Raw genomic sequence first — 57,671 nt, 5'->3', positions numbered from 1 at the left:
ATAGCTGCTAAACCGGTCACTGTCAGGCACAGATAGCGCAGCACTCGATTCAAAGCCGGTAATGCCAGGGTTGCGGCGATAGCGGCAAGCGTTGCCGCAATCAAACTCGCGGTTGTTTCAGCGCCTGTCACGGTGAACTCATCTACGACGGCAACACCCGGCTGTAGCTTGAAATTAAACCACACCTGGCTGAGGCTTACTAACAGCAGCGCCGCACCAAAGAGCGCTACAATCACCACTGTTTTCAGCTCGGTTATTTTCCGCATGACAGTATAAATCTAACAGTCTAAGCTGCACGCAAAGTATTTGCGATGGCAACCGCTCTGAGCGGCGCAGCCGCTTTGTTTCGACACTCAGCATCTTCGCTGACAGGATCTGAATCTGCGACGAGACCGGCGCCTGCCTGCACATAGGCGGTATCCCCCTTAAGTGTCGCAGTGCGAATAGCGATCGCTAAATCAGCGTTACCCCCCAGGCCGAAATAGCCTACGACACCGCCGTAAACCCCGCGGCGCACCGGCTCGAGATCATTTATGATCCGGAGCGCCCACGGTTTTGGCGCGCCCGAGAGCGTTCCCGCAGGGAATGTTGCAACCAGTGCATCCACCGGCGAACAGTCAGCGCGCAGTTTACCCTCGACGGTTGAGGAGATGTGGGTAACATGGCTGAAACGCTCAATCTCCATAAATTCAGTCACTGCGACTGAGCCCGGCTCACACACGCGTGATAGATCGTTTCGCGACAGATCTACGAGCATGAGGTGTTCAGAACGCTCCTTCTGATCGGCGAGCAGCTCTGCTGCGAGGGCTGCATCCTCATCGGGATTCGCACCACGTGGTCTGCTGCCCGCAATCGGATGGGTGAGCACCTGCTCCCCCTGCACGGTGATAAGCGCTTCAGGGCTTGATCCAACAACTGCGAAGGGCGCGCCGGAGGCATCACTCGCGCTCAGCAAATAAAGATAAGGGCTCGGGTTCAGATGGCGTAAAACGCGGTAAACATCGAGCGGATCAGCATGGTTTTCAAGCTCAAAGCGCTGAGACAGCACCACCTGGAAGGCATCACCGTCAATTATGTGCTGTTTTGTGCGCGCAACACCCGCAAAAAACTCTTCCTGGCTTGTGCGTCGCACAGCTTCAGCAACGATTTCTTTGTCAATCACACCCACCGGGGTTGCTGCTGCCTCTCTAAGGGCTTCCTGCATGACGTCAAGACGCTGCTGCGCTAGCTGCCACTGAGATTCTGCTTCTGCCTCGCTTAAATCATTATCTGTCAGCACATTGGCGACCAGTGTAACAGTTCCCTCGCGATGGTCTATTACAGCAAGATCTGCAACAAAACCAAGGTACTGCCGCGGCACAAGCGGTTCGTCGTCAGACTGCGGTTGAATGTTTTCAAACTCGACAACACTCTCCCAGCCAAGATAGCCAACAAAGCCGCTGACCAGCGGCGGCAGCTCGGGGTGGGTTGATCCTTCCCAATGGTTATAAACCGCTGCAACAGCTGCAACCGGATCGAGATGAGACACACCACCAGGCAGCAGCCTGTTTTCATCTACCGGATTGGGAAGCGCTAGATTGGGCTCCCAGTGCGCTTTCCCCTGCCGTTCTGTGAGCACGCCGAAAGACTGCACACCGACAAAACTGTAGCGGTCAAAAATACCCTGCGCCGCTGACTCCAGCAGGAAGGTTCCTGATCGGCCGCCGGTTAGTTTGCGGTAAATGCTAACAGGGGTGTCAGCATCAGCAAACAGCTCGCGACAAACCGGGACTATTTTTTGTGTCACTCGATCCGCCGCAAAATCAGCGTAAGAAGTTGTGAGCCGCATCTTTGTCTACTCTCCCTCGGTTTCTGCGCACAAGAGCACCGGCAGGCTCCCGGTTTCAAAACAGGAGCGAGTGCCTAGGTGGCAAGCTGCGCCCAGCTGTTCAACCAGCAGCAAAAGTGTATCTCCGTCGCAGTCGTATCGAATCTCTTTAACGAACTGCTTATGACCGGAGGTGTCTCCCTTCCGCCACAGCTCGCCACGTGAACGTGACCAGTAGGTAACCCGCCCTTCGGCGAGAGTTCTGCTCAGCGCTGTTTTGTTCATCCAGGCCATCATTAGCACTTCACGAGATTCGTGATCTTGCACGATAGCTGGCACAAGGCCGTGTTCGTTAAACTGAATTTTTGCGATATCCATAAGTTAAACCCTGCTCTGTCGCACGCTGATACCGCTTTCGCGCATCGCTTCTTTTACCTCTTCGATGGTGAGGATCCCGTGGTGAAACACCGATGCAGCCAGCACCGCATCGGCACCGGCGGTGATCGCAGGGGCGAAGTCAGCAGCCCTGCCGGCACCTCCTGACGCAATTACAGGGACTGTCGAGAAGTCGGCAATCTTTTCGATGAGCTCAATATCGAACCCGGCTTTGGTGCCGTCGGCGTCCATTGAGTTCACTAATAACTCGCCAGCCCCGCGTGTGATCGCTTCTCGCGCCCAAACGAGGGCGTCCAAATCTGTCTCTTTTTTGCCACCGTGCGTGGTTACAATAAAACCTGACGGCGCACGGTCAGAACGTTTAATATCCAGGGAAAGCACAAGCACCTGATTGCCAAACCTGTCGGCTATCTCATTCAGCAGCTCCGGCCGGGCAATTGCCGCTGAATTCACACCAACTTTATCTGCTCCCACACCCAACAGACGTGCAACATCTTCAGCGCTGCGCACACCCCCGCCGACCGTGAGCGGGATAAACACACTCTCAGCGGTGCGCTGCACGATGTCATAGGTTGTCGCACGCTCATCAACCGTTGCTGTCACATCCAGAAACGTTATTTCGTCGGCGCCCGCAGCAGCGTATTTTGCGCCTAACTCAACCGGATCACCGGCATCTTTAAGATTTAGAAAATTCACACCCTTCACGACGCGGCCAGCGGCAACGTCGAGACAGGGGATCACACGAGCGGTAACTGACATTAGCTTAAATTCTTGCCGCGTGAATTGAGGTGACGATAATGGCTTTTGCCCCGAGCTCATGCAGTCTGTCCATAATTGGTGCGGTCTCATCGCTGGGCACCATGACGCGCACCGCCACCCAACCGGCGGTGGATAGCGGGGAGACTGTTGGCGCTTCCATGCCCGGGCTAATAGCGGTGGCCGCCTCCAATTTTTCAGCTTCGAGATCGTACTCCAGCATGACGTACTTGCGCGCAACAAGAACGCCCTCAAGGCGCTGCAGCAGCCGGTTGGTTGCCGAGTTATTCTGCGGCAGAGACGGCTCTGTTCCGATAAGGATCGCTGTTGATTCGAGGATTATCGGCCCGAAAATTGTAAGCCCTGCTGCGCGCAGTGTTGCGCCGGTTGAAACCACGTCGGCAACCGCATCGGCAACACCAAGCCGCACAGCAGATTCCACCGCCCCCTCAAGCTTTACAAGTTTTGCGCTGATGCCGCGCGCCGCAAGAAAATCACCGACAAGCTTTGGGTAGCTTGTTGCAACACGTTTACTTTCGAGCTGCGCGAGTTCGGTGATTTCAGTTGCCGGGGCGGCAAATCTGAAAGTTGAGTCAGCAAAGTCTAGCGACCTTATTTCTGTCGCCTCAGTGTTTGAATCAAGCAGCAGATCGCGCCCGGTGATACCAACATCAACCGCGCCAGAACCAACATAGGTGGCAATATCGCGGGGGCGCAGATAGAAAAACTCAACCCCGTTGCGCTCATCAACCGAGATTAGGGTGCGACTGTCGCGACGCCCGCGGTATCCAGCTTCAGTAAGCATTTGTGCCGCTGTCTCTGAGAGAGAGCCTTTGTTTGGAACTGCGATTCTCAGCATTTTATTCTCGGTCAAGAGTTACAGCTCCTTATATACATCGTCTAGGGTTAGGCCTTTAGCCACCATAAGCACCTGCAGGTGATACAGTAACTGACTTATTTCTTCCGCCAATTCTGCATCACTCTCATACTCAGCTGCCATCCACACTTCGGCCGCTTCTTCAACAATTTTCTTTCCAATCTGATGCACTCCGGCGTCAAGTCGCGCGACTGTGCCGCTGCCGGCCGGTCTGGTTAGAGCTTTTTCGCTCACTTCAGCAAACAGTTCTTCAAAAGTTTTCATGATCTCTCGGATTCCAGTAGCGCGTTATAAGTTGTTTAAGCGGCACACGTGTGGGCTAAAGCAGCGGCACGAAGTTCAGCAATCCGCGCGCTCGGGTCACCCTTATACACGGCGCTGCCCGCTACAAAGGTATCAGCGCCAGCTTCCGCGGCAATCCCAATGGTGTCAACGCTAATACCGCCATCAACCTGCAGCCACATGTCGATCCCGTGGCGTTTGCGCGCCTGAGCAACCTGCTTCACCTTCGGCATCATGTCAGCCATGAATTTCTGGCCGCCAAAACCCGGCTCAACAGTCATCACCAAAACCATGTCAAACTCCGGAAGCAGCTCAAGGTAGGGATCAGCGTCAGTGCCCGGCTTTAACGCAATACCGGCACGCGCTCCGATCTCACGAATACGCCGTGCTAACGCAACCGGATTGTCAGTAGCTTCGGCGTGAAAGGTGACAGAGGCAGCACCCATTTCGGCGTACCCTGGCGCCCATTTGTCAGCGTTGCTAATCATCAGGTGCATATCGAGCGGGATCGGGGAGACCGCTTGAATGCGTTCAACAACAGGCGGACCAAAGGTCAGATTTGGCACAAAGTGGTTATCCATCACATCCACGTGAACAAAATCGGCATTTGCAATGCGCTCTAGCTCGCTCTGCAGATTCACAAAATCTGCAGAAAGAATGCTCGGGTGTATCCGCTGGTGTGTGGTATCACTATTCACTCTGCCCATTTTAGTTTAGTTTCCGAGCTCCTGTTCGGTTGTGCTCTGCCGCATAATTAACGCGATAAACATTGCGTCACTGCCGTGGGCGTGCGGCCAGAGTTGCAGGGCGCGCTGCGACGCATGTTTTTCGGATCGCAGGGTCTGCAATTCTTGCAGCCCCAACTGTGCGGTCACATCAAGCGCTGCCGCTGCATCATGATTGCGTAAAAAGCGCTCAACAACTCCCTTAGTTTCTGCCAGATGCGGCGAACAGGTGACATACGCAATAACCCCGTTCGGCGCAAGGTGCGCATAAGCTTTCTCCAGCAGTTGCTCCTGCAGCTGCACAAGCTCTGGAATATCGCTCGGTTGTTTGCGCCAGCGTGCTTCGGGGCGGCGGCGCAAGGCGCCGAGACCGGAGCACGGAGCATCGAGCAGAATACGATCATATTTAGTGTCGGGCGACCCGTATGCAGTATCGCTACGACCGTCTGCGGTAACGAAGGAAACCGGCTCACTATTGTCTGCAACTGCTTCGCGCACGAGACGGCTGCGGTGCTCTGAAACCTCGTTTGCTCGCAAACTAATTTCTTTGCCAGCTGCGCGCTCGGCAACAGCCGCATTAGCTAGCACTGCGGTTTTCCCTCCGGGACCTGCGCACAGGTCGAGCCATGCTTCTTTTTCTGCAACCGGTTTTGCGCGCAATAAAGCTAGCGCGGCAAGTTGTGAGCCCTGATCTTGCACACGCGCTGTGATACCCGCCGCTGCCAGCTCGGTGAGCGCTTGAGCTGGGCTCACACCCGCTATTTCTGCGCCAAATGGGCTGACACCCGTAAAGCTGATTTTGTCTCCCAAAACAGCCTGCGCCCGCTCTATAACAGCTGTCAGTGACTGTTCTGGGCCGGGCAGAAACACTATGTTCACCCTTGGGGAGGTGTTATCAGCTGCGAGCAAGTCTGCTAATTCTTCGGCACGACCGTCAGATTTGAGCGCATCCGCCATGGCTCGCACAACCCACTGGGGGTGGGATTCTGCTACCGCCATTTTCACTGTTGCGGAGGCAAGCTCCTCTGTGACGACTGTGCGCCATTCAGCAATTGACTGCCGGCTGACTGTGCGCAACACACCGTTAACAAAACCAGTCGCTTTTTTGTTTGCGACAAGTCTTTGCAATTCAACTGTTTCATATATTGCAGCGTGAGTGGCAACACGCATTGAGAGCAACTGATGCACACCGAGTCTCAGCACTCTCAGCGTGCGCGCATCAATTTTCTCAGCTGGGCGCTTAGCAGCGTGCGCGATAATTGCGTCGTACAAGCCCTGCAGGCGCAGTGTGCCAGCAGTAAGTTCAGTAGCTAAACCAGCGTCCTGCTGATTCAGCCGCGCCGCACGAATCTTGCTCGGCAGCATTAAATTCGCGTAGGCGTCACGATCCTCCACGTCCCGCAGCACATCGTAGGCGACCAGTCTCGCTGCTGAAACCCGCTTAGCCATCGGCTGTCAGCCTCCCGCCTTTGCCCCGCAGCCAGTCTGCCGCCAACATTTTTGTTTTACCCGCCGGCTGCACTTCAAGCACCTCTAAAACACCCGCGCTCACGCCAAGGAACACTTTCTTTCCAAGCAGCGCAAACTCCCCTACGGGGGGCTCGATATCAGAGTTTTCAACCGGGGCGATACGAATAATTTTTAACGGCTGTTCGGCTGTTTGCACAAAAGCACCGGGCTCCGGCGTCACCCCCGCCCACTGCGCTAACACTTGTGCAGCAGATTTTGTGAGGTCTAAGCGCCCGTCTTCTCGCGTTAGTTTGTGTGCATAGGTCACTTCTCCGTCTTGCGGATCGCCCGCGTTGGGATTTTCTGCCAGCTGCTCCAGCGCGGCAAGCATCTCGGTCCCGCCACGCAGCGCCATCGCAGTCAGCACCTCACCAGCGCTCTCCCCTGGGGTGACGCTGTATGTGAAGCTGTGCACAACAGAGCCGGCATCAAGCTCTTCAACGAGTCTGAAGATTGTTCCGCCAATCTCGGTTTCACCGGCCATCAAAGCGCGCTGCACGGGAGCTGCCCCGCGCCATTTCGGGAGGGCAGAAAAATGCAAGTTGATCCACCCCAATCGCGGGGCTGTCAGCAGATCTGTTTTTAAGAGACCACCGTAAGCGACAACAACTCCGATGTCTGCGCCAAGCTCTGCTATTTGTTCGGTAGTGTCTGCGTCTAATCGGTTCGCTTTTATGGTTTTTAATCCTGCTTCTTGCGCAAAAGAAGCAACAGGCGAAGCCGTCAACACACGTTTGCGCCCCAAGGGCGCATCTTCACGAGTAACCACCCCGACCACTTCGTGTGCGCTCTCGGTTAGGGTTTTCAGCACCGGCACCGCAACATCTGGAGTGCCTGCAAAAACTATTTTCAGCTTCGCCATACTTCTAGCCTAATTCTTCCGGTGCCTCTGTGACAGTGCGGGTGTATGCATCGAAAACTGTCTGATCGTCCATCCGCACTCTTAACAGTTCTGGGGCGCGGGTGCGCGGTCTGGCCCGGCTTCCCTGCCGGCCAGCGGCTGCTGCAACCACCGCAGCGCGCAGTGTTCTAGCGACTTCTGCGCCGATGGCATAGCTAAACCGAACGATTGCGCGCCATGCACCATTCGACATTTTTACCGGCGGCAGCACATCGTATGCAGTAAATTCGGTAAGTTTTGCGAGCGCAGTTTCAACCTCTGTGTGAGTCCCCTCAACTGAGGCAACACGCACCGCAGGAGGAAAGCGCAAAGAGTTGCGCAGCGCCAGCTCGGAGCGCAGCCAAGCAATCAGCGTGCCTCTAAGAAAAACCTCAGTCACTCCACCGAGTTCGCGGGAGATGTAGCATATCCCATCACCGCGAGCCTTTGCAGCAGCATTCTCCCACCAGCGTAAACAGTCTTCAGAGATGCTGAGCGTCGGTATCTGCAGCATGTTTTCTGCATCCAACAACACCACAGCCGCATATCCTGCTGCAGCAACCGGTTCAGCACCAGGTGTTGCAACAACAATGGCGGGATCACCGCTCACCAGTTGCACAGGGTGGGTGCCGTCAGACAGTACGAGCGGCACACCAGGGAAGGTAACGCTCAGCTGCTCAACAGTGCGTTCACTCCCCGCTCCTCGCAGCTGGAGCTGTGTGCCACGACACTCCGTGCAGCGCCAGTGTGTGAAAGTTTCCAGACACCACAGGCAGCTGATCTCAGCGGTTAACGAAGTTTTGCTTAGGGGGCCGGTGCAGTTTGCACAGCGGGCAGGAGTTTTACAGCGCGCGCAGCTGCCGGCGAGTGCGTAACCGGGTTTAGAAACCTGTATCAGCACCGGGCCTGTTTCAAGACCCGCACGGATTGCGACCACAACCCCGCTCGAGATGCGCCCGCCTGTGCGCTCTGCCGGCAAAGATTCAAGCGCCCGCACAGTGGTGCGTTTCGGCGGATTAGCTGCCGTCTCAAAGATCCCGATCTCAACCAGCCTCTGTATCGCAACTGAACGACTGTAGCCGGCGCTCAGCACTGCGCAGCCTGTTTGGCTCTGCCGCACCAATGCGATATCTCTGCTGTGCATATAGGGCGCTTTGGGAAATTGCAGGAGCGGATCGGCTTCATCCCAAATCACAATAGTTCCAAGGTTGTGCGCGGGCGCAAGCACAGCTGCTCTGTTTCCAATAATTACACGCGGCACCTCTGTTAAGCATTCAAGGTGGGCGCGATATCTATCTTCCTTTGACTGTTTTGCGTCTACGCGCGTCACCCGCGCTGCAACCAGCGCGCGCAAGGCCGCTGCGAGCTGATTCAGATCACGATAGTCGGGCACACAAATAATAATTGAGCGCCCCTCACGTATTTCTCTTTCAGCGAGCAAGGCTAGGGTTGCCGCCCATCCCTGCACCCACAGAGAGTTGGGCAGTTGATCCATACCGTGATTCATTTCGAAGCTCAAACAGCTGCCAGCTTGAAGCTTTGCTGTAATCTCGTCTATTACCGAGGTTGGGGTTACAGCGCTCTCCCACACGCCTCTCAGCGCGGGCGGGCTGTCATCATCGCTTGGCGCGGCAGATACTTCTTTTAAAAACGCTTTTTCGGCTCGCACGTGGCGTGACGGAATTGCAAAGCGCAATAGATCACTGGCGTTTCCCGCCGCCCGATCAGCGCAGTGGTTTACGAGATCCCACACCTCTGCGGTTAAAACCGCTGGTTCTCCTAGAATCTGCGTCACCGGCTGCAGAATGCCGTCATATGCAGTGTTCGTTGCCAGGCGAATAACCCAGCCAAAGCTGCTTCTGCTCTGCGATCTGAGCGGAACTTTCACGCGCTGCCCGACCTTTATCTGAGCCGCCATCTCAGGTGTCACGGCATAATCAAAGAGCTGATCGAGCTGCGGCAGCCGTGAATCCAACAGCACCGCAGCAACTGTTGGCACTTGGCCAGCAGGAACAAGATTCGCCATCTCGCTGCGCAAGCTGCCACACCTCCCTCTCTAAAACCAAAACGCCGGGTACAACCAAAGGTTACCCGGCGCCTCTATTACTTTTACGGTTTTAGTTTGCTTCGCGAGTGTTGAGTTCGAGCTTGCCCTCAGCAATCTCACGCAGTGCAATAGTTAAAGGCTTGTCGTCGATTCCATGATCAACGAGCGGGCCAATGTTATCGCCAAGCTGCCCCTCCTGCAGATCTGCGTAATAGTCGTTGATCTGACGCGCACGCTGTGCAGAGAAAGCGACAAGTGAATACTTTGACTCAACCTGTTTCAGCAACTCGTCAATCGGCGGCTCAATAATGCCTTTGTTGGCAGACATGCTAGCTCCTAAAAAGTTTTAATAACCCACTCATTCTAGTTTATTGCCGCGATTAACTCAAAGCCGCACTAGCACCGATCCGCCCTTTGCCTCCAAACGCAACCAGCCATTAGCGCTGAGCAGTTTGACGTCTGAGCTCCCGTGCAAAAACCCGAGTGTGTCTAGCGCGAATGCCGCTCCGGCCGGCACCTGCGGCAAAATTTCGCGGGCCCACACCTCTTCTCGCAGTTTCTGCACCAAAAGCTCTCCTGGATTTTCAGGGAGCGCGTTTGCAATCTGCTGCGCACCTGTTTTCGCCACCTCGCTGAGGGAAGCTGCTGAGACAACCCCCTGCGCACGCCAGCCCGTCTGCGGCGGGGCGATACCCGCCCACACGGACGTGGTTTCTGTTGGTGGAAGCGGCAGCTGCGGTTCTGCAAGACGCGGCAGTCGTTCGCTTAGCGCACGCAACTGATACACCGCGTCCAGATCTTCCACGCCAGCAGCAAGCTTGAATCCGCGCACGCCGAGAATAACAGGTGTATCGTCGAGCAGCGAGTGCGGCGCCAACACACAGCCGGTCACCCCCAAAACAAGCTGCTTATGCACACGCTTTGTGGTCAGTCGCAGCGCACCCGCCCCGTCTAACGCGACAAATCTGCGCAAGAATAACTCAAAATCTCGCACATATCGCATATCTGGAAAACGCAGAGACTCAGCCACCGCACCAGTTTAACCTGCCCGGATAGGATGTGAACATGGCAATTCACATGGAGTTCATCCCGGGCGGATCCGCGCTTACCGTATTCCTGCACGGGCTGATGGGGCGCGGGAAAAACCTCGCACAGACGGCTAAGTCGGTAAAAGATGTGACTTCATCGCTGCTGGTTGATCAACCAAATCATGGTGAGTCTGAGTGGACTAATAGTTTTAACTACGGCGAGATGGCGCAGGCGGTGGTTTCCGCTGTACGGCAGCATGAGGCCTTCGCCGCACACGGGAAGTTTCATCTGGTTGGGCATTCGATGGGCGGCAAAGTGGCAATGCTTATTGCCCTCGAATATCCAGAAATTGTGCAGTCATTAACCGTTGTCGATATCTCCCCTGTTAGTCAGTCAGATATGTCAGAGTTTAAGCATCTTCTTGGTGCGCTGGCTGAGCTCGATTTACTGTCTATCAAGAGCCGCGCAGATGCCGACAGGGCTCTTACAGAAGCAATCCCAAACTACGGCACGCGCGCTTTTCTGCTCCAGAATTTGCAGCGCGAGGTGGACGGTTTCAAATGGCAGCCAAATCTTCAAATGCTGCTTCGCGAGCTTTCTGCGATTGGCGCTTTCGATGCTCCCGCCGGGAAACAGTATGAGGGGCCGGTGCTATGGGTTGCTGGCGCAGACTCAAACTATATTCAGCCGCGGCATTTACCGCGGATGCAGGAACTGTTTCCAGATGTGGTGCCGGTTACTGTTGCAGATGCCGGGCACTGGGTGCACTCTGAGCAACCCGAAAAGTTCACAGCTCTGCTTCGTGAGTTCATAACCGCAGAGCACTAACGCTCGTAATTAACGCCCCAGTTTCAGGGGTTCGTCACGCCACCGCTCAGCCGCCGCGCGCCCTTGGCCGGTCAAACGCGTTGGGCGCATTGTCAGGCCGTCGACAATCACTACTGTGGTGATGGCACGCGCAACGATCTGCTGCTGCGCTTCAGAGTTGTCGATTATTTCGTAGTGCACTTCAAGGCTTGACCCGCCGAGTTTCCCGATCCACATCGCAACGGTAATCGGAGATGCTGAATACTCGAGCACACGCACGAACTCAATCTGCTGCGCAGCTACAAGCATTTTCGGATCTTCGGGTTTACTGCCGCGAAAATGACCGTCAAGACCGGTATCTTCACGTGCGGTGCCCATCCAGAAAAGACGCACGCGCGCTTCCTCTAAGTAGCGTGCAAAAGCGACATTGTTGATGTGACCGTAGGCGTCTTGGTCGCCCCAGCGTAATTCGATGTCAACGTGTGCTTTGGGCATGCGTCCTCCCTAATAGGGGTGGCCCCAACGAGAGGCTCGACGGGGCCACACTGCTGCAATTTTGGCGGCTTTTAATCGCGTGACAGCTTGCGATAGGTCACACGGGATGGTTTTGCAGCCTCAGGGCCGAGACGATCAATCTTGTTCTTCTCGTAACCTTCGAAGTTGCCTTCATACCAATACCAGTTTGCCGGATCCTCTGCGGTGCCCTCATATGCCAGAATGTGCGTTGCAACACGGTCGAGGAACCAGCGATCGTGTGTAATCACTACTGCACAGCCGGGGAACTCTAGGAGTGCGTTTTCAAGACTCGCAAGAGTTTCCACATCAAGGTCGTTGGTCGGCTCGTCGAGCAGCAGGACATTGCCTCCCTGCTTCAAGGTGAGCGCCAGATTCAAGCGGTTGCGCTCACCACCGGAAAGCACCCCTGCCTGCTTCTGTTGATCCGGGCCTTTAAAACCGAAACTTGAAACGTATGCGCGTGACGGGATCTCAACCTGACCCACTTGGATAAAGTCGCGGCCGTCTGACACAACCTCCCAAACAGATTTCTTTGCATCAATTCCTGCACGATTCTGGTCAACGTAGCTCAGCTTCACAGTCTCGCCGATTTTCAGGTCGCCACCGTCAAGCTCTTCAAGACCAACGATGGTTTTAAAGAGCGTCGACTTACCAACACCGTTCGGGCCGATAATGCCGACGATGCCGTTGCGCGGCAGTGAGAAGCTCAAATTTTCGATGAGCACACGCTCCCCGAAACCCTTTTTCAGGTCTTTTGCTTCAAGCACGAGGTTGCCCAGGCGCGGCCCTGGCGGAATTTGAATTTCTTCAAAGTCAAGCTTCCGTGTGCGCTCGGCTTCCGCAGCCATTTCTTCGTAGCGTGCCAAACGGGCTTTCGACTTTGCCTGACGCCCCTTGGTGTTCGAGCGCACCCACTCTAGTTCCTCTTTGAGGCGCTTCTGGAGTTTTGCGTCTTTCTTCCCCTGCACCTGCAGTCTTTCTGCCTTCTTTTCAAGATAGGTAGAGTAGTTACCCTCATAAGGGTGCAGGTGACCGCGGTCTACTTCTGCGATCCACTCTGCTACGTGGTCGAGGAAGTAGCGGTCGTGGGTAATCGCGATTACCGCGCCAGGGTACTTTTGCAGGTGCTGTTCCAGCCACAGCACGCTTTCAGCGTCGAGGTGGTTGGTTGGCTCATCAAGAAGCAGCAGATCAGGTTTTTCCAAGAGCAGCTTGCACAGCGCCACACGACGTTTCTCACCACCAGAAAGATTTGCAACAATCGCGTCAGACGGCGGGCAGCGCAGCGCATCCATTGCCTGCTCGAGCTGGTTATCGAGATCCCACGCATCTAGTGCGTCGATTGCCTCCTGCAGCTCACCCATTTCTGGCAGTAGCGCATCATAGTCTGCGTCTGGATTAGCCATTTCGGCGCTGATCTCATTAAAGCGGTCGATCTTTGCCTTAATCTCTCCAACGCCCTGCTGCACGTTTTCAAGCACGGTGAGCTCTTCATCAAGCTCTGGCTCCTGCATCAGAATACCGACGGTGTACCCCGGTGTCAGTTTGGCCTCTCCGTTAGACGGGGTGTCGCGTCCGGCCATAATTTTCAAAATCGTTGACTTACCCGCGCCGTTCGGGCCAACCATACCGATCTTCGCGCCGGGGAAAAACGACATCGAAACATCATCAAGAATTACCTTGTCACCGTGCGCCTTACGAGCTCGCACCATCTGGTAAATATATTCAGCCATATTCTTGGGCTCTACCTTTTATGTCTTGGAAAAATGGTCATTTACAAGTGTAGGGCACTTAATCTACCAGTCGATTGGGCGGGTTTCACCAATCAGGCAGTAGCCGCTCTCCCCAGCTAACAGCACTGGCGCAATATCAACCTGATATGTCCGGTCACTAACCTCAAATTGCGCGATCAGACACTGGGAGTTTATGCGCACAGAGGCAAATATTGAATCTGCATTATCAGAGAGGGCTGTTTTATCGAGACTTACCTGCATTGCAGTTTTGTCAAAACCCGCGGCAACAAAGTGGTCTACTATGCTTCGCCCGTCAATTGGTGAACTCGATTTAGAGTAATCGTCAGCCTGCTTCGTGAAGTAGGCGAGATTCTCTTCGGCGCTGCCTCCCGCAACAAATTCAGCGTTTGAGTCAACCTCGTGTTGCCTAGGCTCTGCCCCAGAACCGTAAAGTGTCTCAACGGCAGAGCATCCCGTCAGCCCGAAAGCTGTAAACGCTAAGACAGCACCACCGAGGATCCCGAGAGATGAACGATTTGAAGCTACATGCATACTCTTATTCTAAGTGGGCCCTCGGTGGCGCTACCCGGAGCTAGCTGAATCATTCAGGCTGCTATCGGCTCTGCCTGTTCCGTTACTGTTTCTTCGCTCTGCGCTTCTAGGGGGTGCGAAGCAAAATTTTCGCTGCTACCAGGTTGCTCAGCCGCATGGTTGTCATGCGCTTCACTGCCCGCATCTAAGTGTTCACTGCGCACAACTCTTGTAAATCTGCTGATCCCGAATCTTAAGTCGAGGCCAAAACCGTCTGCATCTATTTCTACGCTGATCCCGCGCTGGCCCTGTTCGGTTTCCCACTGCCGTGTGCGCAGTTTGCCGGTGACAATAATGCGATTTCCTTTTGAGATTGACTCAGAGACATTTATTCCAAAATTTCCCGGCACATTTACCGTGTACCAGTTCGTCTCTGTTTCGACCCACTTCGCGGTTGCCCTATTCCAACGTCTCTCGCTTTCAGCGATGCGGAAACTTGTTTTAGAACTACCGTTTGCAAATTTAAACACCCGTGGAATGTTTGCAACCGTACCAACCACTGTCACGTGCGCGCTCATGATTTACCTTCACTTCTGGGCATCGAGAATCTGTTTAGGGCGCGGGAGGCGCCGTGCCCTTGTCTCCTCCCGCGTAAGCAGAAGTCTCGCAGCAGAAGTGAAAAAACTGCGGCCGCAGCCAAAATCTGTGGACAACAGTCTCAAACCGGATCGGTTACAAACAGAGTGACTAATCCATGTCGTGCCCACTGCAGCCCAGCACTAACAGCGCCTGTTTCGGGTGCTAACCTGTAAGAAAATTGCGGTGACTATTTTTGATACTCTGCGAACCGCGCCCGCACCTTGTTAACCTTTGGAACAGCAACTGCGAGGCAGTATCCCTGACCGGGGTTTTTAGCGAAGAAATCTTGATGATACTCTTCCGCTGCATAAAAATTCTCGGCCTTACTGATCACAGTAACGATCCCCCCACCCCAGAATTCGGCTGCGCGCTCTCTAGCTGCGGTAAACAGCTCACGCTGTTCATCATCAGCAAAGAACATTTCAGACCGATATTGGGTGCCGACATCATTACCCTGACGGTTCAACTGCCGCGGATCGTGCATTGTAAAGTACGCGTCCAAAATCACCTCAGCTGGAATTACCTCAGGGTCGAAGGTTACCGCAACAACTTCTGCGTGTCCCGTATTGCCCGTGCAAACCTCTTTATAGCTCGGGTTTTCGGTTACACCACCCGCATAGCCGGACACCACCTGCGTTACACCTTTAAGCGCACGATAGGCGGCGTCCAGACACCAGAAACAACCGCCGCCAAGAATGAAAGTTTGCTCTGCTTTAGCGCTTTCTACCGTCATTTTTCCTCCTAATTTTCACGCCACCAAGTGTCATTTGGCCCCGGCGGCAGCTGCCGCTTATGTTCGCTTATCGCATAGCGTCGCTCTAAATTCTCACGCACCCTATCAGCCACCTGCTCACCTGTGAGATAGCGGTCAATTTCGGTGTAGCTAACGCCTAGGGCGTCTTCGTCTGTCTGACCGGGATCGCTGTCTAACAGATCAGCGGTCGGCTTTTTCTGCCAGAAACGCGCATCTGCTCCAAGAGCTGCCAATAGTTCTGCACCCTGGGCCTTAGTCAGCCCCTGCAGAGGAACTAGATCCGCAGCACCGTCGCCGTGTTTCGTATAGAATCCTGTGATCGCTTCAGCCGCATGATCGGTGCCGATCACCAGCAAGCCCCGATCCCCCGCGATGGCATACTGCACCAGCATCCGCGCCCGTGCCTTCAGGTTACCTTTATTGAAATCTGTCATTCGTGCACCGTCACCAACAGCGGCGGCAGCAGTTTCAATCGCCTGCACCAGGGCATCCACGCTCGGTTTTATATCTACCGTAAGAACGGTATCCGGCTCAATAAAGCTGAGCGCTGCCTGTGCATCTTCCTCGTCACGCTGCACACCATAGGGTAGGCGGACAGCAACAAATGTTGCCTCCTCACCCGCTTCTCGCAGTTTATTGACAGCCAGTTGCGCAAGTCGCCCGGCAAGCGTTGAATCTTGGCCACCAGAAATGCCGAGCACAAAACCCTTTGCAGGCCCTGCCGCACGCAAATAGTCAACCATAAAGTCGATGCGACGCTGCACCTCAGCGGCCGGATCAATGCGGCTCGAAACATGCAAAGCGCGACCTATTTCTAACTGCTTTGTTTTGCTCATCTGTGCACCATCTTCGATCTAGCGGCTTGTGGGTCACCCATTACCAACACTATCGCTCACAATACAAGATTTACCGAAAAGCGCTTTCAGCTCACCGAATAAATCTGTTGCTGCCCGCACCCGCTCACGCAGTTGGAAGCGCCGCAGTTGACCGTTGGGTAATTCCAGTTCCAGAAAAACATCGCTAGATCCGCGATGCCGCTGCACAATGCGCTGCAGTTCCTGAATCGCGCGCTCTGTGGCTTTTGCATCAGGAATGCGCACTGTCACTGGTTGCACTGTGCCAGCGTTTGCGACATTCACATTAGTGATGCTGTAAGCGTGCATACTGACTTTATCGTCTCGCTTATTAAGGCGCCCGCGGATCGATACGACTGAGTCTGCAATCAGCTTGGCTCGATACTCCTGAAATGTGTTCCCCATAAAGAGCACTTCAATTTCACCGGAGTAGTCTTCCAGCGCCGCCATACCGTACATTTTGCCGCTCTTCGCGGTGCGCAGCTCCACGCTTGTAAGCAGACCGGCAAGCGTTACGGTTTCACCGTCCATATCCGACTCTTCACCGATAACCTGCAAAACCTGGTGGGTGCACTCGCGCGCCAGCACATCGTCAAGACCGCTGAGCGGGTGATCCGACACATAGAGGCCTATCATCTCACGCTCAAAAGCTAGTTTGTCGCGCTTTGAATATTCCGGCAGATCCACAATCTGATCGACGCTCGCAGGGCTGTCATCATCGGCCGCATTCGCTTCTGCAAACAGTGAATCAAAATCGAAACCGATGTTGCCACTTGCGGCATCCTTTTTATCTCGAATGCCCTGCTCAATCAGCCCCTCATGAGCTTCCACAAGAGAGCGACGTGTTTTGCCAAGGCTGTCAAACGCCCCCGCCTTAATCAGCGACTCTACTGTGCGCTTGTTCAAGACGTGCACGGGCACTGCTTTCACAAAACTACTAAAGGTGTCATATTTTGCCTGCTTGCGCCCGTCAATAATTCCCTGCACTACGTTGTGACCAACGTTTCTAACAGCACCCAGCCCGAACCGGATTTCCTCGCCGACCGCTGAAAAGTTCTGCACAGATTCATTCACGTCGGGGGCCAGCACTGAGATGCCCATCCGGCGGCACTCATTCAAATACAGGGCTAGCTTATCTTTATCTTTGTTGCCAACGCTCGTCAGCAGCGCAGCCATATACTCCGCCGGGTAGTGCGCTTTCAGGTACGCGGTCCAGTAGCTAATCACACCGTATGCAGCAGAGTGAGCTTTATTGAATGCGTAATCTGAAAACGGCAGCAAAATATCCCACAGTGTCTGCACCGCCTGCATTGAGTAGCCGCGTTCCTGCATACCAGCAGCAAACCCTGTGAACTGTTTATCCAGCTCAGCTTTCTTTTTCTTACCCATCGCGCGGCGTAAAATATCAGCCTGACCGAGCGAGTATCCAGCAACTCTTTGCGCGATCGCCATAACCTGCTCTTGATAAATAATCAGACCGTAGGTTGTGTCGAGAATGTCCGCGAGCGGCTCAGCAAGCTCCGGGTGGATCGGCACAATCTCCTGCTTGCCGTTTTTTCTTAGCGCGTAGTTGGTGTGTGAATCAGCGCCCATCGGGCCGGGTCGATAGAGCGCCAGCACAGCAGAAATATCTTCAAAGTTGTCCGGCTTCATAAGGCGCAAAAGGGATCGCATTGGCCCACCGTCCAATTGGAAAACCCCTAGTGTGTCACCACGCGCCAGCAGCTCGTAGGAGGCGCGATCGTCTAATTCGAGGGCTTCTAGATCGAGATCAAAACCTCGATTCAACTTAATATTCTCGATCGCATCCGAGATGATTGTGAGGTTTCTCAGCCCTAAGAAGTCCATCTTAATAAGCCCGAGACCCTCACACGTCGGGTAGTCAAACTGCGTAATAATTTGACCGTCAGCTTCGCGCTTCATGAGCGGAATAATGTCGACTAGCGGATCGCTCGACATAATCACACCGGCCGCGTGCACGCCCCACTGCCGTTTCAGCCCTTCAAGCCCCGTGGCTGTCTCAAACACTCGTTGATAGTCCGGGTCGGTCTGAATCAAATCTCTGATCTCAGCGGCTTCTTTGTGTCGCGGATGCGAGCCATCAAAAATACCGGAGAGTGGAATATCTTTACCCATTACCGCCGGCGGCATCGCCTTTGTCAGTTTCTCACCAACGGAGAATGGGTATCCCAGCACACGGCCGGCGTCTTTCAGCGCCTGTTTTGACTTGATCGTGCCGTATGTGACGATCTGCGCCACCCGCTCATCACCGTATTTTTCTGTGACGTATTGGATCACTTCCCCACGTCTACGATCGTCGAAATCCACGTCGAAGTCTGGCATGCTGACACGATCGGGGTTTAGGAATCGCTCAAATATCAACCCGTGTTCTAGCGGATCGAGGTCGGTGATGCGCATCGCATACGCCGCCATTGAGCCAGCCCCCGAACCACGGCCGGGGCCGACCCGGATACCGTTGTCCTTCGCCCAGTTGATAAAGTCGGCAACCACCAAGAAATAGCCGGGAAAACCCATTTGGGTGATAACTTCGGTCTCATACTCGGCCTGTTTGCGCACCTCGTCTGAGATCCCTTGCGGATACCGATACTTAAGGCCGCGTTCAACCTCTTTAATGAACCAGCTTTCTTCGCTCTCGCCATCCGGCACAGGAAAGTGCGGCATAAAGTTTGCGCTCTGATTAAATTCAGCGTTACACCGTTCAGCGATTAACAGAGTGTTGTCGCAGGCTGCAGGAAAATCGCGTAAGAGGTGTCGCATCTCGGCGGCAGACTTCAGGTAGTAGCCGTCACCGTCAAATTTAAATCGGTTTGGATCATCGATCGTGGATCCCGACTGCACGCACAATAGCGCCTCATGGCTGGTTGCATCGTGCTGATGCGTGTAGTGCAGGTCATTAGTGCCGACGAGCGGAATGTTTAATTCTTTCGCCAGTCTGAGCAGGTCTTTTGTGACCCGCCTTTCGATTTCGAGACCGTGATCCATAATTTCGGCAAAGAAATTATCCTTCCCGAAAATGTCTTGGAAACGCGCCGCTGCTGCACGGGCTTCTTCGTACTGCCCTAATCGCAGTCGGGTTTGAATCTCCCCCGATGGGCACCCTGTGGTGGCGATAATTCCTTTCGCATAACGCTCTAACAGCTCAACATCCATCCGCGGTTTGAAGTATTGACCCTCAAGCGATGAATAGGTTGAGAGGCGAAACAGGTTGTGCATTCCCTGAGTTGTCTCTGCCAGCATCGTCATGTGTGTGTAGGCACCCTTACCGGAGACATCGTCGGGGCCGCCATTACCGAAAAAGTTTGGCTCGCGAACACTGCGGGGTGTGCCCGGTGTCAGGTATGCTTCGATACCGATTATCGGCTTAATACCAGCGTCTTTTGCCTGCCGCCAAAAGTCAAACGCCCCGAACATATTGCCGTGGTCGGTGACGGCAATCGCAGGCATATTTTGTGCGGCCGCCGCTTGCACCAACTCACCAATCCGCGCCGCACCGTCAAGCATTGAATATTCGGTGTGCACGTGGAGGTGCGCAAAATTATCGCCGTTCATTTTCGCCTACCCGTTTTGAAAATCAGAAACTGTTTGAGTGTTAGTGGCAGAGATGTTACTTGCTAAGTTGCTAATATTTTTAGCGCTGCCGCAAGATCCGGAGAATAATCGCTTTTGAAGGTCACTCGCTCTCCTGATCCCGGGTGCGTAAATTCAAGTTCGACCGCGTGCAGCCACTGCCGCTCAAGACCAAGTTTTTTAGCCAAAGTTGGATCCGCACCGTAAGTGATATCACCAACACAGGGGTGCCGAAGTGACGACATGTGCACCCTAATCTGATGAGTGCGCCCGGTTTCTAACCCGACCTCCAGCAGGGTCGCATGGGGAAACATCTCTAACATCTCGTAGTGGGTCACGGCGTGACGCCCATCAGCGGTTACCGCAAACTTCCACTCTGATCTGTTGTCCCGACCGATTGGCGCGTCAATCGTGCCGCGGAAAGGATCGATATGACCGTGCACAACTGTGTGATAAATTTTGTGCACTTCGCGCGCTTTAAACTGCCGTTTCAACTCAGAATAGGCATACTCACTCTTCGCAACAGTCATAACACCGCTTGTGCCCTGATCCAATCGATGCACAATTCCCTGTCGCTCGTGCGCCCCGGATGTCGCTATCTGAAAACCACGAAACGCCAGCACGCCCAACACCGTAGGCCCGGCCCAACCCAATGATGGATGAGCGGCCACCCCAGCAGGTTTGGATACGACAACGATATCGTCATCTTCGTGAATTACTGCGAGCTCGGGCACGTCCAGCGGCACAATTTCCGGATCGGGTTTTTCCGACCAGTCAAGCTCTATCACTTCCCCCACGTAAAGCCTGTCGCTCTTCTTCAAGACATGACCGGCACGGGTCAGGTTTCCAGCCTTAACTATTTCACTCGCCCAGGCGCGGCTCACACCGGTGAGCTCCGCGACAGCGGTGTCAGCACGAACACCGTCTAGAGTCTCAGGAATAGTGAGTTTTTGTTGCACTGCTACCCCTGTTCCTTCTCACGCGGCAGTAACACCGACAACAGCACTAACAGCACAACTGCAAAGGTCAGAGCGATGTCGGCGAAATTGTAGACCGCAGGCACCAGCCACGGGGTGTACACGAAGTCAACCACATGCCCCTCAGGAAACCCTGGTGCACGGAATAGACGGTCTATTAGGTTCCCTAGAGCACCACCAAGCAGCAACCCAACAGCGACAGCCCAACTTGTGCGCACGATCTTCGTTAATTGTGTGCAAATCACCACAACAACCACCGTCGAAAGCAGAGTGAAGACCCATGTTGCATTCTCGAGAAATGAGAATGCTGCACCCGGGTTAAACACCAGCACAAACTGCAGGGCCTCACCGAGAATGTGAACCGCTTTTCCAGGTTGCAGCCGGTCGAGCGCAATCAGTTTTGTGAGTTGATCAGCTAATACCACTAAAGCCGCGACGCCGACCGAAAACAAAGCCTTCGATCGGCGTCGTACTGGCGGTGCCTGCTGAGAATCTACAGAAGGCATCGCGGAAAATTACTCTGCTTCAGGAGCACCGGCTGGCTCTGCGCCCTCGTCCAGGCCGCGCAGCTGCTGTTGAATGTATGAGCGCAGGGTTGAGCGGTACTCTGCTTCGTACTCACGCAGTTCGGTAATTTTATCGACGAGCTTGGTGCGCTCGACACCGAGCTGGTTGAGCACATCTTCACGCTCAGTCTTCGCCTCGTCAACCAAACGCTGCGCGGTCTCTTCACCCTCAGCGATAAGGGTTGAGCGCTGAGTTTCACCCTCGTGCACATATTTGTCGTGCAGCTCAAGAGCCATCTGCAGCATTGCGCTTGATTTCTCTGCCTCTGCGGCGCGTGCGTTGCCGGTTGGGGCGGTTTCTTCTTGAGCAGCAGCAGGATCAGGAGCAGCACCACGTGCAGCCTCAAGCTCAGCAGTCAGCTCTTCGATTTGCTGCTGCAGCTCTGCCTTTTCAGCATCACGATTCTTCAGCTCTTCAGCAACCTCGTCAAGAAAAGCCTCGACCTGATCCATCTCGTATCCATCGCGGAATTTCGTGATCGAAAAACTCTTCAAATCAACTGATTCTGGTGTGAGGGCCATGTTAAATCTTTCTACTCTTGGTCAGGTGGTGGTCTGTGACCGTCTGCAAACATTCTATGCGCTACCCGCTGTTAAAGAAAATATAGCTAGCGCAGCACAACAAATGTCAGCACATTCATAAGGACAATAATTGCGAACATCAGGATCATCAGGGACAGGTCTAGCATGACTTCCCCGACTCGCACTGGTTTTACCCAGCGTCGTATCAGCTTTAGCGGCGGATCGGTAACCGTAAAAATTATTTCAAACAGCACCAATACTATGCCGCGGGGGCGAAAACGTCGGTTTAAGACCAGCACCCAGTCAATTATCAGGCGCGCCCAGAGCACATACAAATAGATGCGCAGCGCAAGGAACGCGATGCTGATAACAACGGCCAGTATCCCCATCTGAGACAGCTATTTACTGGGCAGCGGGCGCTATAAAGAATGAGCCGCTGTCATTTGAGTTTTCTTCGTCTGCTGGCTCTCCTACGGCAATATGTGCCGGGGTGAGCAAGAAAACCTTTCCAGTAACGCGCTCAAAATGACCGTTCAAACCCATCACAAGACCTGAAGCGAAGTCAATTAGACGCTTGCTGTCAACGTCGCTCATGCGCGACAGATTGATGATGACGGGAACGCCCTCGCGGAAATTTTCTGCAATCACAGGAGCTTCTGCATAGTGCGCCGGATGCACGGTCAGGATCTCGCTGAGCGGTTGCGCCTGCGCGCTATATGTTGGAGTGACCGCGTGCAGCGGAGTCACGTTTCCGGCTCCGACAGGCTGTTCGGTTAGGTGCTTCTGACCGCGACCTGCAGGGGCCTCAACAACCTCAGTCTCGTTCTCGCTGGGCGCCAGTTCTTCCTCAGCTAACCCAAGGTAAACCATGGCCTTCTTCATTGGATTTGCCATTTTCTGCTCCTATTAAATCTTTCGGATACCTAATTACTTCAGGAAATCTGGGATGTCTAGATCGTCATCATCTGCATCAAACGCAGGATCTGATATTTGCTGCTCCAAAGGCGCAGGGTGGGCAGCAAAATCTGGCACACCGCCGGTAGCATTAGCGCCTGGCGCAACAACCGGGCCGGTTTCATTCACAGCTTCTGCCGCCACTACTGGGGCTGCAGCGCGCTGCACAGCCGGCCGCGGCGCGCTACGCTTTGCAGCCTGGTCGTCAAAGCCGGCAGCAATTACAGTGATGCGCACGTCATCACCAAGGGACTCATCAACAATGGTACCGATGATGATGTTAGCTTCTTCGTGCACAACCGCCTGCACAAGCGAAGACGCTTCGGTAATTTCGCTCAAGCTCAGGTTTGAGGAGCCCTGGATCGAGAAGAGCACACCGTGCGCTCCCTCAATTGCGGTTTCCAAGAGAGGTGAGTTAATCGCGTGCTCAGCAGCTTTGATCGCGCGATCTGCGCCGCGCGCAACACCAATACCCATAAGCGCAGTTCCAGCGCCCTGCATAACCGACTTCACGTCTGCAAAGTCTAGGTTAATAACGCCAGGGGTTGTGATCAGGTCGGTGATGCCCTGCACACCGGCCAACAGCACCTGGTCTGCCTCAGCAAACGCATCAAGCATGCTAATTCCAGGCTCTGAAATATCGAGCAGGCGATCGTTTGGCACAACGATCAGAGTGTCAACCTCTTCACGTAAGCGGTGAATACCCAGATCAGCCTGTGCGCTGCGGCGCTTCCCCTCAAACGAGAATGGACGGGTTACAACACCGATTGTTAGCGCCCCGATTGACTTAGCAACCTTTGCGACAACTGGCGCAGCACCGGTGCCTGTGCCACCACCCTCACCGGCGGTGATAAACACCATATCCGCGCCAGAAACCGCCGCTTCAATCTCTTCAATATGATCTTCAGCTGCCTGACGCCCAACTTCTGGGTCTGCTCCCGCACCGAGACCGCGGGTCTTTTCGCGGCCGATATCGAGTTTAACGTCTGCTTCGCTTGAATCAAGCGCCTGCTGATCGGTGTTAATCGCAATAAACTCGACGCCACGCAGGTTACGAGCGATCATCCTGTCAACGGCATTTACGCCGCCGCCACCGACACCTACAACCTTGATCACCGCCGGTGAAATGCTGTGCATAACTTCCGCGCCCTTCGCTACAACTTTAAGGTTCAGGTTGAACCTTAAACTATATACTGAGTAGTTCTTTAAGTAAAAACTATTTGCAGACACACTTAGGTCGGCGCAGACACACCGAGACGCGTGACAAAACTATCTAAATTATCCAAAAACAGGAGATTCAGTAGAGCTCACATCAATAACTGAAATGCTGCGGTCAGCAAGCGCGCCACGCATCCGTGCATAAATCACTGATTTTAAGGCGGTATCTTCGGCGCTGCCCCACCGCAGAGTGAGCCCATCGCGCATCCTGAACACCACATCTTGTGAAGTGGTCGCGCTCACCTCAGCAATCTCTGCCCGCAACTCCGGAGCAATATCGCGCAACACTTCAGCGGCGGCAAAAAACCCTTTCGAGCCGGGCACAGCGGCCTGTTCTTTTGCAACGGGCACCGTTGGTGGATCCGCATTCTCAAACAGCGTCACCCCGGCAGCGTCAACATAGGTGAAGTTTCCCGCACTCTCCAGCGCCAGCACCGCCTGCCGCTCCTGAATTCTGACAACCAGGGTGTGCGGGGGCACAGTCTCGTATGTGTATCGCTGCACCAGCCCAAAAGGCTCTAGCGCCGCAGCAACATCCTCGCTGCTCACAAGCGCAATAGGTTTGCCCTGCAGCGGCCGCAGTGCCTCTTCAAGCACACTCGATTCAATGGCACTGTTGCCGGTAATTTCAAATTCCTGCACTGACATTAACGGCGTATACACACCAACCGCAACAGTTCCCGCAACCAGAAAAACTGCGCCACCAACTATCGCAGCGCGCAGCAACTGCTTGCGTCTGCCCGCGACTATGCGTAAATTGCTTAGCAGGCGGCGCTTCTTAAGCTTCCGCCGCACCGTTTTCAATTCCTGTTTTGCGGATCGCACATTCTCTGGCCCGCGTAAGCGCTCTTTACCGCCGTTCCATAGAGCCGTAAACTGTTCGCGCAGCTTAGCGGAGGCAGCTGCTACCCCACCCCGCTCGCTGTCATCGCCTGCTACGCTCTCTTTTTCAGTCGGATCAAGGTGATCGGCATCCCACACTGAAGCTTCACGCTGCTGGTGGTGAGCGCGCTCGACAGCCAATAGCAGCGCTTCATCCCGCTTTTTAGGGCGTCGAAAAAGACGCGCCTCATCAGAATCGGTCTCTGCCGGCGAGATGATTAATGTTTCTGATTCAGAATCAGGCACTGGGTTTGCGTGCGATTCTGTCTCGTTTTCTTTAGGTGTTTGGGCAGCTTTCCTCTCCCACAACGCTGAATCTTGGCGCTGTGGGCGATCAAAACCGCTTGGTCGCTTCACCTAATCAGTTTACTTTCCGCTTAAAAGCCCGGCGCTAACCTCGTGTCTGCAGCGGGGTTTGCAGCAATCAATTCTTCGACAAGCTGCGGAATTATTTGATAGACCGATCCGCAGCTCATTGTGACGAAGAGATCTCCAGGCTTAGCTATTTCAGCGACGTGCGCAGCAGCATCAGCCCAGTTATCGATATAACGCACTCTGTCCTGATTATTAAAATCATTCGACACAAGCGCGCCGGTTACTCCTGGCACCGGGTCTTCGCGTGCGCCGTCAACTGGGAGCACGATTGTGTAATCAGCGCCGTTCTCTAACACCTCGGCAAACTCTTTATGGAAGTGTTGTGTGCGAGAGAAAAGGTGTGGCTGATGCACAGCAATCAACCGGCCCGGCTGCGCGACAGGTCGCGCAGCGGCAAGCAGAGCCGCAACCTCCGTGGGGTGGTGTGCATAGTCGTCATAAATACGCACACCACCAATCTCCGCGTGAAATTCAAAGCGCCGCTTGGTGCCCGCAAAGTTTGCAACCGCTGCCGCAGCCTCTCGCAGGGTATAGCCGAGGTGTAAAAGAGTGGCGACAGCACCGGCAGCGTTAACCGCATTGTGCGCACCAAAGACCTGCAGCTGAGTGCGAACACTCTCGCCGTTCGCGGTAACAGTAAAAGCAACCGGACCGGTCACATCAATCTCGGAGACTCGCACATCGGCAGTTTCTGCGAGCCCAAAGGTCACAACCCTGGTTGCCTCCGGCAGAGCTGCCAGCACCTCCTGCGTGCCGGGATCGTCACTTGAGGCAATGACAACCTCAGAAGCGGCACGCGCAAAATCAACAAAGGCCTGCATGAAGTTTTCGCGCGACCCGTAAAAATCAAGGTGCTCGGGATCAACGTTGGTAATCACCGCAATCGCAGTGTCATAAAGCAGGAATGAGCGATCCGACTCATCCGCTTCAATGATGAAGGTGTCATCAACTCCGTCACGCGCGCTCACACGCAAGCTTTCAATAACTCCGCCGTTCACAAATGACGGATCGGCACCAACCCCAAGAAGACCGGTAACAACCATGCCGGTCGAGGTTGTTTTACCGTGCGCCCCAGCAACAGCCACCAGCCGACGGTTACGGGTGAGCCACGCAAGCGCCTGTGAGCGGTGCAGCACGGGAATGTTGTTTTGCAAGGCGTACTGGTATTCCGGATTATCCTGCCACAGCGCTCCCGTAACAACCAGCGTATCGGCGCCCGCAACGTGCTCAGCAGCATGCCCTATGTGCACGGTTACCCCAAGCTCCTTAAGAGCTTTTGTGGCCGCGTTTTCGCTACGATCTGAGCCGGTCACGAAAACCCCACGGGCGTGCAACATGCGCGCGATACCGTGCATCCCGGAGCCGCCAATTCCAACAAAATGGACGCGACCGAGATCGTCTGGGATCTCTAGGTCAAGATCGGGGTAAATCATGCTAGCTAGCGTACCGCGGACTGCCGTAAGAGTTACTGATTACGCGCCGCTAGCGCTTCGCTAACCAAGGCAAACAGTTGCTCTGCGCCATCAAGCACCCCGACCGTTTTCGCCGCTTGCGACATTGCCTCAAGACTCTCACTATCGTGCAACAGCGGGATCAAAGTGTGCCGCACAAATTCGGTTGTGAGATCCTGATCCTCAACCATCAGCGCTCCCCCGGCCTGCACAACCACCTGACAGTTCAGCGCTTGCTCACCGTTACCGTGCCGATAGGGCGCAAAGATTGCGGGAATACCAAGGCCGGCTATTTCGCTAACGGTGGTGGAGCCGGCACGTGACACAATCAGGTGTGCAGCGCTGAAGGCAAGATCCATACGATCGCAGTAGGACAGCACCTGATAGCCGGGCACATTCGGATCTTTGACCTCAGTCAGCCCTCCCCAAATATGTAAAACCTGGGCTCCGCTATCGATAATCTCCTGCGCATTTTGCGAAACACCCTCATTTATGCCCTTCGCGCCAAGCGAGCCACCGGTCACAAGCAGCGTTGGCTTCTCTGCATCGAGGCCAAAGTGCGCGCACGCTTCTTTTCGTAAGGCTCTGCGGTCGAGCGCCTCAATCTCACGGCGCAACGGCATTCCGGTCACGCGGGCGTTTTTAAGCGGTGTGTTCGCAAAAGTCACAGCAACAAAATCGGTGTATCGAGCCCCCAATTTATTTGCCAGACCGGGCTTTGCGTTTGCTTCGTGAATAACAATCGGCACACCCTCCTTGCGTGCGGCGCTGTAAGCGGGAGAGGCGGCATATCCACCAAACCCGACAACAACATCAACACCGCGGTGCCGGATCAACTGGCGCACCTGCTGCACGGCCGAACGATATTTCGCAGGGAACTTCAGCGCAGCTGCGTTTGGGCGGCGCGGAAACGGGAGACGCGGAATCACCACCAACTCAAATCCGCGCTCCGGCACAAGGCGCGACTCAAGCCCTTCGAGAGTTCCTAAAGCAATAATTTCAGCGTGCGGATCGCGCTCTCGAATAACTTCGGCGAGCGCAAGCAGCGGATTTACGTGGCCTGCGGTGCCTCCGCCGGCTAACAGATAAACGGTCATTGTTTTCTTTCTTCCCACCTACGCTTCAAATTTGCTTAAACTATCACCGCTGTTTTGCTTATTTGCATCGCGCAACACAGCAATCACAATTCCCATAGCCGATAGACACGAGATAAGCGCGGTGCCACCCATCGAAATCAGCGGCAGCGGCACACCGAGCACCGGCATCAGACGCAAAACAACAGCAATATTCACCAGCGCCTGGCCGATGATCCACACCATAATGCCGCCCACAAGCGATTTTCCGAAAACTGTCGGGGCGATCCTAATCACACGCACCAGCAAGACAGACAGCACAATGTACGCGAGAATCACGGACACAGTGCCAATTAGTCCGAGCTCTTCACCGATGATTGAAAAAATATAGTCGTTTTCCGCCGCCGGCAGCCACTGCCATTTAGCTTTTGAGTTGCCCAATCCTGCGCCAACCAGCCCGCCGCTGGCCAGTGCCCACACGCCGTGCAGTGGTTGCCAGTCGAGACCCACATAATCATCACCACCGCCACTAAGGCTCATGATGCGCCGCAGTCGGTTCGGGCTGGTAATCACAAAAAAGAATGCAAAAGCTGCAAGAATACCCCCGAACGAGAGGATGGTTTTCCACCGTGTGCCGCCAAAAAATAGCGCACCACCAAAGGCCAATCCCATAACACTTGCTGTGCCAAGATCGTGACCTAGGATCACCGGGCCGATCGCGACACCTGCTAAAGCCAAATAGCGAATAATCTCTGCCCCCACGGCCAGCCGTTTCTTAAAGTGAACAGCCGCGAAGGAGGCAACCATGAGCAGCATCGCAATTTTCATAAATTCCGATGGTTGCAGAGAGAAGCCGCCGATTCTTAGCCAATTTCGGTTGCCCCAAACCTCAACGCCCAGGGGTGTAAACACCAACAGTTGCACACCAAAGGCACCCAGAAATAGAAAGGGCGCAAACCGCTCATAATAGCGCAGCGGAATCCGTGCAGCAGCGATCATTAACAGCACACCGGCAATAGCGAATCCAAGGTGCCTAAAACCATCACCCCAGGGGCTGCGGTTCGCCTCGAATGAGGTGATCGACGATGCGGAAGCAACCATCAGGGTGCCGAATCCGACCAGCCCACAGACAACAACCCACAACCAGTATTCAATACTGTTAGCGCGTGGTTTACGCACCCAGCTCACCACGCCGCGGAGGTTGTTTTCGAGCCCGCCCGTCTCAGCCATAGCTAACCTGCAACAATCTCTCGCACCGCGGCGACAAACTGCTCGCCCCGGTCTGCGTAACTGGCAAACTGATCCATGGAGGCAGCAGCAGGCGCCAGCAGCACCGTATCACCGGCCTTCGCAAGCTGCTGCGCTTTTGCGACAGCTTCCAACATCACCGGCAGGCCTGCACGCGCGGCTATCGGATAAACAGCAACATCGGGTGCCATCTGAGCAAAGGCTTCTGTGACCGCTGTCTGCTCTGCCCCAATTACAATCGCAGCGCGCAGACGATTCGCATGTTTGGCAATAAGCTCAGAAATATCGACGCCCTTCAAAAGGCCACCGACGATCCACACAATGCTCTCGCTTGTGGCAAGACTGGCTCTCGCTGCGTGCGCATTTGTTGCTTTTGAATCGTTCACCCAACGCACATCATCAGCGACCGCCACTAACTCGCAGCGGTGCCTGTCTGGTGTAAAGCCTAAAATTGCTTCACGTATGGCAGCCGGGTCGATATCGAGAGAGCGCACCAGCGCGGTCGCAGCTAAAATATTCTCGATCGTGTGCGGCTGCAAAAGCCCCCGCTCCTGCAGTTCAGTCAGTGTCACAATTTCAAGCGCTGAGGTTTTGCGTTCCTGGTGGTAGCCGCGATCCGCAAGCAAGCCCTCAACAACGCCGAAGCCGGAGACCGGGGGCACATCTAGGCCGAAACTAACCGCCCGCGCCCCCTCGCGCACATCCGCGTTTTCCACCATGCGCAAAGTATTATCGTCTGCGCGGTTGTAGATGCACGCTGCTTTGGTGCGCTCAAATACATTTGCCTTATCGGCAATGTATTGTTCAAAGCTTCCGTGCCAGTCAATATGATCCGCAGCAATATTTAGGCAAACGCTCGCGTGTGGCTCTATGTCGCGCACCCGAGCGAGCTGAAAACTAGAGAGCTCTACAACCAACACGTCAAAGCCCGCAGGGTCCCGCACCGCATCCAGCACCGGAACACCGATGTTACCGACCGGGGCAACACGCTTTCCCGCAGCGAGCAGCATGTGCGCAGCGAGCTGGGTGGTGGTGGTTTTCCCGTTGGTTCCGGTGACGCACAACCATTCAGCAGCGTGCACTTTGTCGCGCACCCGCCACGCGAGATCAATATCGCCCCACACCGCAACATCGTTTTCTACGGCCCAGGCGTCGAAGGGGTTTCCCGGGTAGAAACCTGGTGAGATAACCATCAGATGCGGATCAAACTCAATCAGTGAACGCAGCATCGCCTCTTCATCGCCGGCAAAAAAATCTGCGCCAATCACCTCTAATAAGCGTTCACGGTCGGGGTCGTTAGAACCGGCAACCACCCGCACTTCAGAGCCGAGTTCTGCGAGTGTATCAGCGACTGAAAACCCGGTGACGCCGAGCCCGAGCACGGCCACCCGCAAACCTCTCCAATCTGCATACCAGCTGTTGAGACCGGCTAACCGGTCAGCGCTTAGATTAGCCACTTAGCACCACCCATTCAGCGTAGAAGAGCGCAACACCAACCAGCACCAGCGCGCCAGCGATAATCCAAAAGCGCACAACGATTGTCACTTCCTTCCAGCCCTTCAGTTCGAAGTGGTGATGGATCGGGCTCATTAGGAAGATGCGCTTACCGCCGGTTGCTTTAAAGTAGAGCCGCTGCAAAATCACGGATCCGGCTTCCATCAGGAAGAGCCCCCCGAGCACGATCAGCAGCAGTTCAGTGCGGGTGAGGATCGCAAATCCCGCTACCGCACCACCGATTGCCATCGAACCGGTATCACCCATATAAAGCAGCGCTGGTGAGGTGTTCCACCACAGGAATCCAACCAAAGCGCCGGCGAAGGCTGCGGCCACTACAGCTAGGTCGAGCGGGTCACGCACCTGGTAGCAGCCAGTCACTTCTGGTTTATAGACACAGCTTTGGGAGAACTGCCAAAAGCTAATAATGAGGTACGCAAAGAAAACCAGAATTGAGGTGCCTGCCGCCAAGCCGTCAAGACCATCTGTCAGATTCACTGCGTTGGAGGTCGCTGTTGTAATAAGCAGGATCCAGAGCACAAACAGGATCACGCCGACAACTGTGCCCATCACAAAAAAATCGATTGACGTATCACGAAACAGTGATATCGCTGTAGACGCCGGTGTAACGCCGGCATCATTCGGGAAGTTAATTGCAACAAGAGCAAAAACGCCCCCAACCAGAACCTGGCCGATAATCTTAGCCCAGCCGCCAAGGCCCAATGACTGCTCTTTTTTAACCTTCAGGTAGTCATCAATGAAGCCGACAAGACCGCACCCGAGAGAGAGCCAGAAGATGAGCAGGGCTGACAGAGTCGGGGTCTCCCCCGCAATTAGTTTTGCCACAAAGTAGGCAAAAACTGCGGCGGTCACAAACCAGAGGCCCCCCATTGTCGGAGTGCCGCGCTTTGAGTGGTGACTTTCAGGCCCGTCTTCACGAATGAACTGCCCCCAGCTCAATCTCGTCAGCACTCGCACAAACAGTGGTGTGAAAAACAGCGACAGAGCCAGCGCGATAATGCCAGCAAGCACTACGGCGATCAACTCAGTGCCTCCTTCAGGTCGTCACCTAAAAATCTTAGTCCGGCAGCGTTGGATGATTTGATGAGCACTGTGTCGTGCGGTTTAATTTCATCCCGCAGATAGGTGAGAGCCTCTGCGCTAGAGGGGAAATATTTTGCTTCCGACTCGCTCCAGGCGCCCTCGTTGATGGCTGAAATATACATCCGGCGATTGTTTTCACCAACGACAACAACCTGCCCGATGCGCAACCGCACCGCAAGCAAACCGATACGGTCGTGTTCTGGGCCGGATTCATCTCCCAGCTCACTCATTGCACCCAGCACTGCGATGCTCCGCCCCGCGGGATCTGCAATTTGTGTCAGCGTTTTTAGGGCAGCGGCCATAGACTCAGGGCTCGCGTTGTAGGCGTCGTTAATCAGGGTTACTTCGTTAGGCAGCTGGGAAACCTCCATGCGCCACTTTGCGGGGCGCACAGTAGCTTCCAACACTTCCACAATGTTCTGAAGATCTAGACCAAGATCACTTGCAACAGCTGCCGCAGCGAGCGCATTTGCAACGTGGTGCTCACCAAGCACCGGGAAATTCACGGGTTTTGAGACTCCATCAACCGTGAGGATGAAGCTAGTTCCTGCGGCGCTGACGGTAATCTCTGCGGCGCTCACTTCTGCGGCACTCACTGTTCCTGTTGCATCGAACCAGCGCACACGGCCGCGCGCCTGCTGCTGCATCGCTGCAACGAGAGGATCGTTTGCGTTCAGCACCGCAACCCCCTCTGCCGTTAGGGCCTCAACCATTTCACCCTTGGTTGCCGCGGTTGTCTGGATCCCGCCAAACCCGCCGGCGTGCGCTTTTCCAACCATCAAAACAACGCCGTAGTCAGGCTGCGCCATACTGGTGAGCAGCGCAATCTCACCACGAGCGCTTGCGCCCATTTCAACAACTAAGTATTCGGTTTCCTGACAGACGCGCAGCATTGTCAGCGGGCCACCAACTTCGTTGTTAAACGATTTTTCTGATGCGACTGTGTTTCCAAGCCGGCCGAGCATCTTGGCAAGCAAATTCTTGGTGGTAGTTTTGCCGTTGGAGCCGGTTATCGCAACTACTTTCAGACCGTGCTCTCGCTTCGCTTTTGTGACGACGTATTTCGCTAAGCTGCCGAGCGCTGTGTCAGCACTGTCAACAATTATCTGCGGCACGCTCAGATTATCTTGCGGATCCTCACCGATAATTAGCGCCGCACCGGCCTCTACCGCGTTTCCAATGAAACGATGCCCGTCTGTCACCTGCCCGCGGCGCGCAAAATAAATTTCTCCCGGTTTAACCTCGCGCGAATCCGTCTTGGCGTCGCCGCTCACAATACTTGTTGCAGAGTATCCCGCCGCAAGCTTAAGGTTCCCAGAAACCGCATCGGCAATTTCTTGCAAAGTCAGTGCGATCAAGGCTGCCCCCTTAAGATTTTCTGGTTCTTTATGCTGTCAGCGGCGCGTTTGTAATCTCACCCGCATAAAGAACTACTGTACTCGCATCGCAGTTTGCACCGGTCGCAACTTTAGCTTCAGATACCGAAGTGTAATAAGAGACCTGAGCTCGGCCACCGCTGGCAGCGATCCCCTCTCTAACATTCTGCGCGGTTTCGCAGGCAACATACAGCAGATGCCCGGAGTGCGCAGCTTGAGCTCCGATCATGGCAGACTCTTTAGCATCGCAGCGGGCTGCAACTGTTTCGGCGTCGAGCACGATCCGCACCTCTCCGGGTGCCACATCGGTTAGCGCGTCAAGCAGATCGCGCAGATACACGAGGCCGACAATGTTGTGCTCAACCAAGAGCGGTGCTGTCTGCGCTGCCGACAAGCGTGCGCCGCAATCCACCTCTAGTGAACCAACATTTTTCAACATCGCGGCGATCTCAGCTATCGGCACGCCAACGGTCGCCAAAGTCGCAAGCGCAAGCCCAGCAGCTGTGGCCAAATCGGTCGAGAAGGTGGCGAGCCGCCCTCGAAGATAGCCGTCTTCAGGCCCCTGCATCGCAAAGCTCACAGCGTTTATGTTGTGGTTTGTAACCGCGAGATACCAGTCGGCGGTCTGCCCGTATTCAGAGGAATAGCGCACCACTTCACCCTGGGCTCGCTTCGCTAGATGCGCCCCGCTGCTGTCGTTGACGTTAATCACCGCTTGTGCCGCAGTCGCAGCTGCAAAAAACTGTGCGAATGTTTTAAAGCTGTTCTTTTCTGCCTCATTTGCCGGTTGGCCAAGCGTTTTAAATCCGCTAAAAACCAGTGTCTCAATTGCGGGTAGTGCAGTGCCGTTCACAAGGGCGTTAGCTATCTCCTGCTCTGAAAGCACTCCAACTTCGATATCACGACCCAGCAGGCGTAGATATGTCGACAGTAAGTGTGCGGTCTCAGCCGCATAGTGTCTTCCGGTGACCGCGATCCGCACTAGTACTCCTCCGGAATATCTTGGAAGCTCCCTGTGGAGGGCTCGATTTTAAAATGCCGGATCGCAGCTTCTGCGCTCTGTTTCCAGGTGCCAACCGCAGCAACACCACCGTGGCCATTCTTCGGGAAGGCGACCGAGGTCACCAGCACGTATTGCGGGTTATCCGCGGGGAAGTAACCTGCAAACGAGTGGACGAAGTCGCTGCGCAGCCCGCCCTGCCCGTCTGACTGCTCTGCTGTGCCTGTTTTTCCGGCGAGGCGGTAACCATCGATGCTGATTTCTTTGCCAGGCCAGTCAGCGTTAGCAACGTTCTCAAGCATGTTTTGCAGTTGCTGTGCTGCTCCCTCACTAATTACGCGATGGGATTCTCCCGCATCGTGGGTGATTATTTCACCGTCAGATGCGGTGCAGTTTTTGATAAGAGTCGGTGGGACGTAGACTCCGTTGTTAGCAATCGTCTGATAGATAGCAGCGGTTTGCACAATAGTGCTGGAAACACCCTGCCCAAACATGACGTTGTAGCTGGTTTGCGCATCCCACTGTTCGGCAGGATACAGCAGGCCCGCGTCTTCAAACGGCATTCCGGCTTGGGTTGAGCGGCCGAGCCCGAAGCTGGTCATGTAGTTGAAGCGGGTTTCGCGGTCGAGCCGACTGCCAAGCATCGCTGTGCCAACGTTTGACGACCGTTCAAGAATACCGGTTGCGGTCCAGGGCGTATCGGCGTGTGCAAAAGAGTCGCGGAACAGCACATTAGGCTCAGGGTTCCAGGTCCAGGGCGTCAGGTTTTGAGTTTCGGGAGTGATCTGCCCCTGATCCAAAAGCGCTGCCATCGTTACAGTCTTATAGGTTGATCCCGGTTCGTATGGCAGCAGGAAAGCGCGCGAATCTCGGTGGCTCGGCTCGCTGGCTGCAACATTGTTCGGATCGACGGAGTAGTCTTCTGCGACCGCAACCAGCTCTCCGGTTTTCACGTTCATCAGCACCTGCATAACCCACTCAGCCTGCGCTTTATCGCGGATTTCGTTGGTGCGTTGCTGCAACTCCCACTGCAGGTCGCGGTCAATTGTGAGTTGCAGCTGACCGCCGTTGCGCACGGGTTTCTCGATAACACGGCTGCCAGGCAGTTGCACACCGTCAGCTGAGCGTTCATAGGTTTCCACGCCGCTTTCACCGGTTAGGCACTCATCCTGCGACAGCTCTACCCCCGCTTGCGCAGCACCATCGGATCCAACGAACCCAATTATGTTGCCCGCAACAGCTCCGTTAGGGTAAACACGGTTAAAAACTGAGCTGAAGGTCAACCACGGAATGCCGAGCTGTTTGAGGCGATTAAGTGTTGTGAGATCAACTGATCGCTTCACATAAGCAAAATCAGAGTCAGGATCCTCTGCGAGAGCATCGTCGACAATTTTCTTTACCTCTTCAGGCTTCTGACCTATCACCTCAGCAATTTCGGCAAAAGCTTCTTCCGCTGTGGTTGCTTCATTTCCCCGGTAGAAAATACCGTTGCGCACCTTGGTGTTTTTTGGCGAGAGCTGCACATCGTAACGTTCATCGGTAACAGCCAACACCTGACCGTTCGCATCAACGATGCTGCCTCTCAGCGCCGGCACTTGCACCGGCACGGCACGCTTGCCCTGTGATTGCGCCGCGAGCGCGGGGCCGTTTACCACCTGCAGATCAACCAGCCGCACACCAAAAACGAGCCCCACAGTTACAACAACCGCAATAGCTGCTTTCGATCTGCTGATATTTATTCGCTTTCGTGCCACGCCCACACCTTAGGAAATTTTAGTGCGTCACCGGCGCTGGTAATTCACCCTTCCAGCTAACCGGACGCAAAACATCAGGATCCACAGGTTTATCACCGACTGTGTCAGCTCGCTGTGTGACACCGCCTGTTGCATCAAGAATTGTAATATCTGTGAGTGTTGAATTGGCCACTGTGTTTTTGACCGGCTTGCTTGTTGAGGGTGTTGGATTTCCGATGATGACACCGTCACTCAACCGAAGATATGCGGGGCTTTCGCTCAACACCATCCCGAGACTTGCTGCATTGTCAGCGAGATTCTGTGGGGAATTTTTAGCCTCAACATTCTGCGCTAACACAGTATTTACGCGTGTTACATCCCGCACCTCGCTCTTGAGTGCGGTTAGCTCGTAGGCGTCCATAGATGTGACCGCAACAAGCCCCATCTGCCCGAAGATAACCCCCAGCACAGTGAGCCCACAGGCAACCGTCATGCCAAAAGAGCGCTGCGCTTTTTTGGTTTGCGGCACAAGACGTAACTCGGGCCGTGTATATGTCGCAGTCTCATGCTGCGGTGTCTGCTGCAGCTGCTGGACTGCACTCAGTTTTCGCTGGGGGTTGCTCACTTGATTCTCACTCGGGTTACAGCTCTTAGGCGAACGGGGATTGAACGGGGATTAATTTCTTGCTCTGCTTCACTCGCGGTTTCAGCTCCGCGCGTCAACAGCTCAAACTCTGGGGCAAACTGCGGCAACTGCTGCGGCAAACCCGCTGGTGTAGTGTCGCGAGTAGCTCTAGCAAATTCAGTTTTTACGATTTTGTCTTCATGCGACTGATAGGCCATGGCTACGAGACGCCCGCCCACCGCAAGTTCGTGCATCGCTTTTGGCAGGGCGTCTGCCAGCACTTCAAGTTCGTTGTTTACGGCAACGCGCAGCGCTTGGAAAACACGTTTTGCCGGATGCCGCTGGTTTTTTAATTTTGCCGGGGTGGCTTCCTGCAAGATCTCCACGAGCGCCCCGCTGCGGCTGATCGGCTCGGCCTGGCGCGCGCGCACAATTGCATCAGCGTAGCGTGCCGCTAACGGTTCATCACCGTAGCGTTTGAACAAACTACGAAGCGCAGCTGCGTCCAGGCGCGCAAGCAGCTCAGCAGCGGTCTCCCCCTGCGACTGATCCATGCGCATATCGAGCGGTGCATCCTGCGCATAGGCAAAGCCGCGCTCAGCTTCGTCAAGCTGCATTGAAGAAACGCCTAAATCAAACAGCACTCCGCACAGCTCGGCGTCAGCGCCTGTCAGCCCCAACTCTTCCCGCACCTTCTGCAGCGCCGCTGGCAGTTCGTTATATACGGCGTGCACCGACACAAAACGTTCTTCGTATTTTGCTAAACGTTCTGAGGCCAGACTGAGGGCGTTGGTGTCTCGATCAAGACCGATTAGTGTGACATTCTGGAAACGCTCTAACAGTGCTTCAGAGTGCCCTCCAAGACCTAGAGTTGCATCAACGATGATGCCGCCATTCTCTAGAGCGGGGGCGAGAAGCTTAACACAACGATCGAGCATCACCGGGGTGTGTTTTTGGGCTGCGAGTGAAGAGGTCATATTCGCGGGCTAGAACATGCCCGGAATCACCTCCTCCGCAACATCAGCAAAGTCATTTTCCTGCGCGGCAAGATATGCATTCCACGCCTCAAGATCCCAAATCTCCGCACGCTGCCCGGTGCCGATAACCGCAAGCTCGCGGTCGAGACGCGCATAGCTGCGCAGATTTGCGGGGATAGTCACACGGTGCTGCTTGTCTGGTGTTTCAGCGTGCGCGCCTGATAGGAAGACGCGCAAGTAGTCTCGCCCCTGGCGCGATGAGATCGGGGCTGTGCGCAGGCGCTCATTCATCTCTTCAAATTCACGCATTGTGAAAACGTAGAGACAGCGCTCCTGACCGCGCGTAATAACCAGCCCCTGACTAAAGGCATCACGAAATTTCGCAGGCAGAATGAGGCGCCCTTTCTCGTCCAGTTTGGGCGTATAGGTTCCCAAAAACAGCACAGAGCACCTCCCTTCCTATCACACCACTTTACTCCACTTCTTCCTCGAAAGTCGCCAAAATACTCCACGGCACACCGAAATATTCCCTATTTTTCAGCGTTTTAGTCGGTGGATGAAAGTGGAGTTAAAAAAGAAACCCTGCTCCGAAGAGCAGGGTTTCTAAACACAAGGCCACACTAGAGGCGGCAGATTAGTTTCGGGGCTACGCTGCACGAAATCTGCGTAGCCCCGGTTAAACGCGACTACGCAAAGTTAAATCACAGCTCGCCTTCCATGCGACGACGCCACCGATCCTCAATTTTTTCCATGGGCGACTGCCTCGCCGCCTGAGAGTTAGCTGACTTTTCTGCAGCAGTTCTCACTGTATTTTTCTCATTTTTTGCGTTTGCGGGGCGAAAAGCGAAAAAGCCGCCCGCCAACATTGCAACAAAGCCAAGCAGCCCCAGCAGCGGCTGCTTCAAGGCAACCGCAGCAAGCAGCACCCCAACGCCGGCGATAATGATCAGTAGGCCGAACACTAGGTTGCGGTAGTTCAGCGGCTGCGGCGCCCTGTCAGTGGGCACCTCATCAGCTTCAGACGCATAGAACTCTTGTTCGATGCGCTGAAAAATCTCCTGCTCACGGTTGCTTAGGCTCACTAGTTCGTCCTCTCAAGTGGGATGAATCCAGTCTAAAGTCGAAATCGCGGCTATGCTAGCCAGCGTGGGGCAATCAACCAGACTTGCAGAACTTGTTCAGGAACGAATTAATACATTTGTCGCTTCCAAGCGCGCTGATTTAGAGCCGCTCGGTGAGAGCATTGAAGATCTGCTCACCGCTGCCAGCGACTTTCTCAGTGGCGGGAAGCGGATCCGCGCATACTGTATTAGCTTGGGCTTTACGGCCTGCCGCGAGCTGAATCTCACCTCGCCTTTAAACAATGATGCCGCTCGCGTTGTCAACGCCGCAGCCGCGCTGGAACTGTTCCACGCCGCAGCACTTGTGCACGACGACGTTATTGACCGCTCCGAAACCCGCCGCGGTAAGCCGTCTGTGCACACTAATTTCGCACGCAAACACTCGCGGTCTGGGTGGCGCGGACAGGCCGCCCACTTCGGTGTAGCTGCCGCCATCCTGCTGGGAGACCTACTACAGTCGTGGGCTGACGAGCTGTTTCAAAAGGCCGTCGACAGCAGCGAGCCTGCCGCCGGCTCTCGCGCACGTGGGCACTTTAATCGGATGCGCACAGAAGTCGCATTTGGCCAGTATTTTGATGTGTTAGAGGAACAGCAGACCACTTTCGCACCGCATGCCGAGCAGATGGAACGCGCAACCCGAGTGCTGCTCTATAAGTCTGCAAAATACAGCGTCGAAGAGCCCCTTCTGATAGGCGCAGCGCTTGCAGGGGCGAGCACGGAGCTTGAAAAAACGCTCTCTGGCTTTGGGGTGCCTGCGGGGGTGGCCTTCCAACTGCGAGATGATGTGCTTGGCGTGTTTGGTAACAGTGCGGTCACCGGTAAACCCAGCGGTGATGATCTGATAGAGGGCAAGCGGACGGTGCTTGTCACCCTGACTCGCAAGGAACTCAACACTAGCCTGCGCGCTATTTTTGATGACGTTTTTGGTGACGCTGAGATGACATCGCTGCAGTTAGAGATGTTGCAGCGCACAATCCGTGAAACTGGTGCGCTGGATCAGGTTGAAGAATTAATCGCAAAGAATATGCGTCTCGCGCAGCGGTTCGCTAGATCACCTGAGGTGGCTCCAGCTGCAGTAGAAAAACTTGTATCCCTCGCTGAGAGCATGGCAAAACGGCAGGCATAACCCGTGGCGTTAGCCGAGCAGCAAAGCTGCCGAACGCACGTTCGCCTTCTGCCCTTTTCTAAGCAGCGAGATCGGGGTGTCACCCAAGTGATCGTTTTCGGTGAGCAACCAGTCAACAGCTTCTTCAGTTGAAAGGCCGGCGTCTGTCAGCACTATTAGCGTGCCGCGCAGCGAGGAGACCACCACCCCGTCGTTGATGAACTCTTTTGGCACACGCAAAACTCCGTCAATTTTGACCGCTGCCAAAATTTGTTCTTCAAACATGCGGCGAACTTTTCCGGGGCTGGAGTCAAAAAGTTCCACTAAATCTGGAACAGTGTATGTATTTGCGATATCCACACCTCTACTCTGCCAGAAACAAAGTCATCACAACCAGGTTACAGAGCCTAAATTTTCGGTGAATCGTAAACATCTCTCGTAGACTAAATCAGGTGAGTGCAGTAAATCGTGATCAGTTCATCGGGAAGACCCTCGATGGCCGCTATCATGTTCGCGCTCGAATCGCCCGTGGTGGCATGGGAATGGTATACCTCGCAGACGATCTGCGACTCGGTCGGCGTGTTGCGGTAAAGGCGATGCACGCACACCTCGTGGACGATGACTCTTTCTTACGCAGATTTGAAAAAGAGGCGCAAGCGGCCGCCCGCCTCAACGATCAAAACGTTGTAAACGTATTTGATCAGGGGCTTGATGGCGATGTCCCGTATCTTGTGATGGAGTATGTGCCTGGGATCACACTCCGGGAGCTTCTCAAGCAACAAAAACGCCTGACTGCCGCACAAGCTATCGAGATCAGTGAGGCGGTGCTCAGCGGTCTCTCGGCAGCACACCAAGCTGGTTTTATTCACCGTGACGTGAAACCAGAAAATGTTTTTCTGGCTGATGACGGGCGCATTAAAATTGGTGATTTTGGTCTCGCACGTGCAGCAAATAACAACACAACAACCGGTCAAGCACTGCTCGGCACCATTGCTTACCTCTCGCCAGAGCTGGTAACGCGCGGTGTCGGCGACACTCGAACCGATGTTTACGCTTTCGGGATCATGCTTTACGAAATGCTCACAGGGGTGCAGCCATTCCGTGGTGAGCAGGCTGTGCAGGTTGCATATATGCACGCGCATCAGGATGTTCCAAAACCATCCCTGATCTCACGGGAAGCATCTCCCGAGCTTGACGAGCTGGTGCGTTGGACAACCGCCCGCGATCCAGAAAAACGCCCGCGTGATGCCACAATCGTGCTCGCTCGGATGCGGGAACTGCTAGACGGAGGCCTCCACGCACCTACCAGGGTGCTGCCATCCGACGGGCCGGGATCCACCCGCAAGCTTGATCTGAATGCCACCGCAGCCACCACGGTGCTGGGCGCAACCGCTGTGACCTCTGTAGCTCCTGCAGCTGTAGCAGCAGCAGCCGTGCAGGAGCCAACACCGGCCGCTCCTGCCGGATCAAAAAAGAAAACTCCAAAGAAAAAAGCAACAAAACCGCGGGATGATGAGGGCCGGCTGCAGCCGGTTGCACAATCGCCAATTGAACGAGCGCAGGCGCTGCAAAGAAAGCGCAGCAAACGCGGTGCGATTGTAGCTGCTATCGCACTCATCACCACAGTCGCAGCAGGCGCGATTTCTTGGTACACATTCCAAGGTCCCGGCGCTCTCAAAACAGTTCCACAGGTATTGGGCTTGGAGCCAGAACAGGCGAGTAACGCAGTTACCGCTGCCGGGCTTATCCCTGAGCTTGCTGACTGCACAAACCCAACCGTTGCCCCCGGGCTTATCTCTGACGCAAGCCCTGCCCCGGATACCAGGGTGCCGGCTGACACCACGGTTAAACTCTGCCAGTCGATTGGTCCAGCAAGCTTGCCAGTCCCAACTTTGGTGGGGCTCTCTAGTGCTGAAGCTGAAAAGCTCATAACAGAAGCGGGCTTTACTTTTGACGGCATCACCTCCGAAGTTTTCGACGGCGGGGTTGCAGACACTGTGCTGGCCGCATTCGATGCAGACGGTAATCCCCTGGGTGCGGAGTATCGCGAACAGGGGCCGATAACCCTCGTTCTCTCCGCAGGCCCCGTTCCAAATGTGTCAGGCCTGAGCGCAACCGAGGCCAAAAACGTCGCACTTTCGGCGAAACTTAATTTTGATGAATCGCTAAACAGCGAAGCCTCTAGCGAAGATATCGAGTCGGGCCGGGTGATTGCGCTAGCGGGGGCAGAGACACTGCGTGTCGGTGACAGTGTGGGATTAATTATCTCTACAGGGCCCGAGCTTTTTGCAGTTCCTGACGTTACCGGCCTGCGCATGAACGAAGCGATCAAACGACTCGAGGAAGCCGGCTTTAAACCGCTGACAGGGGTGCCGCAGGCGCTCCGTAACGCGGTGCACGTGAAGGACACAAAGCCCGCTGCCGGCGAGAAAGTGCGCGCCGGCAGCGAGGTAGAACTCGGGTTTGAGCTTTAAAACTAATTAATGCTCAGCTTTTAGCAGCTCGGCAACCTGGAAGGCTAATTCCAGGGATTGCATGTGGTTGAGTCGCGGGTCACAAAGCGACTCGTAGCGCGTCTCCAGCGTCGCTTCATCGATATTTTCCGCCCCACCAAGACACTCAGTAACATCGTCGCCGGTGAGTTCAACATGCACACCACCGGGCACAGTGCCAGCTTCCCGGTGTGCTTCAAAAAAGCCCTCAACCTCATTCATGACGTCGTCAAATCGACGGGTCTTATAACCGGTAGAGGTGGTTATCCCGTTTCCGTGCATAGGGTCTGTCACCCACACAGGCTCTATGCCCTCTTTTTTCACGCCCTTCAGAATGTTCGGCAACACCTCGCGGATCTTGCCGGCCCCCATGCGAGTAATGAGTGTCAGGCGGCCAGGCTGACGCTCCGGATCCAGTTTGTCGACCAGACGCAGCACATCATCAACCGTTGCGGTTGGCCCAACCTTTAACCCGATCGGGTTTGCAACCTGCGATAGGTAGTGCACATGCGCGCCGTCCAGGTCGCGGGTGCGCTCACCTATCCAGAGGAAGTGCGCAGCGGTGTCGTAAAGCTTTCCGGTGCGTGAATCAACGCGTGTCAAAGGGCGCTCATAGTCGAGCAGCAGCGCCTCGTGCGCAGTAAAGAAGTCTGTCCGCGTTAGTTCACTAAAGTCTGCACCGCAAGCCGCCATAAAACGCACAGCGCGGTCAATCTCTTCTGTCAGCTCACGGTAGCGCGCATTTGCTGGGTTGTCTGCGAAGCCGCGATTCCACTCATGCACTGCGCGCAGATCCGCAAACCCACCCTGCGTAAACGCACGAATCAAATTCAAAGTTGATGCAGAGACATGGTATCCCTGAAGCAACCGGCTGACATCTGCCGCGCGCGACTCGGGTGTGAAGTCATAACCGTTAACAAGGTCACCGCGGTACGCCGGCAGCGTCACTTCACCGCGGGTTTCGGTGTTGCTTGAGCGCGGTTTTGCAAACTGACCGGCCATCCGACCAACTTTCACAACCGGCGTAGAGGCCCCATAAGTGAGCACAAGCGCCATCTGCAAAAGCGTTTTTACGCGATCGCGAATCTTATCTGCGGTCGCATCCGCAAAAGTTTCTGCGCAGTCACCGCCCTGCAAAAGAAAAGCTTTACCCTGGGCAACATCAGCCAGCTGTGTGCGCAGCTGATCCGCCTCACCAGCAAACACCAGCGGAGGTTGCGCAGCAAGCTCCCTTTGCACTTTCTCGAGCGCGCTTTTATCGGGCCACTGTGGCTGCTGTTTAATCTCCAGGTTTTTGTATTTATCGAGTTCAGCAAAGAGCTGCTCTTGAGCGTTCATTTTCACTTCTCCTGGATGGTGACCTAAGCCATAATTTTAGCGTTTTTTCTGAGCCTTTTGTGCTGCCAGTTGCGCACGCTGCTCACGCTCGATCTGGCCACGCACTGTCGAGGCATAAACGTCGACATACTCTTGTTTACTCAACGCTTGGATCTCATACATTATTTCATCGGTGATGGAGCGCAGAATAAACCGATCAGTCTCCATGTCTTTAAAGCGTGAGAAATCGAGCGGTTTGCCGATTATTGTGCCTATCCGGCGAATGCGTGGCAGACGCACACCAATGGGCATTGCTTTTTCGGTGTCAACCATAATTGCCGGAACAACCAGCGCACCAGACTGTAAAATCAAACGAGCAACGCCCGTCCGTCCCCGATATAAGCGCGCATCTGGGCTGCGTGTGCCTTCAGGGTAGATCCCGAGCACTTTACCCTCGCTCAGAATTTTTAAGCCCGTCGCAAGTGAAGATTCTGAAGCTTTTCCGCCGGACCGATCCATGGGAATCTGCCCAACGCCCAACATGAAGTTGCGAACAAACCAGCCTTTAAAACCCTTGCCGGTGAAGTAGTCACTCTTAGCGAGAAAATAGACCCGCCTGTCGATCATCAGCGGTAGGAAAAAAGAGTCGATAACAGAAAGATGGTTACCAACAATAATTACCGGCCCCTCTTTGGGCAGATTTTCAAGCCCCTCAACCCACGGCCGATAGATCGTCTTCAGCAGCGGGCCAAGAATGAGGTGTTTCAGTATCCAATACAGCACCGAGGCATCCTTTCAATTGCTCTAAAGACTAACAGTTAGTGTATGCTAACAGCGCATTTATGCTTAATTTCTAACTGCTTTAGCATTTTTGCAGTTTCACCGGGTAGAGTTTTTGCAAACTACCTGAGCAACTTACATTAGTATCAAAGGAGCTACACGTGAAATCAACGAAGGTTGAGCTGCTGACAGACTTACTGCCAGACGAGAACCTCACCTACCTACTCGAGTCTCGCGTGGCTGAAACCCCCGATCGAGCACTCTTCTCAATTCCAGAGGGCAGCGCCTGGCGCGATGTAACCGCTCTAGAGTTTCACAAAGATGTGATCGCACTCGCGAAGGGCTTCGTCGCTGCCGGTATCCACCCTGGCGAGGGTGTGGCCCTGATGTGCAAAACGCGTTACGAGTGGACGCTCATCGATTTTGCTGCGGCATACGCGGGTGCGTTTGTGATTCCAATTTATGAAACCTCCTCAGCGCTGCAAACACAGTGGATTCTGTCAGATTCTGGCGCTGTTGCGATTATCACTGAGAACGCAGATCATGCTGCCCGTTTTAATGAGATAAAGAGCGAAACTCCCGAGGTGAGAGAGCACTGGCGCCTTGATGAAAACATACTCGACGACCTCCGCAAACAGGGCGCTGCTGTGCCAGATGCTGAGATTAATCACCGTCGCAGTATTGCTAAGGGCGCTGACACTGCAACGCTGATTTACACCTCGGGCTCATTCGGTCGCCCGAAAGGTTGCGTGATCACCCACAGCAATTTTGTTGACCTTTCAACAAACACTATGCTGCGCGTCGAAGAAGTTTTTAGACAGGAGGGCGCAGCAACTCTGCTCTTTATCCCGTTGGCACACGTTTTTGCCCGTTTGATTTCTGTGCTTGCTGTTTATGGCGGTATTCGGGTCGGGCACGCAGAGCCAACCAATCTGGTTGATGCGCTCGGATCCTTCCAACCGACCTTCCTGCTAGCTGTGCCACGCGTCTTTGAAAAGGTGTATAACGGCGCAGAACAAAAGGCAGAAGCGAGCGGTAAGGGCAAGATTTTCCGCACCGCAGCGCGCACCGGTGTCGAGTATTCACGTGCCTTAGACAAGGGTAAAGTGCCGCTCGGGTTGCAGCTAAAGTTCAAACTGTTCGATCGCCTTGTTTTCGCTAAACTGCGCCAGGCCCTGGGCGGAAAAGTGACCTACGCTGTCTCAGGATCAGCGCCGCTAAGCTCCCACCTCGGTCACTTCTACCGCGCACTGGGTGTGAAGATTCTTGAGGGATACGGTCTGACCGAAACCACCGCCCCGCTGTCAGTAAATCTGCCAAGCAAGCTGAAAATCGGTTCTGTCGGGCCGGTGCTTCCCGGCACCGAAGTGCGTTTGGGTGAAGATGATGAAATCTTGGTAAAAGGAATCGGTGTTTTCAAGGAATACTGGAATAACGAAGAGCAGACCAAAGCGGCTTTCACTGAAGACGGCTTCTTCCACACGGGAGACCTTGGTGAAATAGATGAAGACGGTTATATAAAAATTACCGGCCGTAAAAAGGAAATTATCATCACTGCGGGTGGCAAGAATGTTGCCCCGATGGTGCTTGAGGATCCGATCCGCTCTAACACGATTATTGCGCACCCGGTTGTGGTTGGCGAAAAACGGCAGTTTATTTCATGCCTGATCACTCTCGATCCCGAAATGCTGCCAAAGTGGCTAGAGAATAACGGCGAGGATCCAAATATGAGCCTCGCTGATGCTGCGAAGCATCCGAAGGTTATCGCTGAGGTGCAGCGCACAATCGACGAAGCTAACAAGTTTGTGAGCCGTGCAGAGTCTATTCGAGAATTCCGCATTCTGCCTGTGGAGTTTACCGAAGACAGCGGTCATCTAACCCCAAAGATGAGCATTAAGCGCGCAAATATTCTGAAAGATTTCAACTATGTTGTTGAGGAAATCTACGGTCCACGGCCACACACCGGCACTATCGGCACGGTGCAAAGCTAAAAACAACCAGTAATGATTCCGCCAGAGTCAGCGTAAACACACTGTCTCTGGCGGAATCTTTTTTTAAAACCAGGCCGACTCGCGAATCTGTTTCATCGCCTGTTTACGCTGTGCTGCATCAAGCCTCTGAATATACAGTTTGCCGTCAAGGTGATCGCACTCGTGCTGGAGTGCCTGGGCTAATAATCCTTCTCCTGCGATCACAACCTTATTACCGTTAAGATCTATGCCGGTAACACGAGCTTTCGGGTAACGCTGCACTTGGAACCACAGGTCAGGGACCGATAGACAGCCCTCACCCGTTGGCACAGGCTCACCGAAGACCTCCAATTCGGGGTTCAAGATATAACTAACTTTCCCATCGATGTGCAGACTAAACGCGCGCACGTTGTGACCGATTTGTGTCGAGGCGAGACCCGCACGACCGTCAAAGGCAACGGTGTCTAAAAGATCGGTGACATGCTGCCGCAGACCATCGTCAATTTTGGTGATCGTATCGCAGACGCGACGGAGCACCGGATCACCAAAAACTCTAATCTCACGAACAGCCATTCTCTCCTCAATCTTCAGCTTCGTTTTAAAACCAGATTACAGCCAGCTCATTGGTAGTTACCATGTGGGTGGCTATAGAATTAGTACCGTGAAGGTTATTAGCATCAGTTCCCTAAAAGGCGGCGTCGGCAAGACAACCGTAACACTCGGTCTCGCGTCTGCAGCGTTCTCGCGCGGCCTACGCACGCTTGTGGTTGACGCCGATCCACAGTCAGATGTGTCCACCGGGCTTGATGTTGAAATTACCAGCGAGAATGTCAATATCGCAGATGTGCTTTCCGATCCGAGCCGCGTGCGTGAGGCAATTATTCCAAGCGGCTGGGGCCGTCACCATGCGGGCACAATCGACCTGCTGCTGGGAAGCCCTTCAGCAATTAATTTTGATGGCCCACACCCCTCTATGCGAGAGGTGTGGCGTCTCGAAGAAGCACTAGCTCAGCTCGAGAACGACTATGACCTGGTGCTTATCGACTCTGCTCCCTCACTAAACGCTCTCACTCGAATCGCTTGGACGGCCAGCGACCGTGTGTTGGTTGTGACTGAGCCCGGCCTCTTCTCCGTTGCAGCAGCCGATCGTGCACTGCGCGCTATCGATGAGCTGCGCGCCGGTGTCAGCCCCCGTCTTGATCCGCTCGGTGTTGTTGTTAACCGCGTGCGCCCTCAGTCGCAGGAGCATCAATTCCGTATTCGTGAGCTGCGAGAAATATTCGGCGAGCTGGTGCTCGACCCAGTGCTCCCTGAGCGCACCACTATCCAGCAGGCAACCGGGGCCGCCAAACCAGTGCACATGTGGCCGGGTGAGACAACGCAACAGCTTGCCGCGAGTTTTGACTTTTTGCTCGATACCGCCGCAAAGTCTTTGAATATGTCTATCCCGCCGGCAGGCCCAGTGGGAACAACTGAGCTTATTACCTTAGACGCGATAACAACCGCTGATCTCAGCAGCGTCGATGTTAGCTAAGGCGTTAAGGCAAACAAAATATAGGTGAGGGCGGGTGAAACAATTTTGTTTCGCCCGCCCTCACCTATAAAACCTCTAAGCCAGCTTCAGCTGTGCCCGGCGGGCAGCGTACTCCCCTTCTTGGGCAGCAGCATGCTGTTCGGCAGCCTGGCGGTGCTCTTCAAAGCTCAACAGCGAACTCTCAACCTCGTGCACAACCTTGCCAACAGCGATGCCAAACACACCCTGTCCGCGGCCGAGCAGATCCATAATCTCATTACCCTCTGTGCAGAGATAAATACCCGCACCATCACTCATAAGGGTCACACCGGCAAGATCCTGCACACCGTGGCTGCGCAGCTGCTCTACCGCAAAACGCACCTGTTGCAGATTCACCCCAGCCTCAAGCAGTCGCTTCACAAGCTTTAAAACCAAAATATCTCGAAAGCTGTAAATGCGCTGCGATCCTGACCCGTGCGCATCCTGCACTGTTGGAGTTACAAGGCCTGTTCTTGCCCAATAGTCGAGCTGACGGTAGGTAATATCTGCGGCTTTCCGGGCAACACTGCCACTAAAACCACCGTTTTCATTGGGGCACGGTAAGCCGTCAGTAAAAAGCATCTCACTATCGACAGGGGTCAAGCTCGGGTCAACACTGCTCTCCAACACCGACTCCTTTCATAATATAAAAACCAACCGCGGCTAGGCCACAGAGAACTACGCTATCTATCGTGCTGTTGAATTGCAACATCGACGCAATCTACTGCAGCGTGTCGCGAGTGTAAAGATTACAACTTAACAACGGAATCTAGTTGCGTTTATCTGCGCTTAATTGCTCTGCGCATAACAGCCGCCCGTAAAACTTCATAGTGAGATGCCAGCTGCAGCTCAAATTCACTGCGCTCAGGAGAGGGTGCCTTACCTTTACGGGCAATAGCCGTGTGCCGGATCACCTCAGCATCTTTCTCTGCTCCCAGACGGAGTGCGCGCAAATGGCGCGGGGTCAAACCCGCTTCAGCCATACGCATAATCGCTTCGAGCTCTTTGACCGCATCTGCGGGATACACTTCAGCTGCTGGAAGAAGCCCGGCACTGATAGCCTCTGCTAAAAGTTTTGCGGGGGCACCTGTTATGCGCAGGAGCTCTTCTCGATTCAAAACGGGATGCGGAGAAAAGATGGACGGCGCCTCTTGCGCACCACCCGGCAGCTGGGGGGCGCCGCCGGCGTCAAGCTCAGTGAAATACTCGACAATCTTGTCGATAGGCATGAAGTAGTCCCGTTGCAACACAAGCGCCTGACGCAACCGTTCAATATGGGCTTGAGTGTACTTACGGTAACCGCTCGGAGTGCGCAGTGGATCAACCACACCGCGATCCTGGAGGTAGCGCAGCTTGGAAGCTGATAGATCACTAAAGTCACGCTTCAGCAGCTGCTCAACCTGACCGATTGTGAATAGCTGCGTGCTTGAATCAGTTGCTTGCGCCCTAAGCGCGGTTAACTTCACCATTAGACGGTCTCGGGTAGATCAAATCGTGAGGCGAAGAAAGTAAAACGATACTTCCCGACCTGCACCTCATCACCATCGTTAAGCACTACGGTGCCGCTGATGCGCTGACCACCTAGATAGGTGCCGTTCAACGACCCGAGATCAGACACTGAAAATTGCACACCGTCGCGCACAAACTCAGCGTGGCGGCGCGAGACCGTGACATCGTCAAGGAAGATATCAACCGCTGGGTGGCGCCCAGCAACAGTGCTATCCTGATCGAGCAGGAAGCGAGCGCCCTGGTTGGCGCCGCGCCGCACCACCAGCAACGCAGCGCCTGACGGAAGCGACTCTACCGCCTCACGTTCTTCAATGCTGAGATCAGTGGCGCGAGCGCGAATAATCGCGGCTAAATCGGCCTGAAACTGTTCGGTAGCGCGCACCTCAGTTTCTGCTTTTTCGTAAGCCTCATTAGCCACGATTAACACCGCCTTCACTATCGTATTTAGGGGAAATACCTCACCCTCTAAACTATCTCAAATACTATTCTTTTGCACCTTCAGATGCAGCAGCTGTGAAGCTACTGAGAGCACCCTAGATTAGTTATTTACGGCGGAGTCAGCCGGTTTAAATAACGCCTCTAAAAGCAGCGCAACGATGACCACCATCGCACCGAAGTGCAGCCATGGAGTGAATATGTATAGATAGTTAGTAGCGACCATTGCCACAATCCATGAAACTAAGGCGAGCGTGAGATATACGAGCTGCTCACCTTTAGGTGGCGCAGTTTTTCCGTATTTTCCGGCGGCGCAGTGTAGCGCCACAATCGCTAGCAGAAACAGGATAAATTGCAGCAGTGCCGGCACCACAGCCCAGACTGACCGATCCAAGCCTTCCGCCGTCAGCGCCATAACCGCCGGCAGAACTCCCCCGCCGAGAACGGCAGCAACAACGTTCACAATTTTAAATCTCATTTTGATTCTCCTTCGAATCTAGGCTTGAGACGGCACCGATTGCAGCGCCGTTCCAAGCCTCTTAAATATAAGCTATGCGCTCTGCAAATCGACCCAGTGTCGAAGTTCTAGCCAAGGGGTATTAGTCCCAGTAATTTTATATCTTACAGATGCTAATGCCCTAGGAGATAGGTAATAAGAAGATGGGGGCTTTATCACATAACCCCAACCAGTGTTGAAAGCGTAGGTATTCGCAGTTGGGTATTTTGTTATCGATTCTGGAGCCATGCCACCGTTGTAGATATTAACTTTTCTATCTGTAAGTGAAACACCTAGCTTAGGAGACCAGCTACCGGATACTTTCTCCAAACGAATCTCATCACGTCGAGTGGAGTAGGTAAGAGTCAAGCTAGAGCTGACAGAACCAGGGTTCATTGTGCCCCCTATAGTTGCATCCGGTCTTATACTTCGCAGCGCAGCTCCAAATTCGGAATAATCGACATATTCGTAATTAAATGTGACTGTTCCGCTTGATTCTTCGAGTGTTTGGGTCTGACTCTCTGAATATATAACTTCCCCGGTCTCAGTATTGACAACCTCTACTCCGGTTGTAAGCTCAAATTGGGAATTGATGTCAGGCTCGGGTGCTGTTTGCAGCGAACCCCATAAACTCCCTACAAGAGCTAATGTAATTAGTTTCTTTAACATGAGAACTCTCCCTTCGTCTTTGAAATTGAGTACTCATTTCTCTGTATAACACAAACTCCTATAATTAACAAAGTTTAAGTGTTTTTGATCGACCAGCCCTCTTCCGCTGAAATATCAATGCGTCTAGGATCCTCTACATCTGTGTTCGCACGCTGAATAACCGGCTCAAGCTCATCCAGCGCCAAATGTTCGCGATCAATATGACCCGCACGATAGGCAGCGCGACCAGCCATGTGCGCCGACACAGGCGCAGTAAGAGACTGCAGAATAAAAACCGGCAGCAGCGCAAACAGTGTCATCAAATTACGCTGATCAAGAGCAACCGCCAAAATAATCAGTAGCAGCCCAAAAATCTGTGGTTTCGTCGCTGCGTGCAAGCGGGACAGAGGGTCTTTAAAGCGCAGCAAACCGATTCCAGCTGTTGCAGAAAGCAGACCAGCACCGAGTACACACACTGCTGCTGCAATTTCCCAAATAGGAGACTCTAACACGGCTACCCCTCCTTCTTAGCTGTAAAGTCTGTCTGCGGTTCAGAATTAGCGTGCGTAATCTGAATTTCTCCGGTCGCAGGACGCTCATTTTCTGTGCCCTGACCTGTAGAAACGCCCTTCTCCAAATTTGTCGGATTAGCGCGACGCACATATCGCGACACAGTTACGGTTGCTAAGGCTGCAGTCGCAGAGATACCGATCATAACCGGGACAGAATTGTTGTGATTATTAATAACCATCTCAGCCCCCATCGCTAGCACAATAGTTGTGAGCAGAACGTCGCTGGCCACCAAGCGATCAAGAATCGTCGGCCCCTGAAGAGCACGAATAAGGGCGCACAAAGCAGTTATGGCCAGCGCACCAGCTCCGATCCAGACGAGTGTATTCTCAAGAATTAGCACGACAATCCTCCATATCTGAACGCGAACCAATAGCGTTTACCAGTAAGCGTTCAATCTTATGGACATCGCGACGTAGCTTGTCGCGCTGTTTCTTTTCCGGCCCGTGCAACATGTGTAGATAAAGCACGGAATTAAAACGGTCAACATCCACAATCAAAGATCCGGGGATCAGTGAAATTGTCAAACCTGTCATCGTGAGAATAAAGTCACTTCTTGTGCGCAAACGCACCTCTACCACCGCCGGGCTCACCCTTTTGAAAGGGTTAACCGCATGCCACGCCACCTGCAGCGACCCGAGCACAAGCTCCCACAGGAAGTAGATAAAGTACTGCAGCGCCGCAAAAATATTAAAACGTCCGGCAAGCTCAACCGGTGGCAGATAAAAAACGCGGGTAACAAGAATCGCGACCGCAATACCAGACACAAATGACATTGGTGTGATTTCTTGCCACAGCATCATCCACACCACAACAAGACCAAAAATTAGCGGCAGTTCATGCACACGAATCAAAAAATGAAAGCGGCGGTCTGTGTAGCTTTCTGCGCTGTCACGCAAGCGCTGCGCCCGCTTCTCAGTTAGTTCGGTAGTCATGGTTTAACCTCCTGTGGTGGATCCACATACCATGGGATCTGCAGCTCTCGATCGCTTAACACGCGACCAGCCCGGTCTGCATAGCTCATCAAAGGTCCTGCAAACAGTGTCAACCCTAAACAGACAAGAACCATGCTCGCAGTTGCGGCAGTCATCAGTTTTGGAACCTCTCGTGACCCGCGCTCCGGCCCCAAATCTGGTGCATCTACTAGCTGTTGGAGCATACTCTGCCCGTCTTTTATTTCGCTCTTCGGGCGCCAGAAAGAAAGTGTCCACATCCGGATCAGCGCGTTTAGAGTTAGCAGCGACACAACCGTGCCGATCCCGATTAACCAATAGTGCGTTGCAGTCGGGTTTGCAGCAGCCGCACTGAACAAGCCGACTTTACCAAGGAACCCGGAAAACGGTGGAATACCACCAAGATTCATCATGGTTATGAAGGTCATAACTGCAAGCAGAGGCGCTTTCTTTAACAGACCACTGAGTCGCTCCATGTTAGTTGATCCGCCGACGCGCTCAATCATCCCAACACACAGGAACATAGTTGTCTGCACAATAATGTGGTGAATTATGTAGTAGACGGTCGCGTTGAATCCCGCCGCAGTGTTGATCGCGATACCAAAAAGCAGGTAACCGATATGGCTGACCAGCGTGAAACTCAAAAGCCTCTTTATATCGCGCTGTGATAGTGCACCAAGAATACCGACGATAAGAGTCAGGGCCGCCATCCACATCAGCAACTGATTAATATCAGACTCCGGGAAGAGCATAGTTTGGCTGCGCAAAATAGCGTAAATACCAACTTTTGTCAGCAGACCCGCAAAAACCGCAGTAACGGGCGCGGGAGCGGTTGGGTAGGAGTCTGGCAGCCAAAATGAGAGCGGGAAAATAGCTGCTTTAATGCCAAAGGCAACAAGCAAAAGGAGATTTAGGGCGAGCTGTATTTCTGGGTTCAGCTCAGCAATTCGGATCGAAAGCTGCGCCATGCTTACAGTGCCTGTGGCGCCGTAAATAATGCCCAGCGCCGCAAGAAAAAGCACAGAAGAGACCAGCGAGACAACAATATATGTGATGCCCGCACGAATACGTGGTCCGGTGCCACCCATTGTCAGAAGCACATAGCTTGCAACGAGCAAAATTTCAAAGGCGACGTAGAGGTTAAACAAATCGTTGGCTACGAATGCGTCGAAAACTCCCGCTCCCAAAACCAAGTAGCTTGGGAAGAAGATAGAAACAGGGGTTTCCTCATCACCATCAGATAGACGCTGCCCGATAGAGAAGACGAGCACTGCTATCAGCACAATCGCCGAAGTTGTAACAAGTGCTGCCGAAAGCCGGTCGGCCATTAGCACAATTCCAACAGGCGCTTCCCAACCACCGATAGCCATTACCAAAGGCGCATCCTGCACATCGATAATGACCATCATTGCAACACCGATTAACGCTACAACAGTGAGCGAAACGAAGGTGATGAGACTCTGCAGGTTTCGGCGCTGCGGCACCGCCAACGCCATAGCAGCACCAAGCAGGGGAACAAGCACCACCAGGGGCACAAGTGCGGCTGTGTCCATTATTCTCCCTCCGTCTTAGTCTGCTTTTTCGCGGCCGCGCTTAAGCGGTCGTCTTCGCCGTCATCATCGATATCGAACTCAACAACCTGTTCGAGCTCTTCGGGTGAAATCTCTTCAACAAAACCGTGCTGTTCAGACTGCGTAATCTCAACATCTTCAGCGTCGTCACTCACCCGGTCGTCGTGATCTTCAGCATGCCGGAAAGCGCGGTATATCAGTGCCAGCAGAAAGGCACTCACCGCAAAAGTAATCACAATTGCAGTCAGCACAAACGCCTGCGGCAGCGGATCATTCATCTCTTCCGCATCTGCGGTCCCTACCAGAGGTGCTGCGCCGAAACTACCGGACATCATGAAAATTAGCAGGTTGGTGGCGTTTCCAACAAGCAAGAAACCGAGCAAAATTCTGGTAAAACCGCGATCGAGCATGAGAGTAAAACCAACCGCATACATGACCACCATAGCTACAACTAAAAGCAGCGAAACTGTCATCGTGCTGTCACCTGCCGATCTGATTCCGTGTGCACATCAATCTGCGCGCCGAGTGAGCGAACCACATCGAGCACCAGCCCAAACACGATAAGGTACACCCCAATATCGAAAACTGTTGAGGTCACCAGCGCAAGCTCACCAAAAATTCCAAGATCGAGATCGATCCAGTTAGATGTCAGCGCGGCCTGACCAAACAGCATTGGAGCAATAACCGTCAAGGCCGCGATAATCATACCGATGCCAACTATGCGTCCCGCATCAAACGGTACTGTTGCACCGAGCTCGGTGCGACCGCCCGTCAAGTATCGTGCAACAACTGCCATGCCGGCAATAAGACCGCCGGCAAAACCACCGCCGGGGCTGTTGTGCCCGGCAAGCAGCATGTAGATCGAAAGAATAATCAGAATATGGAAAATTAATCGCACCACCACTTCAAGCACGATCGACCGCCGTTCCGGGCTCAGGTCGCTCCCTGCAAGCATCCAGTTGCCGCGCGCGACTGAGCTCTGCGGATCAACAACCTGGCGGAACTTATGCAGTGCATTTGACCTGGCGTCACGGCGACTAATCTTTGGCAGATTATCTCCGCGTTCAAAGAGGAACACGAGCGAGGCAATACCTGTTGCCGCAGCGATAACGACGCTCAGCTCTCCAAAAGTATCCCAACCACGAATATCAACGAGCGTGACGTTTACAATGTTTTTTCCGTGCCCACCTGAGACAGCAAGCTCAGCAAAATCAACTGAAACGGGCGTGTGAATGCGCGCACCGAGTGCAGTAAGCGCAAAAACTCCCAACACAATAGCCATTGCTGATCCAATAAAGATATTGCGGATCCTGAGCGGCAGTTTCTCACGCCGCGAGAGACGCTGCGGCAGGCGCCGGATCACCAAAACAAAAGCAATCAGCGTAAGTGTCTCAACAAGCATCTGTGTCAGCGCCAAGTCAGGGGCACCGTGCAGAGCGAACAGGGCTGCCATAGCGTAGCCGGCAAACCCGACAAGAATCGCTGCTTGGAATCGCTTGGTGGCAAGCAGCGTAGCAACTGACGCGATTATCAGCACAGCAGCAATCACAGCCTGCACAGGGCTCCCCAAGTAGGTATCGACAAGCGGCTGTTGCGATAGAAGTAGGTGGCCACCAACGCCAACTGAGGCAACTGTCAAGGTCACAGCGAGATAGAACGGCAGGGAGCCACGTTGGGTCAGAGCGGTAATCCAGACTGCGACGCGATCCAACACCAAAAATAGATCTGCGAAAAACGCGGGAGCTGAAAACCTATCTTCAAAATGCGGCAGCCTAGAGTCACCAACACCGAAAACAGGAATTAATAGGGCACCAACTACTAGCACCGCAACGGTGGTGCCGAGTGCTGGTGTAATGCCGTGCCAGAGAGCGAAATGTTCAATAGTTTCGGCCGTTGGCCGCACCCGCTGATATATCGGATCAAGCAGATTTGAGAAGATACCGCCGAAAAGAGCAAGCGCGCTAAATACCGCCGCAGAGAAAAGCATGGGTTTGCTAACGTCGTGGAGTTTTTCGACTTCGGCAACTCCTTTTTTGGTTGCGAAAGCACCATATGCAAAACGGAGCATATACGCGACGGTGAGCACGGATCCTGCTACCAAAACCCCCAAAACAAGTGGTGCGTAAGGATCGTTAAGATGATGCATTAACTCTGTAAGCGCAGCTTCTTTTGCAACAAAACCGATAAGCGGCGGGAACCCAATCATCGACAGCGTCGCAAGAACTGCGACGGTTGCAAGCAAAGGTACCTGTTTTCCGAGGCCGCTGATCCGCCTTAGATCGCGTGTTCCGGTATAGTGCTCGATCAGACCAACTGAAAGAAACAGCGGAGCTTTAGCAACTGCGTGCGCAAAAAGTAGCGCAGTTGCAGCAGCGTCAACGGCGGGGATGGCTACACCGTAGAGCATAACAAGCATCCCCAGCTGGCTCACTGTGCCGAAGGCGAGCACGAGCTTTAGATCAGTCTGGCGCAGTGCGCGTATTCCGCCGAGCAGCATGGTAACCGCACCGAGAATAACGAGTGTCGCGCGATAGCCGGGGATATCTCCGAATGCTGGCCCGAGCAGAGCCACTAGGAGAACACCGGCTTTAACCATTGCTGCCGCGTGCAAATAGGCGCTAACAGGGGTGGGCGCTGCCATAGCCTGCGGCAACCAAAAATGAAACGGGAAAATAGCAGATTTAGAAAGCGCACCAGCCAAAAGCAGGAAAACAGCAACAGCAGCGGCCGTAGATGAGGGCGCCGCGGCAATAATTGCACTCAGGTTGGCCTCGCCTGTTTCAAACACAAGAATAATCAGACCAACCAGCATGGCAAGACCACCAATAGTGGTGATAATAATTGCCTGTGCTGCTGCGACACGCCCCGTACGCTTCTTACCGTTATGCGCGATAAGCAGGAATGAGAAGACGGTTGTCGCTTCCCAAAAAATGAAAAGCAAAAATACGTTATCGGCAATTACAAGCCCCAGCATAACCGCTGCAAAGGCTGTGAATACCGCACCGAACCTAGGGACGTTCTGATCTGCCACCTGGAAGTATCGTGCGCAGTAGAAAAGAATCAGTGCACCGGCACCTGTTACCAAAAGCGCAAGCAGATTTGTAAAAAGATCTATCCGGAAGGTGATGTCGATGGAAAATTGCGGGATCCATGCGTAGTGCTCAGAAACAGCTTCGCCGTTAAAAGTTTGAGGCAAATACGTCGCCAAAGCGCAGAAGGCAATGGCTGGAACAGCAGCTAGAGCAAAAAAGCCGTTTCGTCCAAAGCGGCGCAGAAGTGGGTATGCAAGAAGGCTTGCAAAAGAGTATAGCGCTAGTGAAAAAGTGATCACTGTCACGAGAAAACCCCTGGGCCGATTGTTGGAGCCGGCACACAAATACTGAATCTAACCCTACATTGCTAACCTTAAAACTATCTGGCTAGGGAAACTGAAATGTCTCGTATTTTTGTGTGTGTATAAAAATAGTGGGGGCATGTTCCCCACTCTCACCACAACGGTAAGAGAAGAAAACATACCCCCACAAGAAAAAATTAATTCCGGCAGTGACCTACTCTCCCACACCCTCCCGAGTGCAGTACCATCAGCGCTGTCAGCCTTAGCTTCCGGGTTCGGAATGTAACCGGGCGTTTCCCTGACGCTATAACCACCGGAAAACCCTTCAACAGGACTCCCCAAAAAAGTGGAACCAATATTAAATTACCAACATTTAAGGATCCGTCGGAAACCACACAGTAGACGCAAACAACAAAACAACCCAACACTTCTTATAGCCAAAAAATGTTTAACAAGTCTTCGGTCTATTAGTACCAGTCAGCTCCACACATTACTGCGCTTCCACATCTGGCC

58 protein-coding genes and 1 rRNA gene (1 of these 59 running past the window's edge) are annotated in these 57,671 nt (G+C 54.0%); 5 read left to right on the top strand and 54 right to left on the bottom strand.

What is annotated here, in order from left to right; genetic code table 11:
- The 12 genes from HCQ99_RS00300 to HCQ99_RS00245 form a co-directional block, all read right to left on the bottom strand.
- Positions 1–266, bottom strand: partial view of a Trp biosynthesis-associated membrane protein gene (locus HCQ99_RS00300; protein WP_166984586.1) — the 5' portion only. The gene continues 373 nt to the left of window position 1, outside the view; the window shows 266 of its 639 coding nt (coding positions 1–266); its start codon is at positions 264–266; its stop codon lies off the left edge, out of view.
- Between the two features lie 20 nt (positions 267–286).
- Positions 287–1,828: a chorismate-binding protein gene (locus HCQ99_RS00295; RefSeq protein ID WP_166984585.1), complete on the bottom strand. Its 1,542-nt coding sequence runs from the start codon at positions 1,826–1,828 to the stop codon at positions 287–289.
- 6 nt (positions 1,829–1,834) lie between these two features.
- Positions 1,835–2,185 (bottom strand): phosphoribosyl-AMP cyclohydrolase, encoded by a 351-nt coding sequence (gene hisI, locus HCQ99_RS00290; protein WP_166984584.1) that lies wholly within the window; start codon positions 2,183–2,185, stop codon positions 1,835–1,837.
- 3 nt (positions 2,186–2,188) lie between these two features.
- Entirely contained in the window at positions 2,189–2,962 is a 774-nt protein-coding gene (hisF, locus tag HCQ99_RS00285) for an imidazole glycerol phosphate synthase subunit HisF (RefSeq protein WP_166984583.1), read from the bottom strand.
- Between the two features lie 4 nt (positions 2,963–2,966).
- Entirely contained in the window at positions 2,967–3,818 is an 852-nt protein-coding gene (hisG, locus tag HCQ99_RS00280; protein ID WP_166986352.1) for an ATP phosphoribosyltransferase, read from the bottom strand.
- An 18-nt stretch (positions 3,819–3,836) separates the two neighbouring features.
- Entirely contained in the window at positions 3,837–4,100 is a 264-nt protein-coding gene (locus tag HCQ99_RS00275; RefSeq protein WP_166984582.1) for a phosphoribosyl-ATP diphosphatase, read from the bottom strand.
- A 35-nt stretch (positions 4,101–4,135) separates the two neighbouring features.
- Positions 4,136–4,816 (bottom strand): ribulose-phosphate 3-epimerase, encoded by a 681-nt coding sequence (gene rpe / locus HCQ99_RS00270; protein ID WP_243854749.1) that lies wholly within the window; start codon positions 4,814–4,816, stop codon positions 4,136–4,138.
- Positions 4,817–4,831: 15 nt separating this feature from the next.
- Positions 4,832–6,292, bottom strand: a complete 1,461-nt coding sequence (locus HCQ99_RS00265; protein ID WP_166984580.1) for an RsmB/NOP family class I SAM-dependent RNA methyltransferase — start codon at positions 6,290–6,292, stop codon at positions 4,832–4,834.
- Positions 6,285–7,214 (bottom strand): methionyl-tRNA formyltransferase, encoded by a 930-nt coding sequence (gene fmt / locus HCQ99_RS00260; RefSeq protein WP_341747190.1) that lies wholly within the window; start codon positions 7,212–7,214, stop codon positions 6,285–6,287. Before fmt ends, HCQ99_RS00265 begins: the two co-directional genes overlap by 8 nt.
- A 4-nt stretch (positions 7,215–7,218) precedes the next feature.
- Entirely contained in the window at positions 7,219–9,258 is a 2,040-nt protein-coding gene (locus tag HCQ99_RS00255; RefSeq protein ID WP_166984579.1) for a primosomal protein N' family DNA-binding protein, read from the bottom strand.
- A gap of 91 nt (positions 9,259–9,349) precedes the next feature.
- On the bottom strand, positions 9,350–9,607 hold the full coding sequence (gene rpoZ, locus HCQ99_RS00250; protein ID WP_166984578.1) for a DNA-directed RNA polymerase subunit omega: 258 nt from the start codon (positions 9,605–9,607) through the stop codon (positions 9,350–9,352).
- A 57-nt stretch (positions 9,608–9,664) separates the two neighbouring features.
- Positions 9,665–10,309, bottom strand: a complete 645-nt coding sequence (locus tag HCQ99_RS00245; protein WP_166984577.1) for a DUF8185 domain-containing protein — start codon at positions 10,307–10,309, stop codon at positions 9,665–9,667.
- Between the two features lie 35 nt (positions 10,310–10,344).
- On the opposite strand from HCQ99_RS00245, the gene HCQ99_RS00240 reads away from it, so the two are divergent.
- Positions 10,345–11,136, top strand: a complete 792-nt coding sequence (locus HCQ99_RS00240) for an alpha/beta hydrolase (RefSeq protein ID WP_166984576.1) — start codon at positions 10,345–10,347, stop codon at positions 11,134–11,136.
- A 9-nt stretch (positions 11,137–11,145) separates the two neighbouring features.
- On the opposite strand, the gene HCQ99_RS00235 is transcribed toward HCQ99_RS00240, so the two are convergent.
- The 26 genes from HCQ99_RS00235 to HCQ99_RS00110 all read right to left on the bottom strand — a co-directional run bounded on the left by HCQ99_RS00235 (position 11,146) and on the right by HCQ99_RS00110 (position 38,387).
- The gene (locus HCQ99_RS00235) at positions 11,146–11,610 is read right to left on the bottom strand and encodes an acyl-CoA thioesterase (RefSeq protein ID WP_166984575.1); all 465 of its coding nucleotides are present in this window, start codon (positions 11,608–11,610) and stop codon (positions 11,146–11,148) included.
- 71 nt (positions 11,611–11,681) lie between these two features.
- Complete coding sequence (gene ettA, locus HCQ99_RS00230) at positions 11,682–13,364, bottom strand: energy-dependent translational throttle protein EttA (protein WP_166984574.1); 1,683 nt, start codon at positions 13,362–13,364, stop codon at positions 11,682–11,684.
- Between the two features lie 63 nt (positions 13,365–13,427).
- Positions 13,428–13,916 (bottom strand): DUF6993 domain-containing protein, encoded by a 489-nt coding sequence (locus tag HCQ99_RS00225; RefSeq protein WP_166984573.1) that lies wholly within the window; start codon positions 13,914–13,916, stop codon positions 13,428–13,430.
- Positions 13,917–13,969: 53 nt separating this feature from the next.
- Positions 13,970–14,473, bottom strand: coding sequence for a single-stranded DNA-binding protein (gene ssb / locus HCQ99_RS00220; protein ID WP_166984572.1), 504 nt, complete (start codon positions 14,471–14,473; stop codon positions 13,970–13,972).
- A 248-nt stretch (positions 14,474–14,721) separates the two neighbouring features.
- Entirely contained in the window at positions 14,722–15,267 is a 546-nt protein-coding gene (gene msrA / locus HCQ99_RS00215; RefSeq protein ID WP_166984571.1) for a peptide-methionine (S)-S-oxide reductase MsrA, read from the bottom strand.
- 8 nt (positions 15,268–15,275) lie between these two features.
- Complete coding sequence (nadE, locus tag HCQ99_RS00210; RefSeq protein ID WP_166984570.1) at positions 15,276–16,124, bottom strand: ammonia-dependent NAD(+) synthetase; 849 nt, start codon at positions 16,122–16,124, stop codon at positions 15,276–15,278.
- 33 nt (positions 16,125–16,157) lie between these two features.
- The gene (gene dnaE / locus HCQ99_RS00205; protein WP_166984569.1) at positions 16,158–19,712 is read right to left on the bottom strand and encodes a DNA polymerase III subunit alpha; all 3,555 of its coding nucleotides are present in this window, start codon (positions 19,710–19,712) and stop codon (positions 16,158–16,160) included.
- 62 nt (positions 19,713–19,774) lie between these two features.
- On the bottom strand, positions 19,775–20,689 hold the full coding sequence (locus HCQ99_RS00200) for an RluA family pseudouridine synthase (protein ID WP_166984568.1): 915 nt from the start codon (positions 20,687–20,689) through the stop codon (positions 19,775–19,777).
- A 2-nt stretch (positions 20,690–20,691) separates the two neighbouring features.
- A complete protein-coding gene (gene lspA / locus HCQ99_RS00195) occupies positions 20,692–21,213 on the bottom strand; it encodes a signal peptidase II (protein WP_279586866.1) in 522 nt (173 codons plus the stop codon).
- Between the two features lie 9 nt (positions 21,214–21,222).
- Positions 21,223–21,795 (bottom strand): DivIVA domain-containing protein, encoded by a 573-nt coding sequence (locus HCQ99_RS00190; protein WP_166984566.1) that lies wholly within the window; start codon positions 21,793–21,795, stop codon positions 21,223–21,225.
- An 86-nt stretch (positions 21,796–21,881) separates the two neighbouring features.
- Positions 21,882–22,184, bottom strand: a complete 303-nt coding sequence (locus tag HCQ99_RS00185) for a YggT family protein (RefSeq protein WP_243854510.1) — start codon at positions 22,182–22,184, stop codon at positions 21,882–21,884.
- A gap of 13 nt (positions 22,185–22,197) precedes the next feature.
- Positions 22,198–22,689: a cell division protein SepF gene (locus HCQ99_RS00180; protein ID WP_166984565.1), complete on the bottom strand. Its 492-nt coding sequence runs from the start codon at positions 22,687–22,689 to the stop codon at positions 22,198–22,200.
- A 33-nt stretch (positions 22,690–22,722) separates the two neighbouring features.
- Positions 22,723–23,886, bottom strand: coding sequence for a cell division protein FtsZ (gene ftsZ / locus HCQ99_RS00175; protein WP_166984564.1), 1,164 nt, complete (start codon positions 23,884–23,886; stop codon positions 22,723–22,725).
- A 141-nt stretch (positions 23,887–24,027) separates the two neighbouring features.
- A complete protein-coding gene (locus HCQ99_RS00170; RefSeq protein ID WP_166984563.1) occupies positions 24,028–25,206 on the bottom strand; it encodes a cell division protein FtsQ/DivIB in 1,179 nt (392 codons plus the stop codon).
- Between the two features lie 20 nt (positions 25,207–25,226).
- Positions 25,227–26,657 carry a UDP-N-acetylmuramate--L-alanine ligase gene (gene murC, locus HCQ99_RS00165; protein WP_166984562.1) on the bottom strand — a complete coding sequence of 477 codons (1,431 nt, stop codon included), beginning with the start codon at positions 26,655–26,657 and terminating at the stop codon, positions 25,227–25,229.
- A gap of 32 nt (positions 26,658–26,689) precedes the next feature.
- On the bottom strand, positions 26,690–27,772 hold the full coding sequence (locus HCQ99_RS00160; RefSeq protein ID WP_166984561.1) for a UDP-N-acetylglucosamine--N-acetylmuramyl-(pentapeptide) pyrophosphoryl-undecaprenol N-acetylglucosamine transferase: 1,083 nt from the start codon (positions 27,770–27,772) through the stop codon (positions 26,690–26,692).
- A gap of 18 nt (positions 27,773–27,790) precedes the next feature.
- Positions 27,791–28,978 (bottom strand): FtsW/RodA/SpoVE family cell cycle protein, encoded by a 1,188-nt coding sequence (locus tag HCQ99_RS00155; protein WP_166984560.1) that lies wholly within the window; start codon positions 28,976–28,978, stop codon positions 27,791–27,793.
- 2 nt (positions 28,979–28,980) lie between these two features.
- On the bottom strand, positions 28,981–30,453 hold the full coding sequence (murD, locus tag HCQ99_RS00150) for a UDP-N-acetylmuramoyl-L-alanine--D-glutamate ligase (RefSeq protein ID WP_166984559.1): 1,473 nt from the start codon (positions 30,451–30,453) through the stop codon (positions 28,981–28,983).
- Complete coding sequence (mraY, locus tag HCQ99_RS00145) at positions 30,446–31,534, bottom strand: phospho-N-acetylmuramoyl-pentapeptide-transferase (protein ID WP_166984558.1); 1,089 nt, start codon at positions 31,532–31,534, stop codon at positions 30,446–30,448. The genes murD and mraY overlap by 8 nt, the downstream gene beginning before the upstream one ends.
- Positions 31,531–32,952 (bottom strand): UDP-N-acetylmuramoyl-tripeptide--D-alanyl-D-alanine ligase, encoded by a 1,422-nt coding sequence (locus HCQ99_RS00140; protein ID WP_166984557.1) that lies wholly within the window; start codon positions 32,950–32,952, stop codon positions 31,531–31,533. The genes mraY and HCQ99_RS00140 overlap by 4 nt, the downstream gene beginning before the upstream one ends.
- A 28-nt stretch (positions 32,953–32,980) precedes the next feature.
- A complete protein-coding gene (locus HCQ99_RS00135; RefSeq protein WP_166984556.1) occupies positions 32,981–33,952 on the bottom strand; it encodes a hypothetical protein in 972 nt (323 codons plus the stop codon).
- Positions 33,952–35,724, bottom strand: a complete 1,773-nt coding sequence (locus HCQ99_RS00130) for a peptidoglycan D,D-transpeptidase FtsI family protein (RefSeq protein WP_166984555.1) — start codon at positions 35,722–35,724, stop codon at positions 33,952–33,954. Before HCQ99_RS00130 ends, HCQ99_RS00135 begins: the two co-directional genes overlap by 1 nt.
- Positions 35,725–35,743: 19 nt before the next feature.
- Positions 35,744–36,328 carry a cell division protein FtsL gene (gene ftsL, locus HCQ99_RS00125; RefSeq protein ID WP_166984554.1) on the bottom strand — a complete coding sequence of 195 codons (585 nt, stop codon included), beginning with the start codon at positions 36,326–36,328 and terminating at the stop codon, positions 35,744–35,746.
- The gene (gene rsmH / locus HCQ99_RS00120; protein ID WP_166984553.1) at positions 36,325–37,305 is read right to left on the bottom strand and encodes a 16S rRNA (cytosine(1402)-N(4))-methyltransferase RsmH; all 981 of its coding nucleotides are present in this window, start codon (positions 37,303–37,305) and stop codon (positions 36,325–36,327) included. The genes ftsL and rsmH overlap by 4 nt, the downstream gene beginning before the upstream one ends.
- A 9-nt stretch (positions 37,306–37,314) precedes the next feature.
- Positions 37,315–37,746 carry a division/cell wall cluster transcriptional repressor MraZ gene (gene mraZ, locus HCQ99_RS00115; protein WP_166986340.1) on the bottom strand — a complete coding sequence of 144 codons (432 nt, stop codon included), beginning with the start codon at positions 37,744–37,746 and terminating at the stop codon, positions 37,315–37,317.
- Positions 37,747–38,006: 260 nt separating this feature from the next.
- Positions 38,007–38,387, bottom strand: coding sequence for a DUF3040 domain-containing protein (locus tag HCQ99_RS00110; protein WP_166984552.1), 381 nt, complete (start codon positions 38,385–38,387; stop codon positions 38,007–38,009).
- Between the two features lie 64 nt (positions 38,388–38,451).
- On the opposite strand from HCQ99_RS00110, the gene HCQ99_RS00105 reads away from it, so the two are divergent.
- A complete protein-coding gene (locus tag HCQ99_RS00105; RefSeq protein ID WP_166984551.1) occupies positions 38,452–39,552 on the top strand; it encodes a polyprenyl synthetase family protein in 1,101 nt (366 codons plus the stop codon).
- A 9-nt stretch (positions 39,553–39,561) separates the two neighbouring features.
- Here the strand turns inward: HCQ99_RS00105 and HCQ99_RS00100 are convergent, their stop codons facing one another.
- Positions 39,562–39,891 (bottom strand): Rv2175c family DNA-binding protein, encoded by a 330-nt coding sequence (locus HCQ99_RS00100; protein ID WP_243854748.1) that lies wholly within the window; start codon positions 39,889–39,891, stop codon positions 39,562–39,564.
- Between the two features lie 92 nt (positions 39,892–39,983).
- On the opposite strand from HCQ99_RS00100, the gene pknB reads away from it, so the two are divergent.
- On the top strand, positions 39,984–42,005 hold the full coding sequence (gene pknB / locus HCQ99_RS00095) for a Stk1 family PASTA domain-containing Ser/Thr kinase (RefSeq protein ID WP_243854747.1): 2,022 nt from the start codon (positions 39,984–39,986) through the stop codon (positions 42,003–42,005).
- A gap of 6 nt (positions 42,006–42,011) precedes the next feature.
- On the opposite strand, the gene HCQ99_RS00090 is transcribed toward pknB, so the two are convergent.
- A complete protein-coding gene (locus HCQ99_RS00090) occupies positions 42,012–43,361 on the bottom strand; it encodes a class II 3-deoxy-7-phosphoheptulonate synthase (protein WP_166984550.1) in 1,350 nt (449 codons plus the stop codon).
- 36 nt (positions 43,362–43,397) lie between these two features.
- Positions 43,398–44,123 carry a lysophospholipid acyltransferase family protein gene (locus HCQ99_RS00085; protein ID WP_166984549.1) on the bottom strand — a complete coding sequence of 242 codons (726 nt, stop codon included), beginning with the start codon at positions 44,121–44,123 and terminating at the stop codon, positions 43,398–43,400.
- Positions 44,124–44,281: 158 nt separating this feature from the next.
- Here HCQ99_RS00085 and HCQ99_RS00080 point away from each other — a divergent pair, with 158 nt between their 5' ends.
- Entirely contained in the window at positions 44,282–46,111 is a 1,830-nt protein-coding gene (locus tag HCQ99_RS00080; RefSeq protein ID WP_166984548.1) for an AMP-dependent synthetase/ligase, read from the top strand.
- Between the two features lie 63 nt (positions 46,112–46,174).
- Here the strand turns inward: HCQ99_RS00080 and def are convergent, their stop codons facing one another.
- Complete coding sequence (gene def, locus HCQ99_RS00075) at positions 46,175–46,663, bottom strand: peptide deformylase (protein WP_166984547.1); 489 nt, start codon at positions 46,661–46,663, stop codon at positions 46,175–46,177.
- An 88-nt stretch (positions 46,664–46,751) separates the two neighbouring features.
- Between def and HCQ99_RS00070 the strand changes: the two genes are divergently transcribed.
- Complete coding sequence (locus HCQ99_RS00070; protein ID WP_166984546.1) at positions 46,752–47,624, top strand: ParA family protein; 873 nt, start codon at positions 46,752–46,754, stop codon at positions 47,622–47,624.
- A 75-nt stretch (positions 47,625–47,699) separates the two neighbouring features.
- On the opposite strand, the gene HCQ99_RS00065 is transcribed toward HCQ99_RS00070, so the two are convergent.
- From HCQ99_RS00065 to rrf, 12 genes are all read right to left on the bottom strand, one after another.
- Positions 47,700–48,224, bottom strand: a complete 525-nt coding sequence (locus HCQ99_RS00065; protein WP_166986331.1) for a MerR family transcriptional regulator — start codon at positions 48,222–48,224, stop codon at positions 47,700–47,702.
- A gap of 197 nt (positions 48,225–48,421) precedes the next feature.
- Positions 48,422–49,111, bottom strand: a complete 690-nt coding sequence (ftsR, locus tag HCQ99_RS00060; protein WP_166984545.1) for a transcriptional regulator FtsR — start codon at positions 49,109–49,111, stop codon at positions 48,422–48,424.
- Complete coding sequence (locus HCQ99_RS00055; protein WP_424945190.1) at positions 49,111–49,569, bottom strand: FHA domain-containing protein; 459 nt, start codon at positions 49,567–49,569, stop codon at positions 49,111–49,113. The genes ftsR and HCQ99_RS00055 overlap by 1 nt, the downstream gene beginning before the upstream one ends.
- 120 nt (positions 49,570–49,689) lie before the next feature.
- Positions 49,690–50,064, bottom strand: coding sequence for a hypothetical protein (locus tag HCQ99_RS00050; RefSeq protein ID WP_166984543.1), 375 nt, complete (start codon positions 50,062–50,064; stop codon positions 49,690–49,692).
- 72 nt (positions 50,065–50,136) lie between these two features.
- A complete protein-coding gene (locus HCQ99_RS00045; protein WP_166984542.1) occupies positions 50,137–50,751 on the bottom strand; it encodes a hypothetical protein in 615 nt (204 codons plus the stop codon).
- 74 nt (positions 50,752–50,825) lie between these two features.
- Entirely contained in the window at positions 50,826–51,242 is a 417-nt protein-coding gene (gene mnhG / locus HCQ99_RS00040) for a monovalent cation/H(+) antiporter subunit G (RefSeq protein ID WP_166984541.1), read from the bottom strand.
- A 2-nt stretch (positions 51,243–51,244) separates the two neighbouring features.
- Entirely contained in the window at positions 51,245–51,643 is a 399-nt protein-coding gene (locus HCQ99_RS00035; RefSeq protein WP_243854746.1) for an MrpF/PhaF family protein, read from the bottom strand.
- Positions 51,630–52,235, bottom strand: coding sequence for a Na+/H+ antiporter subunit E (locus tag HCQ99_RS00030; protein ID WP_166984540.1), 606 nt, complete (start codon positions 52,233–52,235; stop codon positions 51,630–51,632). Before HCQ99_RS00030 ends, HCQ99_RS00035 begins: the two co-directional genes overlap by 14 nt.
- Positions 52,232–53,806, bottom strand: coding sequence for a Na+/H+ antiporter subunit D (locus HCQ99_RS00025; RefSeq protein WP_166984539.1), 1,575 nt, complete (start codon positions 53,804–53,806; stop codon positions 52,232–52,234). Before HCQ99_RS00025 ends, HCQ99_RS00030 begins: the two co-directional genes overlap by 4 nt.
- On the bottom strand, positions 53,806–54,297 hold the full coding sequence (locus tag HCQ99_RS00020; protein WP_166984538.1) for a Na(+)/H(+) antiporter subunit C: 492 nt from the start codon (positions 54,295–54,297) through the stop codon (positions 53,806–53,808). Before HCQ99_RS00020 ends, HCQ99_RS00025 begins: the two co-directional genes overlap by 1 nt.
- Positions 54,294–57,155 carry a Na+/H+ antiporter subunit A gene (locus HCQ99_RS00015; protein WP_243854787.1) on the bottom strand — a complete coding sequence of 954 codons (2,862 nt, stop codon included), beginning with the start codon at positions 57,153–57,155 and terminating at the stop codon, positions 54,294–54,296. Before HCQ99_RS00015 ends, HCQ99_RS00020 begins: the two co-directional genes overlap by 4 nt.
- Before the next feature lie 204 nt (positions 57,156–57,359).
- Positions 57,360–57,476, bottom strand: a 5S ribosomal RNA gene (gene rrf, locus HCQ99_RS00010).
- Positions 57,477–57,671: the final 195 nt, after the last annotated feature.

Source organism: Canibacter zhoujuaniae (assembly GCF_011752015.1).
In the GTDB taxonomy this organism is placed as follows: Bacteria; Actinomycetota; Actinomycetes; order Actinomycetales; family Microbacteriaceae; genus Canibacter; species Canibacter zhoujuaniae.
Note: the sequence above shows the minus strand (reverse complement) of the source record. Positions and strands in the feature narration are given on the sequence as shown.

Bases quoted from the DNA above. Each gene is read 5' to 3' on its own strand.
- HCQ99_RS00295 (WP_166984585.1), bottom strand. From the start codon at position 1,828: ATGCGGCTCACAACTTCTTACGCTGATTTTGCGGCGGATCGAGTGACA.
- hisI (WP_166984584.1), bottom strand. From the start codon at position 2,185: ATGGATATCGCAAAAATTCAGTTTAACGAACACGGCCTTGTGCCAGCT.
- hisF (WP_166984583.1), bottom strand. From the start codon at position 2,962: ATGTCAGTTACCGCTCGTGTGATCCCCTGTCTCGACGTTGCCGCTGGC.
- hisG (WP_166986352.1), bottom strand. From the start codon at position 3,818: ATGCTGAGAATCGCAGTTCCAAACAAAGGCTCTCTCTCAGAGACAGCG.
- HCQ99_RS00275 (WP_166984582.1), bottom strand. From the start codon at position 4,100: ATGAAAACTTTTGAAGAACTGTTTGCTGAAGTGAGCGAAAAAGCTCTA.
- HCQ99_RS00265 (WP_166984580.1), bottom strand. From the start codon at position 6,292: ATGGCTAAGCGGGTTTCAGCAGCGAGACTGGTCGCCTACGATGTGCTG.
- fmt (WP_341747190.1), bottom strand. From the start codon at position 7,214: ATGGCGAAGCTGAAAATAGTTTTTGCAGGCACTCCAGATGTTGCGGTG.
- HCQ99_RS00255 (WP_166984579.1), bottom strand. From the start codon at position 9,258: ATGGCGAATCTTGTTCCTGCTGGCCAAGTGCCAACAGTTGCTGCGGTG.
- rpoZ (WP_166984578.1), bottom strand. From the start codon at position 9,607: ATGTCTGCCAACAAAGGCATTATTGAGCCGCCGATTGACGAGTTGCTG.
- HCQ99_RS00240 (WP_166984576.1), top strand. From the start codon at position 10,345: ATGGCAATTCACATGGAGTTCATCCCGGGCGGATCCGCGCTTACCGTA.
- HCQ99_RS00235 (WP_166984575.1), bottom strand. From the start codon at position 11,610: ATGCCCAAAGCACACGTTGACATCGAATTACGCTGGGGCGACCAAGAC.
- ettA (WP_166984574.1), bottom strand. From the start codon at position 13,364: ATGGCTGAATATATTTACCAGATGGTGCGAGCTCGTAAGGCGCACGGT.
- HCQ99_RS00225 (WP_166984573.1), bottom strand. From the start codon at position 13,916: ATGCATGTAGCTTCAAATCGTTCATCTCTCGGGATCCTCGGTGGTGCT.
- ssb (WP_166984572.1), bottom strand. From the start codon at position 14,473: ATGAGCGCGCACGTGACAGTGGTTGGTACGGTTGCAAACATTCCACGG.
- msrA (WP_166984571.1), bottom strand. From the start codon at position 15,267: ATGACGGTAGAAAGCGCTAAAGCAGAGCAAACTTTCATTCTTGGCGGC.
- nadE (WP_166984570.1), bottom strand. From the start codon at position 16,124: ATGAGCAAAACAAAGCAGTTAGAAATAGGTCGCGCTTTGCATGTTTCG.
- dnaE (WP_166984569.1), bottom strand. From the start codon at position 19,712: ATGAACGGCGATAATTTTGCGCACCTCCACGTGCACACCGAATATTCA.
- lspA (WP_279586866.1), bottom strand. From the start codon at position 21,213: ATGCCTTCTGTAGATTCTCAGCAGGCACCGCCAGTACGACGCCGATCG.
- HCQ99_RS00190 (WP_166984566.1), bottom strand. From the start codon at position 21,795: ATGGCCCTCACACCAGAATCAGTTGATTTGAAGAGTTTTTCGATCACG.
- HCQ99_RS00185 (WP_243854510.1), bottom strand. From the start codon at position 22,184: ATGGGGATACTGGCCGTTGTTATCAGCATCGCGTTCCTTGCGCTGCGC.
- HCQ99_RS00180 (WP_166984565.1), bottom strand. From the start codon at position 22,689: ATGGCAAATCCAATGAAGAAGGCCATGGTTTACCTTGGGTTAGCTGAG.
- ftsZ (WP_166984564.1), bottom strand. From the start codon at position 23,886: ATGCACAGCATTTCACCGGCGGTGATCAAGGTTGTAGGTGTCGGTGGC.
- murC (WP_166984562.1), bottom strand. From the start codon at position 26,657: ATGATTTACCCCGATCTTGACCTAGAGATCCCAGACGATCTCGGTCGC.
- HCQ99_RS00160 (WP_166984561.1), bottom strand. From the start codon at position 27,772: ATGACCGTTTATCTGTTAGCCGGCGGAGGCACCGCAGGCCACGTAAAT.
- HCQ99_RS00155 (WP_166984560.1), bottom strand. From the start codon at position 28,978: ATGGCTGAGACGGGCGGGCTCGAAAACAACCTCCGCGGCGTGGTGAGC.
- rsmH (WP_166984553.1), bottom strand. From the start codon at position 37,305: ATGACCTCTTCACTCGCAGCCCAAAAACACACCCCGGTGATGCTCGAT.
- HCQ99_RS00090 (WP_166984550.1), bottom strand. From the start codon at position 43,361: ATGAACGCTCAAGAGCAGCTCTTTGCTGAACTCGATAAATACAAAAAC.
- def (WP_166984547.1), bottom strand. From the start codon at position 46,663: ATGGCTGTTCGTGAGATTAGAGTTTTTGGTGATCCGGTGCTCCGTCGC.
- HCQ99_RS00065 (WP_166986331.1), bottom strand. From the start codon at position 48,224: ATGCTTTTTACTGACGGCTTACCGTGCCCCAATGAAAACGGTGGTTTT.
- ftsR (WP_166984545.1), bottom strand. From the start codon at position 49,111: ATGGTGAAGTTAACCGCGCTTAGGGCGCAAGCAACTGATTCAAGCACG.
- HCQ99_RS00050 (WP_166984543.1), bottom strand. From the start codon at position 50,064: ATGAGATTTAAAATTGTGAACGTTGTTGCTGCCGTTCTCGGCGGGGGA.
- HCQ99_RS00045 (WP_166984542.1), bottom strand. From the start codon at position 50,751: ATGTTAAAGAAACTAATTACATTAGCTCTTGTAGGGAGTTTATGGGGT.
- HCQ99_RS00030 (WP_166984540.1), bottom strand. From the start codon at position 52,235: ATGACTACCGAACTAACTGAGAAGCGGGCGCAGCGCTTGCGTGACAGC.
- HCQ99_RS00025 (WP_166984539.1), bottom strand. From the start codon at position 53,806: ATGGACACAGCCGCACTTGTGCCCCTGGTGGTGCTTGTTCCCCTGCTT.
- HCQ99_RS00020 (WP_166984538.1), bottom strand. From the start codon at position 54,297: ATGACAGTTTCGCTGCTTTTAGTTGTAGCTATGGTGGTCATGTATGCG.